Origin of the sequence: Mycobacterium spongiae (assembly GCF_018278905.1) — a bacterium.
Classification (GTDB): Bacteria; Actinomycetota; Actinomycetes; order Mycobacteriales; family Mycobacteriaceae; genus Mycobacterium; species Mycobacterium spongiae.
Genome location: NZ_CP046600.1, coordinates 2,534,930 through 2,592,600 on the forward strand (window position 1 = coordinate 2,534,930; position 57,671 = coordinate 2,592,600).

At 64.7% G+C, this 57,671-nt stretch carries 41 protein-coding genes, 1 tRNA gene and 2 pseudogenes (1 of these 44 cut by a window edge); 32 read left to right on the top strand and 12 right to left on the bottom strand.

The window, feature by feature from the left end:
• The 4 genes from F6B93_RS10340 to F6B93_RS10355 form a co-directional block, all read left to right on the top strand.
• Nucleotides 1-2,911: the 3' end of a type I polyketide synthase gene (locus F6B93_RS10340; RefSeq protein ID WP_211699015.1), read on the top strand. Its footprint begins 3,506 nt before the window's first position; 2,911 of the gene's 6,417 nt are visible here — the last part of the coding sequence; its start codon lies beyond the left edge, outside the window; its stop codon occupies nt 2,909-2,911.
• An 18-nt stretch (nt 2,912-2,929) separates the two neighbouring features.
• The gene (locus tag F6B93_RS10345) at nt 2,930-9,295 is read left to right on the top strand and encodes a type I polyketide synthase (protein WP_246541059.1); all 6,366 of its coding nucleotides are present in this window, start codon (nt 2,930-2,932) and stop codon (nt 9,293-9,295) included.
• 35 nt (nt 9,296-9,330) lie between these two features.
• A complete protein-coding gene (locus F6B93_RS10350) occupies nt 9,331-12,372 on the top strand; it encodes a type I polyketide synthase (protein ID WP_211699017.1) in 3,042 nt (1,013 codons plus the stop codon).
• 105 nt (nt 12,373-12,477) lie between these two features.
• Entirely contained in the window at nt 12,478-13,539 is a 1,062-nt protein-coding gene (locus F6B93_RS10355) for a type III polyketide synthase (RefSeq protein WP_211699018.1), read from the top strand.
• On the opposite strand, the gene F6B93_RS10360 is transcribed toward F6B93_RS10355, so the two are convergent.
• From F6B93_RS10360 to F6B93_RS10380, 5 genes are all read right to left on the bottom strand, one after another.
• Nucleotides 13,522-14,832: a cytochrome P450 gene (locus tag F6B93_RS10360; protein ID WP_211699019.1), complete on the bottom strand. Its 1,311-nt coding sequence runs from the start codon at nt 14,830-14,832 to the stop codon at nt 13,522-13,524. The genes F6B93_RS10355 and F6B93_RS10360 overlap by 18 nt on opposite strands.
• Nucleotides 14,829-16,604, bottom strand: a complete 1,776-nt coding sequence (locus F6B93_RS10365) for an ABC-F family ATP-binding cassette domain-containing protein (RefSeq protein WP_211699020.1) — start codon at nt 16,602-16,604, stop codon at nt 14,829-14,831. Before F6B93_RS10365 ends, F6B93_RS10360 begins: the two co-directional genes overlap by 4 nt.
• A 161-nt stretch (nt 16,605-16,765) precedes the next feature.
• Nucleotides 16,766-17,773 (bottom strand): hypothetical protein, encoded by a 1,008-nt coding sequence (locus F6B93_RS22790; protein ID WP_246541060.1) that lies wholly within the window; start codon nt 17,771-17,773, stop codon nt 16,766-16,768.
• The gene (locus F6B93_RS10375; protein ID WP_211699021.1) at nt 17,704-18,618 is read right to left on the bottom strand and encodes a hypothetical protein; all 915 of its coding nucleotides are present in this window, start codon (nt 18,616-18,618) and stop codon (nt 17,704-17,706) included. Before F6B93_RS10375 ends, F6B93_RS22790 begins: the two co-directional genes overlap by 70 nt.
• Nucleotides 18,619-18,620: 2 nt before the next feature.
• On the bottom strand, nt 18,621-18,914 hold the full coding sequence (locus F6B93_RS10380) for a hypothetical protein (RefSeq protein WP_246541062.1): 294 nt from the start codon (nt 18,912-18,914) through the stop codon (nt 18,621-18,623).
• 293 nt (nt 18,915-19,207) lie between these two features.
• On the opposite strand from F6B93_RS10380, the gene F6B93_RS23565 reads away from it, so the two are divergent.
• The gene (locus F6B93_RS23565) at nt 19,208-19,681 is read left to right on the top strand and encodes an Rv1419 family lectin (RefSeq protein ID WP_211699022.1); all 474 of its coding nucleotides are present in this window, start codon (nt 19,208-19,210) and stop codon (nt 19,679-19,681) included.
• Nucleotides 19,682-19,731: 50 nt separating this feature from the next.
• On the opposite strand, the gene F6B93_RS10390 is transcribed toward F6B93_RS23565, so the two are convergent.
• Nucleotides 19,732-21,066 carry an MFS transporter gene (locus F6B93_RS10390; RefSeq protein ID WP_211699023.1) on the bottom strand — a complete coding sequence of 445 codons (1,335 nt, stop codon included), beginning with the start codon at nt 21,064-21,066 and terminating at the stop codon, nt 19,732-19,734.
• Between the two features lie 297 nt (nt 21,067-21,363).
• Between F6B93_RS10390 and F6B93_RS10395 the strand changes: the two genes are divergently transcribed.
• Both F6B93_RS10395 and F6B93_RS10400 read left to right on the top strand, forming a co-directional pair.
• A complete protein-coding gene (locus F6B93_RS10395; RefSeq protein ID WP_246541122.1) occupies nt 21,364-24,330 on the top strand; it encodes an acyl-CoA synthetase in 2,967 nt (988 codons plus the stop codon).
• Nucleotides 24,323-24,547 (top strand): Trm112 family protein, encoded by a 225-nt coding sequence (locus F6B93_RS10400; RefSeq protein WP_211699025.1) that lies wholly within the window; start codon nt 24,323-24,325, stop codon nt 24,545-24,547. Before F6B93_RS10395 ends, F6B93_RS10400 begins: the two co-directional genes overlap by 8 nt.
• On the opposite strand, the gene F6B93_RS10405 is transcribed toward F6B93_RS10400, so the two are convergent.
• From F6B93_RS10405 to F6B93_RS10415, 3 genes are read right to left on the bottom strand one after another with little or no spacing between them, the layout of a single operon-like run.
• Nucleotides 24,513-25,133, bottom strand: a complete 621-nt coding sequence (locus F6B93_RS10405; RefSeq protein WP_211699026.1) for a TetR/AcrR family transcriptional regulator — start codon at nt 25,131-25,133, stop codon at nt 24,513-24,515. The two genes, F6B93_RS10400 and F6B93_RS10405, sit on opposite strands and share 35 nt — an antisense overlap.
• A 1-nt stretch (nt 25,134) precedes the next feature.
• Nucleotides 25,135-25,965 (bottom strand): ABC transporter permease, encoded by an 831-nt coding sequence (locus F6B93_RS10410; protein WP_211699027.1) that lies wholly within the window; start codon nt 25,963-25,965, stop codon nt 25,135-25,137.
• Nucleotides 25,899-26,663 carry an ABC transporter ATP-binding protein gene (locus F6B93_RS10415; RefSeq protein WP_211699028.1) on the bottom strand — a complete coding sequence of 255 codons (765 nt, stop codon included), beginning with the start codon at nt 26,661-26,663 and terminating at the stop codon, nt 25,899-25,901. Before F6B93_RS10415 ends, F6B93_RS10410 begins: the two co-directional genes overlap by 67 nt.
• A 181-nt stretch (nt 26,664-26,844) precedes the next feature.
• Between F6B93_RS10415 and F6B93_RS10420 the strand changes: the two genes are divergently transcribed.
• The 15 genes from F6B93_RS10420 (at nt 26,845) to xerD (ending at nt 43,755) form a co-directional block, all read left to right on the top strand.
• Nucleotides 26,845-27,468 (top strand): DNA-3-methyladenine glycosylase, encoded by a 624-nt coding sequence (locus tag F6B93_RS10420; protein WP_211699029.1) that lies wholly within the window; start codon nt 26,845-26,847, stop codon nt 27,466-27,468.
• Between the two features lie 29 nt (nt 27,469-27,497).
• Entirely contained in the window at nt 27,498-28,778 is a 1,281-nt protein-coding gene (tyrS, locus tag F6B93_RS10425; protein ID WP_211699030.1) for a tyrosine--tRNA ligase, read from the top strand.
• A gap of 890 nt (nt 28,779-29,668) precedes the next feature.
• On the top strand, nt 29,669-30,052 hold the full coding sequence (locus F6B93_RS10430; protein ID WP_211699031.1) for a DUF732 domain-containing protein: 384 nt from the start codon (nt 29,669-29,671) through the stop codon (nt 30,050-30,052).
• Nucleotides 30,053-30,165: 113 nt separating this feature from the next.
• On the top strand, nt 30,166-32,109 hold the full coding sequence (locus F6B93_RS10435; RefSeq protein WP_211699032.1) for a hypothetical protein: 1,944 nt from the start codon (nt 30,166-30,168) through the stop codon (nt 32,107-32,109).
• 75 nt (nt 32,110-32,184) lie between these two features.
• Entirely contained in the window at nt 32,185-33,024 is an 840-nt protein-coding gene (locus F6B93_RS10440) for a tetratricopeptide repeat protein (protein ID WP_211699033.1), read from the top strand.
• A gap of 3 nt (nt 33,025-33,027) precedes the next feature.
• On the top strand, nt 33,028-34,065 hold the full coding sequence (locus F6B93_RS10445) for an HAD-IIA family hydrolase (protein WP_211699034.1): 1,038 nt from the start codon (nt 33,028-33,030) through the stop codon (nt 34,063-34,065).
• A 23-nt stretch (nt 34,066-34,088) separates the two neighbouring features.
• On the top strand, nt 34,089-34,277 hold the full coding sequence (locus tag F6B93_RS10450) for a hypothetical protein (protein WP_211699035.1): 189 nt from the start codon (nt 34,089-34,091) through the stop codon (nt 34,275-34,277).
• Nucleotides 34,278-34,284: 7 nt separating this feature from the next.
• Nucleotides 34,285-35,172, top strand: coding sequence for a TlyA family RNA methyltransferase (locus F6B93_RS10455; RefSeq protein WP_211699036.1), 888 nt, complete (start codon nt 34,285-34,287; stop codon nt 35,170-35,172).
• Nucleotides 35,169-36,104: an NAD kinase gene (locus F6B93_RS10460; protein WP_211699037.1), complete on the top strand. Its 936-nt coding sequence runs from the start codon at nt 35,169-35,171 to the stop codon at nt 36,102-36,104. Before F6B93_RS10455 ends, F6B93_RS10460 begins: the two co-directional genes overlap by 4 nt.
• Before the next feature lie 11 nt (nt 36,105-36,115).
• On the top strand, nt 36,116-37,876 hold the full coding sequence (recN, locus tag F6B93_RS10465) for a DNA repair protein RecN (RefSeq protein WP_211699038.1): 1,761 nt from the start codon (nt 36,116-36,118) through the stop codon (nt 37,874-37,876).
• A gap of 216 nt (nt 37,877-38,092) precedes the next feature.
• Nucleotides 38,093-39,274 carry a putative cytokinetic ring protein SteA gene (steA, locus tag F6B93_RS10470; protein WP_211699039.1) on the top strand — a complete coding sequence of 394 codons (1,182 nt, stop codon included), beginning with the start codon at nt 38,093-38,095 and terminating at the stop codon, nt 39,272-39,274.
• Between the two features lie 79 nt (nt 39,275-39,353).
• Nucleotides 39,354-40,298 (top strand): copper transporter, encoded by a 945-nt coding sequence (locus tag F6B93_RS10475; RefSeq protein WP_211699040.1) that lies wholly within the window; start codon nt 39,354-39,356, stop codon nt 40,296-40,298.
• 139 nt (nt 40,299-40,437) lie between these two features.
• Nucleotides 40,438-42,201: a CTP synthase gene (gene pyrG, locus F6B93_RS10480; protein WP_211699041.1), complete on the top strand. Its 1,764-nt coding sequence runs from the start codon at nt 40,438-40,440 to the stop codon at nt 42,199-42,201.
• Nucleotides 42,194-42,817 (top strand): NUDIX domain-containing protein, encoded by a 624-nt coding sequence (locus tag F6B93_RS10485; RefSeq protein WP_211699042.1) that lies wholly within the window; start codon nt 42,194-42,196, stop codon nt 42,815-42,817. Before pyrG ends, F6B93_RS10485 begins: the two co-directional genes overlap by 8 nt.
• Complete coding sequence (xerD, locus tag F6B93_RS10490; RefSeq protein WP_211699043.1) at nt 42,814-43,755, top strand: site-specific tyrosine recombinase XerD; 942 nt, start codon at nt 42,814-42,816, stop codon at nt 43,753-43,755. The genes F6B93_RS10485 and xerD overlap by 4 nt, the downstream gene beginning before the upstream one ends.
• 33 nt (nt 43,756-43,788) lie before the next feature.
• On the opposite strand, the gene F6B93_RS10495 is transcribed toward xerD, so the two are convergent.
• A complete protein-coding gene (locus F6B93_RS10495; protein WP_211699044.1) occupies nt 43,789-44,541 on the bottom strand; it encodes an O-methyltransferase in 753 nt (250 codons plus the stop codon).
• 277 nt (nt 44,542-44,818) lie between these two features.
• Between F6B93_RS10495 and F6B93_RS10500 the strand changes: the two genes are divergently transcribed.
• From F6B93_RS10500 to F6B93_RS10535, 8 genes are all read left to right on the top strand, one after another.
• Nucleotides 44,819-46,279 (top strand): SulP family inorganic anion transporter, encoded by a 1,461-nt coding sequence (locus F6B93_RS10500; RefSeq protein ID WP_211699045.1) that lies wholly within the window; start codon nt 44,819-44,821, stop codon nt 46,277-46,279.
• Between the two features lie 343 nt (nt 46,280-46,622).
• Nucleotides 46,623-47,483: a ParA family protein gene (locus F6B93_RS10505; RefSeq protein WP_211699046.1), complete on the top strand. Its 861-nt coding sequence runs from the start codon at nt 46,623-46,625 to the stop codon at nt 47,481-47,483.
• A complete protein-coding gene (locus tag F6B93_RS10510; RefSeq protein WP_211699047.1) occupies nt 47,480-48,349 on the top strand; it encodes a segregation/condensation protein A in 870 nt (289 codons plus the stop codon). The genes F6B93_RS10505 and F6B93_RS10510 overlap by 4 nt, the downstream gene beginning before the upstream one ends.
• Before the next feature lie 158 nt (nt 48,350-48,507).
• Complete coding sequence (gene scpB, locus F6B93_RS10515) at nt 48,508-49,194, top strand: SMC-Scp complex subunit ScpB (RefSeq protein WP_211699399.1); 687 nt, start codon at nt 48,508-48,510, stop codon at nt 49,192-49,194.
• A complete protein-coding gene (locus F6B93_RS10520) occupies nt 49,194-49,955 on the top strand; it encodes a pseudouridine synthase (protein WP_425518519.1) in 762 nt (253 codons plus the stop codon). Before scpB ends, F6B93_RS10520 begins: the two co-directional genes overlap by 1 nt.
• Nucleotides 49,956-50,037: 82 nt before the next feature.
• Complete coding sequence (gene cmk / locus F6B93_RS10525; RefSeq protein ID WP_211699049.1) at nt 50,038-50,733, top strand: (d)CMP kinase; 696 nt, start codon at nt 50,038-50,040, stop codon at nt 50,731-50,733.
• Nucleotides 50,730-52,121 carry a ribosome biogenesis GTPase Der gene (gene der, locus F6B93_RS10530; protein WP_211699050.1) on the top strand — a complete coding sequence of 464 codons (1,392 nt, stop codon included), beginning with the start codon at nt 50,730-50,732 and terminating at the stop codon, nt 52,119-52,121. Before cmk ends, der begins: the two co-directional genes overlap by 4 nt.
• A gap of 275 nt (nt 52,122-52,396) precedes the next feature.
• Nucleotides 52,397-52,473 (top strand) — tRNA-Pro (locus F6B93_RS10535).
• A 51-nt stretch (nt 52,474-52,524) separates the two neighbouring features.
• On the opposite strand, the gene F6B93_RS10540 is transcribed toward F6B93_RS10535, so the two are convergent.
• A complete protein-coding gene (locus F6B93_RS10540; protein WP_211696398.1) occupies nt 52,525-53,712 on the bottom strand; it encodes an IS481 family transposase in 1,188 nt (395 codons plus the stop codon).
• 129 nt (nt 53,713-53,841) lie between these two features.
• Nucleotides 53,842-54,771 (bottom strand): annotated as a pseudogene (locus tag F6B93_RS10545) (IS481 family transposase); the annotation flags it as partial.
• Between the two features lie 421 nt (nt 54,772-55,192).
• On the opposite strand from F6B93_RS10545, the pseudogene F6B93_RS22795 reads away from it, so the two are divergent.
• A pseudogene (locus tag F6B93_RS22795) lies at nt 55,193-56,074 on the top strand (serine/threonine-protein kinase); the annotation flags it as partial.
• A 624-nt stretch (nt 56,075-56,698) separates the two neighbouring features.
• Nucleotides 56,699-57,310, top strand: a complete 612-nt coding sequence (locus F6B93_RS22800) for an LpqN/LpqT family lipoprotein (RefSeq protein ID WP_246541125.1) — start codon at nt 56,699-56,701, stop codon at nt 57,308-57,310.
• Nucleotides 57,311-57,671: the final 361 nt, after the last annotated feature.

Genomic DNA, 57,671 nt, shown 5'->3' on the forward strand with positions numbered 1-57,671 from the left:
TGCGGCGGGGGCGTCGCATGTTCGGGCGAAGATAGCACCAGCCGGTGCCGCGTCCATGTCGCTGGAGCTAGCGGATTCGGTGGGTTTGCCGGTCCTGTCCGTGCGGGAACTGGTGTTTCGTCCGGTGTCTGGGGAGACGTTGTCTCTTGCGGCGGCTCCAGCTGCCGGTGGCGAGCTGTTGGAGGTGGTCTGGTCGGCCGTGCCGTTGGCGGACGCTGTTGGTGGCGCTAGCCAGGATGTCGTGCTGTGGGAGGTGAATTCGCACGTCGACAGCGGTGTCGGCACGCTCGGGTCGGTGTATGCGGCTGCTCATGCGGTATTGGGCCGGGTGCAGACCTGGACTTCCGGTGATGAGTCAGGTCCGTTGGCTGTCTTGACGCACGGGGCCGTGGGGGTGGCCGGTGAGGACGTCTGGGATTTGGCTGGCGCGGCGGTATGGGGGTTGGTGCGCTCGGCGCAGGCTGAGCATCCCGGCCGGATTGTGTTGGTCGATTCCGATGGTTCGGTGGATCTTCGTGCGGCGGTTGGTTGCGGTGAGCCGCAATTGGCGGTGCGGCAGGGTGTCGTCTACCGCGCCCGGCTGAAGCCGGCACGCCCCCAGACGCTACTTCGGCTGCCTGAGGGGGATTCTGGGTGGCGTTTGGTCACCGGCGGTGGGGGAACTTTTGAGGATGTGCTGGTGGGTCCCTGTGTGCGGGCAGAGCTGGCCGCCGGCGAGGTGCGGGTGGCGGTGGCCGCGGTAGGGGTGAACTTCCGGGACGTGCTGGTGGCGTTGGGGATGTATCCCGGTGGTGGCGAGTTGGGGGTTGAGGGTGCAGGTGTGGTCGTCGAGGTCGGGTCAGGGGTTGAGGGGCTTGCGGTCGGCGATACCGTGATGGGTTTGCTCGGGGTGGTCGGTCCCGAAGCAGTAGTGGATGCCCGGCTGGTTACCGATGTCCCAGCAGGGTGGTCGCTGGTGGCAGCTGCCGGCGTGCCCGTGGCGTTCTTGACAGCCTTGTATGGGTTGTCGGTTCTCGGGCACGCCCGGGCTGGCCAGCGAGTATTGGTGCATACCGCTACGGGTGGGGTGGGCATGGCCGCGGTGCAGCTGGCGCGGCACTGGGGGCTGGAGGTTTTCGTCACTGCCAGCCGAGGCAAGTGGGATACGTTGCGCACTATGGGCTTTGACGATGCCCATATTGGCGATTCGCGGTCACCGGCGTTCGCGGAGAGATTTCTCGCGGCCACCCAGGGGGCGGGAGTCGACGTGGTGCTCAACTCACTGGCCGGCGAGCTCGTCGATGCGTCGTTGCGGTTGTTGCCCCGGGGCGGGCGTTTCATCGAGATGGGCAAGACCGATGTGCGTCATCCCCAGGAAATTGCCGAGAGCTATCCGGGCGTCGAGTATCGGGCGTTTGACCTGGTCGAGGCCGGCCCGGACCGAATCGCGGCGATGCTTTCGGAGTTGGTGGAGTTGTTCGCGGCCGGGGCGCTGGAGCCGTTGCCGGCCAAGACTTTTGATGTGCGGAATGCGCGGCAGGCCTACCGCTTTGTCAGCCAGGCCCGCCATCTGGGCAAAGTGGTGCTCACGCTGCCTGACGACCGTGGCGAACAGCTGGACAGTGAGTTGTCGCAGGGCACAGTAGTGATCACCGGCGGTACCGGGATGGCCGGTGCGGCCCTGGCGCACCACGTCGTGACCCGCTATGGGGTGGCCAATGTGGTGCTCGCTAGCCGTTCCGGTGCGAATGCCCCGGGTATCGGGGAGCTTCGGGATCGGTTGCACGGTGCCGGGGCACAGGTCTCGGTGGTGGCGTGTGACGTGGCTGATCGTGGTGAGGTGGCGGCGCTTATCGGCCAGGTGCCGGCTGCGCATCCGCTGCGGGCGGTGATTCACGCAGCGGGCGTGCTCGATGATGGGCTCATCGATTCATTGACGCCGGATCGCGTGGATGCGGTGCTACGAGCCAAGGTCGACGGCGCGTGGAATCTCCACGAGCTGACCAGGGATCTCGAGTTGCCGGCGTTTGTGGTGTTTTCTTCGATGGCCGGGACATTGGGCACCCCGGGTCAGGGCAACTACGCGGCCGCCAACAGTTTCCTCGACGGACTGGTCCGCCAGCGGCGAGCGCACGGGTTGCCGGGATTGTCGCTCGCCTGGGGATTGTGGGACCAGGCCAGCGCGATGACGCAACACCTCGGGGGGCGCGATCGGGCGCGTATGAGCCGCTTTGGGCTGGCGCCACTATCCACCGAACAGGCCCTAGCGCTGTTCGACCGCGCCCTGGCGGATCAGCGGACCGTGGTGGTGGCCACCCGTGTTAATGCGGCCGCCGTTGCCGACAGCGGCGCTGCGCTACCGCCATTGCTCAGCGAATTGGCTCCGCATCCCACGCGACGCGTCATCGGCAGCACCGACACCGAGGTCTCCACGACCAACCTCGCCGCACGACTCCTTGGCCTCAGCCCCGAGGACCGGCACCGTGAACTCACCAACGTAGTATGCAGCAACGCGGCCACGGTCCTGGGCCGCACCAGCACCGCAGATATCAACGCCCACAGCGCTTTCCAAGACCTCGGGTTCGACTCGCTGACGGCTGTCGAATTGCGCAATCGGCTCAAGACCGCAACCGGGCTAACCCTCTCGCCGACGCTGGTTTTCGACTACCCGAATCCCACTGCCCTAGCCGAGCACCTCGGCATCCGGCTGGCCACGAGCGCCGATAGACCAAATCCGCTCGCCCGGTTTGACGACCTCGCCGGAGAACTCGACACGCTAGTCCAGCAAACTGATTGGACTGCGGCGGACAAGACCCACCTCACCACCAGACTCCACACCCTGATGGCGATTCTCACCTCGGACGACGAGGACATCGCGACCGCAACCGAAAGCCAGCTCTTCGCCATCATCGACAAAGAACTCGGACCCTAGGGAATCCAGCAAGGAGTGATGGTGCCAGGCACCGACAAGCACGTTGACTATCTGAAACGCCTCACCGCGGATCTCCGACGCACCCGAAAGCGGGTCGCAGACCTGGAATCCACGCTATCGGAGCCGGTGGCAATCGTCGGGATGGCCTGCCGATACCCGGGTGACGTGCACTCCCCGGATGCATTGTGGGACATGGTGGTCGAGGAACGCGATGCCGTCTCGGAGTTCCCGTCGGACCGCGGTTGGGACATGGAGCAGCTGTATGACCCGGATCCCGACGCAATCGGGAAGACGTACGCGCGCCAAGGTTCGTTTCTCATGTGCGCGGCGGACTTTGATGCCGCCTTTTTTGGGATCGGCCCCAGCGAGGCCCTCGCGATGGACCCGCAGCAGCGGCTGATGCTCGAGGTCTCATGGGAGGCGCTGGAGCGGGCCGGAATCGATCCGGCCACCCTGCGAGGCTCGGCGACCGGGGTGTTCGCCGGCGTGATCCATGCGGGCTACGGCGGTGAGGTTCCGAGCCAGCTGGAGGGCTACGGATTCACGGGCGCGACGCAAAGCGTTGTCTCGGGACGACTGGCCTACGTGTTGGGGCTGGAGGGTCCTGCGGTGTCCGTAGATACCGCGTGCTCATCATCTTTGGTAGCGATTCACCAAGCCGCGCAGGCTCTGCGCCTGGGAGAGTGCAATCTCGCGTTGGCCGGCGGCGCCACGGTCATGGCGACGCCGACGGGATTCGTGGAGTTCAGCCGGCAGCGTGCACTTGCCGCTGACGGCCGTTGCAAAGTTTATGCCGGCAGTGCTGACGGAACCGCGTGGTCAGAGGGCATCGGCGTGTTGGTCTTGGAGCGGCTGGCTGACGCGAAACAGCTGGGGCACCCGGTGCTGGCTGTGGTGCGTGGTTCCGCGGTGAACCAGGACGGGGCCTCCAATGGGCTTACCGCGCCGAACGGCCCATCGCAGCAACGGGTTATCCGCGCTGCGTTGGCTAATGCCGGGTTAAGTGCGGCCGATGTCGATGTCGTCGAGGGGCATGGGACAGGCACCGTGTTGGGGGATCCGATCGAGGCACAGGCCCTGTTGACGACGTATGGCCAAGATCGGCCCGCCGATCGGCCGCTGTGGCTGGGATCGATCAAGTCGAACTTCGGGCATTCCTCGGCCGCGGCGGGGGTCGCCGGAGTGATCAAAATGGTGTTGGCGATGCAACATGAGGTGATGCCTAAGACCCTGAACGTGGATATGCCTACACCACACGTTGATTGGTCGGCGGGTGCGGTGTCGGTGCTTGCGGAACCACGCCCCTGGCCGGTGGTGGATCATCCGCGTCGGGCGGGGGTGTCGGCGTTCGGAATCAGCGGTACGAATGCGCATGTGATTCTTGAGCAGGCCGGTGGTGGGGACGAGGTTGGCTGCGGGCGGGGTGGCGGGGATCGGGGGTCGGTGGCGTGGGTGGTGTCGGGGCGGTCGGGGCAGGCGTTGGTGAATCAGGCGGCGCGGTTGGGTGAGTGGGTGGGTCAGCGTCCGGAGCTTGGGGTGGCTGATGTGGGGTGGTCGTTGGTGTCGACGCGGTCGGTGTTTGAGCATCGGGCTGTGGTGGTGGGTGGCGATCGTGGGCAGTTGGTGGATGGGTTGGCTGAGGTTGCCGCGGGTCGTCCGGGTGCGGGGGTGGTGGTTGGTCGTGCGGGCGCGGTGGGCAAGACGGTGTTTGTGTTTCCGGGGCAGGGGTCGCAGTGGTTGGGCATGGGTCGTGAGCTCTATGGCCGGTTTTCGGTGTTTGCGGGGGTTTTTGATGAGGTTGTGGCGGAGTTGGATCGGTATTTGCGGGTGCCGTTGCGCGAGGTGATGTGGGGTGGTGACGCGGCGTTGTTGCAGAGTACGGAGTTTGCGCAGCCGGCGTTGTTTGCCGTGGAGGTGGCGTTGGCGGGGTTGTTGCGGGAGTGGGGTGTGGTGGCTGATTTTGTGGTGGGTCATTCGGTGGGGGAGATTGTGGCCGCGCAGGTGGCGGGGGTGTTGTCGTTGGGTGATGCGGCGCGGGTGGTGGCGGCTCGGGGTCGGTTGATGGCGGGGTTGCCTGTGGGTGGGGTGATGGTTGCGGTGGCTGCTGGTGTTGATGAGGTGGAGCCGTTGTTGGGTGCGGGGGTTGATATTGCTGCGGTGAATGCGTCGGATTCGGTGGTGATTTCGGGGGAGGAAGAGGCGGTGGGGGTGGTGGTGGATGGTTTGGTGGGTCGGGGTCGGCGGGTGCATCGGTTGGCGGTGTCGCATGCGTTTCATTCGGGGTTGATGGAGCCGATGTTGGAGGAGTTCTCGCGGGTGGTGGCTGATGTGTCGGTGGGTTCGGCGCGGATTGGGTTGGTGTCGAATGTGACTGGGCAGTTGGCGGGGTCTGGGTATGGGGATGGGTCGTATTGGGTGGAGCATGTGCGTAAGCCGGTGCGTTTTGCTGATGGGGTGGCTGCGGTGGAGTCGTTGGGGGCGCAGGTGTTCATCGAGGTGGGCCCCGCCGCCGGGTTGATGACGGCCGTGGAGCAGTCACTGGAGTCCGATCAAGCGTTGTCCACGACGATGCTGGTCAAAGATCGTCCTGAGGTTGATTGTGTTCTTGCGGCGGTGGGCCAGTTGTTCACCCAGGGTGTGGAGGTGAATTGGGAGTCGGTGCTCGGCGGCGGCCGACGGGTGGAACTGCCGACGTACGGATTTGTGCACCAGCGATTCTGGTTGCCAGATCTGGGGGCCGGACCAACCCACCTGGGTGGCGCCGGGTTGACCGGGGTTGAGCACCCATTGTTGGGGGCGCTGGTCGAACGCCCGGACTCCGGTGAACTGGTATTGACGGGTCAGTTGTCAGTGGCTAGTCAGCCGTGGTTACGCGACCACGTCGTTGGTGGGGTGGCGTTGTTTCCCGGGACCGGCTTCGTCGAATTGGTCCTGCGAGCTGGGGACGAGGTCGGCTGCCCGGCGCTGGACGAGCTGACCCTGTTGGCCCCGTTGGTATTACCGGCTGCTCGGGGGGTGCGAGTGCAGCTCGTGGTCGGCGTCGCCGACGACTCCGGGCGCCGGGCGGTATCGGTCTATTCGGCCGGCACCAACAGCGAATCCTGGGTCCTGCACGCCGAAGGCATGTTGGGCACAGGCGGTCTCGGCAGCGGCGCGGATCTGTCGGTGTGGCCCCCAGTAGGGGCTGCCGCGTTGGACGTCGGCGGTGTTTACGACGATCTGGCCGAGCGCGGGTACGGCTACGGCCCGGCGTTTCGTGGCGTGCGCGCTGTGTGGAAACGGGGGCGGGAGATTTACGCGGAAGTGGCCGCCCCCGACGATCTGAGTGTGGCCGGGTTTGGAGTCCATCCAGCGATCCTGGACGCAGCGTTGCACGCGTGGGCATTCGCGGGCGGTGGGGATGAGTTGATCCTGCCGTTCTCCTGGCAGGGAGTTTGCTTGCGCGCCTCGGGCGCATCGCGCGTACGGGTGCGGCTGGTTCCGGCGGGCTCGGGGTCAATATCGGTGGAGCTGGCCGATTCAGCCGGTCTACCGGTGTTGTCGGTGCGAGAGTTGGCCGTTCGACCGGCCACACGTGAGGCGCTGGCGGCAGCCGTCGCTGCCGCGGCTGGTGTTCAACGTCCGGGGCTGCTCGAAGTGATGTGGTCGCCGGTGTCGTTGGAACACGGCGTCGGTGACGGTGGTGATGCCCGCAGCGATGTGGTGGTGCAGCAGTTGAGCACTGACTCCCGTGGGGGCGTGGTCGAGTCGGTCTACGCGGCCACCCACGAGCTGCTGGGAGTACTGCAGTCGTGGTTGGCCGGCAATGGGACCGGGGTGTTGGTCGTCGTGACGCATGGCGCGGTCGGGTTGGCCGGCGAAGCTGTCACGGATATCGCGGGAGCGGCAGTGTGGGGGTTGGCTCGCTCGGCCACCGCGGAGCATCCGGGCCGGGTGGTGCTGGTGGATTCGGATGGCTCGGTCGACGCCGCGGGGCTAGTCGCTTGTGGTGAGCCGCAATTGGTGGTGCGTTCCGGTGTGGTGTACGGAGCTCGCTTGCAACGGGTCCCATCGGGGTTGGTATTGGAGTTGCCTGAGTCGAACTGGCGGCTGGGAGTCGGTAGTGGCGGCACGTTGCAGGACGTCGCCGCTCGCGCGTGCGAGCGGGTAGACCTGACGGCCGGGCAAGTACGGGTAGCCGTGGGTGCGGTGGGAGTGAACTTCCGGGATGTGTTGGTGGCATTGGGAATGTATCCCGGCGGCGGCAACTTGGGTGCCGAGGGTGCCGGGGTGATCGTCGAGGTGGCCCCCGACGTTGACGGATTGGCCGTGGGCGATGCGGTAATGGGTCTACTGGGGGTGGTGGGTCCGGAGGCGGTGGTCGATGCTCGATTAGTCACCGCGGTACCCGCGAACTGGTCGTTGGCGGCCGCGGCTGGTGTCCCGGTGGTGTTTCTGACAGCCCTGTATGGGCTGTCGGTATTGGGAGAATTGAAGTCCGGGCAGAAGGTGCTGGTCCACGCCGCGACCGGTGGGGTGGGAATGGCGGCGGTGGGCCTGGCGCGCTACTGGGGCGCAGAAGTTTTTGCCACCGCGAGTCGCGGCAAGTGGAATGTCCTGCGGGACATGGGCTTCGACGATGACCATATCGGCGATTCCCGTAGCGTGGAGTTCGAGGAAAGGTTCCGCGCGGCCGCGGGTGGGGCGGAGGTCGATGTGGTGCTCAACTCGTTGGCTGGTGAGTTTATCGATGCGTCGCTGCGGCTGCTGAAGCCTGGCGGGCGTTTCATCGAGATGGGCAAGACCGATATCCGCGATCCCCGCGACGTTGCCGAGCGCTATCGGGGTGTCGGTTATCAAGCATTTGACTTGATGGAAGCCGGGCCGGACCGTATCGCGGCGATGTTGAGCGAGTTAATGGCCTTGTTCGCGGCCGGAAAGTTGGAGCCGTCGCCGATCAAGTCATTTGATGTGCGATGCGCACAGCAAGCGTATCGCTTCGTTAGCCAGGCTCGCCATATCGGCAAGGTGGTGATGACGCTTCCGAGCGGCCCGGGTGGCCACGCCGGCGGTGGGCTTGCCGGGGGCACCGTCGTGATTACGGGCGGGACCGGGATGGCCGGGTCCGCGGTGGCGCGTCACGTGGTGGATCGCTACGGGGCGGGTCAGGTGGTGTTGGTCAGCCGTTCCGGCGAAAGTAGTTCCGGAACTGCTGAGTTGGTGGCCGAATTGACCGATGCCGGCGCCGAGGTCAGCGTGGTGGCGTGCGACGTGGCTGATCGTGACGCGGTGGCCGCCTTGCTGGCCGGGCTGGACGAGCGGTTCCCGCTGAAGGGCGTCTTTCACGCAGCGGGGGTGCTCGATGACGCGGTGATTACCGGGCTGACGTCAGATCGTATGGACGCGGTGTTGCGGGCCAAGGTCGACGGGGCCTGGAATCTCCACGAGCTCACCACGGGTCTCGATGTGTCCGCCTTTGTCGTGTTCTCGTCGATGGCCGGCATCGTCGGTGCGCCGGGCCAGGGTAACTACGCGGCCGCCAACGCGTTTCTGGACGGGTTGGCAAGCTACCGCCGCGAACAAGGGTTGTCGGGGGTTTCGATCGCCTGGGGGCTGTGGGAACAGCCCAGTACGATGACTGCGAATCTGAGCGATCGCGACCTAGCCCGGATGAAGCAGGTGGGCCTGGCCCCGCTAGCCACCGACCACGCACTGCAGCTGCTCGATACGGCGCTGCTCGTCGATCACGCGGTGGTGGTGGCAGCCCAGCTGGACGCCGGCGCACTGACGACAAATGCTGAGGTGCCACCGCTGTGGCGTGAGTTGGTCCGGCGCCCAACGCGGCGGGTCGTCCACGACACTCAGGACAGCGCGACGGTGGCCGGATTGAATGCGCGCCTGAAAACACTAACCCCCGAACGGCGCCATCACGAACTCGTTCAATTGGTGACCGGTAACGTCGCAACCGTGTTAGGGCATTCCAGCACCATCGAAATCGACGCCAACAAAGCCTTCCAAGAACTCGGATTCGATTCCCTGACAGCCGTGGAGCTGCGCAACCGGCTCAAGACTGCCACCGGACTTACCCTCACACCAACCCTCATCTTCGACTACCCCACACCGGACGCGTTGGCTGGATATCTCAGCGCCGAACTCGGCACCAGCGCTGCGGCATCGAATGGTGAACCCAATCCGATGAGCCGTTTCAACGATATCGCCCGCGAATTGGGCGCCCTCATCCACGATGCCGACTGGAGCCCAGAAGACCAGAAACACCTCACCAAACGACTTCACGCTCTCCTCACCGACGTCACCGCGGAGCGCAGCACCACCGGCGACGACGACATCACCACCGCCAGCGAAGCCGAACTCTTCGCGATCCTGGATGAAGAACTCGGCCCGTAGCTAGGCACCAGCAACCGGGAAGCGTGGAGGACGTCGTGCCATCGACAGCCGTAGCGATCATCGGCCTCGCCTGCAGATTTCCTGGGGCGGCAAGCCCGGATGAATACTGGCGTCTGGTGCGTGACGGACGTGAAACCACCCAATCCATCGACATCAAGACCGAGTTCGACGCGAATTTCTTCGCGCTGTCGCCACGCGAGGCCGCCGCGATGGATCCCCGGCAGCGACTGGCGCTCGAACTAGCGTGGGAACTGTTCGAAGACGCATTCCTCCTGCCAGAAACCGTGCGCGGCGAACAGGTCGCGGTCCACCTCGGAGCAATGAACGACGATTACGCTCTCCTGACGCTGCGCGATGCCTCACGGAACCTCGATCACCACTCGTTTGCCGGCACCAGCCGCAGCATGATCGCCAACAGGATCTCGTATGCGTTCGGACTGTGCGGACCGAGTATGACCGTCGATTCCGGGCAATCGTCTTCGCTGATCGCGGTGCATCTCGCGTGCGAAAGCCTACGGTCCCACGCGGCGCCGCTGGCCATAGCCGGCGGCATTCACCTCAACCTGGCAGACGAAACGGCTATGATGGAAACGGAATTCGGCGCGACATCTCCTTCAGGGCACACCTACGCGTTCGATGGCCGGGCGGACGGATATGTACGCAGCGAAGGAGGTGGTCTGGTTCTGTTGAAGCCGTTGCGTGCGGCGATCGAGGATGGGGACCGGGTCCACGCGGTCATTCGGGGCAGCGCGATCGGCAACGCGGGTAGCAGCTCCAGCGGGTTGACCGTACCGTCGGTTTCGGGACAGCACGACGTCATACGGCAGGCGCTGTCCAACGCTGGCTTGGACCGCGGTCAGGTCGACTATGTTGAAGCGCACGGAACCGGAACCGAAGTCGGAGACCCCATCGAGGCGCACGCACTGGGCGAAGTCTTCGCCGGGCGGCGCGGCGATCCGGTCGCTATTGGTTCGGTGAAAACGAATATTGGTCACACCGGCGCCGCCGCCGGTATCGCGGGACTGATCAAAACGGTTCTGGCAGTAGAAAACGCGGCAATTCCACCGAGCCTCAACCATGACAGCGCGGAGATCGACCTGGGAGCATTGGGGCTGAGAGTCAACACCACGCTGACTTCGTGGCCGGTGGTGGATCATCCGCGTCGGGCGGGGGTGTCGGCGTTCGGAATGGGCGGTACGAATGCGCATGTGATTCTTGAGCAGGCCGGTGGTGGGGACGAGGTTGGCTGCGGGCGGGGTGGCGGGGATCGGGGGTCGGTGGCGTGGGTGGTGTCGGGGCGGTCGGGGCAGGCGTTGGTGAATCAGGCGGCGCGGTTGGGTGAGTGGGTGGGTCAGCGTCCGGAGCTTGGGGTGGCTGATGTGGGGTGGTCGTTGGTGTCGACGCGGTCGGTGTTTGAGCATCGGGCTGTGGTGGTGGGTGGCGATCGTGGGCAGTTGGTGGATGGGTTGGCTGAGGTTGCCGCGGGTCGTCCGGGTGCGGGGGTGGTGGTTGGTCGTGCGGGCGCGGTGGGCAAGACGGTGTTTGTGTTTCCGGGGCAGGGGTCGCAGTGGTTGGGCATGGGTCGTGAGCTCTATGGCCGGTTTTCGGTGTTTGCGGGGGTTTTTGATGAGGTTGTGGCGGAGTTGGATCGGTATTTGCGGGTGCCGTTGCGCGAGGTGATGTGGGGTGGTGACGCGGCGTTGTTGCAGAGTACGGAGTTTGCGCAGCCGGCGTTGTTTGCCGTGGAGGTGGCGTTGGCGGGGTTGTTGCGGGAGTGGGGTGTGGTGGCTGATTTTGTGGTGGGTCATTCGGTGGGGGAGATTGTGGCCGCGCAGGTGGCGGGGGTGTTGTCGTTGGGTGATGCGGCGCGGGTGGTGGCGGCTCGGGGTCGGTTGATGGCGGGGTTGCCTGTGGGTGGGGTGATGGTTGCGGTGGCTGCTGGTGTTGATGAGGTGGAGCCGTTGTTGGGTGCGGGGGTTGATATTGCTGCGGTGAATGCGTCGGATTCGGTGGTGATTTCGGGGGAGGAAGAGGCGGTGGGGGTGGTGGTGGATGGTTTGGTGGGTCGGGGTCGGCGGGTGCATCGGTTGGCGGTGTCGCATGCGTTTCATTCGGGGTTGATGGAGCCGATGTTGGAGGAGTTCTCGCGGGTGGTGGCTGATGTGTCGGTGGGTTCGGCGCGGATTGGGTTGGTGTCGAATGTGACTGGGCAGTTGGCGGGGTCTGGGTATGGGGATGGGTCGTATTGGGTGGAGCATGTGCGTAAGCCGGTGCGTTTTGCTGATGGGGTGGCTGCGGTGGAGTCGTTGGGGGCGCAGGTGTTCATCGAGGTGGGCCCCGCCGCCGGGTTGACCGTTTCGGGGGCAGTGCTGGTCAAGGACCGTCCTGAGGTTGATTGTGTTCTTGCGGCGGTGGGCCAGTTGTTCACCCAGGGTGTGGAGGTGAATTGGGAGTCGGTGCTCGGCGGCGGCCGACGGGTGGAACTGCCGACGTACGGATTTGCACGGCAACGGTTTTGGCTAGGGGACAGCGGCAGCGACATCCCGGACCGGCCTCGTGTCACTGCTCCTGAACAGCTACAACAACTGGCTCCACCCGAACGGCACCGCACGCTGGTCGAGTTGGTGCGTCTCCATGCGGCGGTCGTGTTGGGTCACCCGAGCGGCCACGACATCGACCCCGAACTGCGGTTTCAGGACCTCGGATTCGACTCGCTGACCGGCGTTGAGCTGCGAAACCGCCTCAAACTTCATCCGGACTTGGCTCGATTGCCGCTTTCTCGCACTCTCATTTTCGACTACCCTACCCCCTCGGCCCTAGCCGAACACCTCGGTGAACTCCTGTCGCACAACGACTCCGGAGAATCGCCGGACGACAAGATTTGGTCGCTGCTGCGAACCATCCCCGTCGATGAGCTGCGACGCACGGGACTGCTCGACAAGTTGCTGGTGCTAGCCGGCCAGCCCGAAGAGTCCCCGCAGGACCCGGCGGTCAGCGACGATGTCATCGACTCCCTAAGCCCCGATGCGCTCATCACGTTGGCGCTCAACACGAAGGACGAGAATGAGGCCTTGTGATGAAATCCGAACTTCCAGGCTGGGCGGTTGCGCGAAGCCGCCTGCTCCCGACGTCCGGGTCCCGTGGGAATGGGTAAGCAGGCAAGCTACCAAGAGAGAAGGGACATGAGTGTCATAGCAGGCGTATTCGGCGCATTGCCGCCGCACCGGTACAGCCAGACCGAGATCACCGATTCGTTCGTCGAGTTCCCCCGCCTGAAGGAACACGAGCAAATACTCCGACGTTTGCATGCCGCTGCCGGAGTCAATACCCGCCACCTCGTCCTGCCGCTCCAGCACTACGCGTCGCTGGACGACTTCAGCGACACCAATGACATCTTCATCGACAAGGCGGTCGATCTTGGCATTGAGGCGCTCATGGGCGCCTTGGGCGAGGCGGGACTGGAAGCCCGCGACATTGACATGATCACCACCACAACGGCGACGGGCGTCGCGGTGCCGTCGCTGGATGCCCGGATCATCGGACGAATTGGCCTGCGCCCTGATGCGCGCAGGGTGCCGATATTCGGCCTGGGCTGCGTCGCCGGGGCGGCCGGCGTGGCCGGACTGCACGAATACCTGCGCGGCGCGCCCGACGACGTCGCGGCCCTAGTGTCGGTCGAGCTGTGCTCGCTCAGCTACCCCATTGCCAAACCAACGGTCTCGGGATTGGTTGGGACGGCACTGTTCGGCGACGGCGCGGCGGCAGTAGTCGCGGTCGGTGACCGGCGCAGCGAGCGCATTGGCCCCGCCGGCCCCGACATTCTCGATTCGCGCAGCCGCCGCTACCCCGAATCGCTGGACACGACGGGTTGGGACTTCGGACCCGATGGGCTACAGCCCCGGCTTTCCCCGGACATCACCAGCCTGATCGACCGATACCTGACCGTCGACGTCGACGACTTCCTCTCGGCGCACCAGCTCACCCGAAACGACATCGGCGTTTGGGTATGCCATCCGGGTGGCCCCAAAGTCATCGACGCGATCTCACGAAGTCTTGAACTTCCCACTGAGGCGTTGGAGGTGACCAAGCGCTCGCTCAGCGAGGTAGCCAACCTCTCGTCGGCCTCGGTGCTACACATCTTGCGCGACACCATCGCAAAGCCGCCGCCCAGCGGAAGTATGGGCCTGATGCTCGCGATGGGTTCCGGGTTCTGCATCGAGCTGGTCCTATTGCGCTGGCACTGACTTGGTGACGTCGACGGGCAGTCCCGCCCGGGGAGCCAACGCGGCAAAGTGGGCCGCTCGAACGCGGCGAGTTCCCTGCGCAGGGAGCGCAAGCCTGGACCTGCCGACCAGGCGCGCGAGCATGACGGTCATTTCAGTGGTCGCCATGACCGATCCGATGCAGCGGTGCAACCCACCACTGAACGGTATGAATTCGTGTGGCGCGGGCTTGCGGTAGCCGGGTGCGTCGGGATCCCAGCGGTGTGGACGGAATTGCCTTGGTTCGGGCCATAATTCGGGGAGTCGATGGGTAACGTAGGCGCTGAAGATCAGTAAGCGTCCCGCTGGGATCCGGTGACTGTCGAACCGTAGATCACGCATGACCCTGCGGGCCGAGATCACTCCGGGCGAGTACAACCGAAGCGTCTCGTGCACAACACCGTTGAGGTAGCTGAGTTTGTCGAGGTCTGCAGCAGTTGGAGGGTCAGTGCCCAGGACCCGACTGACTTCGTCGGCGGCGTTGTCCCACGCGCCCGGGAGCGTCATGAGCGTGTGGGTCGCCCAAGCCAGTGCGGCGCTGGTGGTTTCGTAGCCGGCGGCGATCAGCGAAATGATCGCATCACGAATTTCGTTGTCAGAAAGCGCCTGTCCGTCCTCGGCGCGGCCGTCGATCAACATGGTCAGCATGTGGTCGTCGGGTCGGGGTAGCGCGCGAGCATCGGCGATCGCTGCGTCGATGACGTCGTCGAGGCGCGTGCGTGCGGCCATCGCTTTCTGCCATGCCGGTGAGTTGAATCGTTGTTGGAGCCGCATGATCTGGGGGAGTCGGTGGGTCAGGTCGAGCAAGGGCTGCAGTTGTTCGCCGAGGAAGTCAGAGTGGACAGCGAGGCGCTCCCCGAACAGGCTCTCCGCGGTACTGCGCCGCACTGCGCGCCGGAACTCCTGGTAGATGTCCAGCCGCTGTCCGGCGCGCCAACCATCAATCACGGCGTCGATATTGGCGACCATGGTCTGCACATAGTCCTGGACCTGGCGATGACGCAGGCCCGGCGCCACCACGCTACGCCGGCGCCGGTGATCATCACCGTCGCTGACAATCAGTGCGGTCGGCCCGTCGACCGCAGCCAAGGTCTCGAACGTCTCCCGCCAACTGAAGGCGTCGGCATGGGCGAAGACGAACCTATTCGCCGTGGCTCCCAGCAGATACGTGTAACCATGCCTGCCGACTCCGCAGTTGATCACTGGCCCACGTCGTCGATACAGCGCCAGCAACGCCTCGCCCGGTAGGTAAGGGACCGTTTGATATCCGTTCATTCGAGTACCTCCGACAACTCCAGCCAGCGGCTTTCCCGCGTAGAGACCTCATCCTCGAGTGTGCGCAAGTCGCGGGTCAGGCGGGTGATGCCGACGTGGTCGGACTGGTCGTGCCCGGCGAGTTCGGTGTGTTTGGCCGCGATCTGGTCGGCAAGGCGGGTGAGCTGGCGGCTAATCGCGGCCAACTCCTTTTCGGCGGCGCGTCGCTGTGCGCCCGACATCGTCTGCGGCCTGGTGGGCTCGACCGGCGGCGGGCCGGTCGGACGATCAACCAGCCGCAGGTATTCGTCAACGCCTCCAGGCAGCTGCCGCAGCCGGCCGTCGAGAATTGCGTACTGCTGATCAGTGATCCGTTCCAGCAGATACCGGTCGTGCGAGACGACCACCAGGGTGCCCGCCCAGGAATCGAGCAGGTCTTCGGTGGCGGTGAGCATGTCGGTGTCGACGTCGTTGGTGGGCTCGTCGAGGAGCAACACGTTGGGCTCGGACAACAACGTGAGCATAAGTTGCAAACGTCGCCGCTGACCGCCGGAAAGATCTCCCACGCGTGCGGACACCTGGTCGCGAGCAAAACCCAGCCGTTCCAGCAGCTGGGTTGGGGTCACGTCGCGTCCCTCGACCTCATAGCTGCCGCGCAGCCCGGCCAGCACATCGGCGATCCGGTCATCGGCGAGGGCTCCCAGGTCGTCGCCCAACTGATCGAGTACCGCCAGCCGAACCGTCTTGCCGCACTTGACCCGGCCTGTATCTGGCCGGATGCTGCCCGCGATCAGGCCCAGCAGAGTGGATTTTCCGGCGCCGTTGGCCCCGAGAATGCCGATCCGGTCACCCGGGCCGATTCGCCATTCGATCTCGCGCAAGACCGGTTGGCCCTCGCCAGGCGGGTAAGAGACCGATACGTCAAGGAGATCGATCACGTCCTTGCCGAGCCGGGCGGTTGCTAACTTGGCCAGCTCGACCGTATTGCGCAGCGGCGGCACATCGGCGATCAGTTGGTTGGCGGCTTCGATCCGGAACTTGGGCTTGGAAGTTCGGGCCGGTGCGCCCCGGCGCAGCCATGCAAGCTCCTTGCGCATCAGATTTTGTCGCTTGGCCTCGGCGGTGGCGGCGAGCCGGTCCCGCTCGACGCGCTGCAGCACATACGCGGCATAGCCGCCTTCGAACGGCTCGACGACTCCGTCGTGCACTTCCCATGTGGTGGTCGCGACTTCGTCGAGAAACCAGCGGTCGTGGGTGACCAGCAGCAGCCCGCCGCTATTGCGTGCCCAGCGTTGTTGGAGGTGGCCGGCTAACCAGGTGATGCCTTCCAGGTCGAGGTGGTTGGTGGGCTCGTCGAGTGCGATCACATCCCACTCGTCGACGAGTAGCTGGGCGAGCTGCACCCGTCGCCGCTGGCCGCCGCTGAGCGTGCCGACCGCGGCGTCCCAGGCGATGTCGGACACCAGCCCAGCGATCACATCCCGGATCCGCGCGTCGCGGGCCCACTCGTGTTCAGCGCGGTCGCCAACCAGCGTCCAGCCGACGCTGTGGTCCGGGTCGAGGCTGTCCGCCTGGCCCAGCGCGCCGACCCGCAGCCCGCTGCGTCCGGTGACTCGACCCGAATCCGGCCGTAGCCGTGCGGTGAGCAGGTCGAGCAAGCTGGATTTGCCGTCGCCGTTTCGTCCTACGATGCCGATGCGCGCACCGTCGTGCACCCCGAGCGTGACCGCTTCGAATACCACCTGAGTTGGATACTCAAGGTGGACGGCCTCGGCTCCCAGAAGGTGCACCACTGGGCCAAAGTTACCGGCCGGGCGAGCGGTGCTGGTGCAGTAGAGCCGGGTTGAGCGCGGCGAACGCGTGGATCGAGTGGTGGACAACTAGGCGGCGTGCACCCTGAGGTGGCTGGCGCGTTTCGGCAAAGCGGCGGTTGGTTGATCTGATGATTCAACCTTTAAGCAGTCGTGATCAGGCGAGCATCTTGCTGGGCGAGAAAGGGGTCAATGAGGTCGACCACGACCCAGTGCCTTGACGGGTCCACGCCGGTTATCACACCGAGGTTGTAGATGGCCCCTTCGTGGTCGACTGTGACCGGAGAGCCGAGTACCCACGCTTCGATGGGCTTGTTGGTGTCGTCCGCAGCCACGACGACTCGGGCAATACCATCGGGTAGGTTCTTCAATTCTGGTGTGGAGGATGGGTCGAGCACCCGTCCAGTCACGATGTCTCCGTCTACGTTGCTCCACTTTGCGGGCGCATTGCGCTGTTCCTCTGGCTGCACCGCTCGAACAGTCGCTTCTGTCGGCGTGTGGTTGTTGATCTTGAGGTCCACGGGAAGCGCCCAATCTGGTTGACCGGAGCTGAACACCGCGAGCGGGGAGCTGGGGATCGTCCAGGGCTCGTTGGTAACGGTTGGTTGCTGATCGCCGGGAGCGATGTAAGTAATCTCGCCGATTTTGATTCGACTAGGTGGTTGTCCAGCGGTCTCCACTTTCATCACGGCGACCGGCGCATGCGTAGCACCTTGTGCACATCGCGCGGAGGTTATGAAGCCGGGCACCCGCTCACCCGCGTGGTTAGCATCGGGGTAGTCGATGTAAAAGCCGGCTTTGCACACCATCGTCGCCGCTCCATCGCCAACCATAATGGGAGAGCCTGGTTGTAGTCGAGTCACCGGACCCGACGTCAATATGGGTAAATTGATCGACGGTGGGGGTGGGGCGAATGAGGCTGTGCTCCCAGCGCTGGATGATGTTCCGCTCAAGACGTTGTCGTTCGTCGTTGACGAGCACCCGACGGAGGCAAATAGCACCAGGGCGGTGAGGACCATTTGCGGCGCTGCAAGCGCGCTTCCGTTTCGTCGAACAATCGGCAGCAACTGCGTAAGGCTGCTCACCGGGTTGGCGTTGGACTTGGCGTGGGTGTCGGAGTCCGCCTTGGACTCGTTGTCCCATTGGGCCATCGTATTTCGTTGTCGACGATTTTCCCGCCGCACTCCATCACCTCCCGAATGAGGTCTCTCTGGTCAGCCAGGAGTTTGTCCTTCTTCGCCTGTAAACCCTGCCCCCGTCGAATGTAGTCTGCAGATTCTCTGCGTTCCTCAGGGTCGTTCATATTGAAATCATGTTTTTCGCGATTGTAAGCACTAATTTCATCGGTAAGCTCCGCATCCCTTCTATTCCATTCGTCTACCCTATGCATGAGTTCCGAAATATCTTCCGGCTCGCATTTGGGAGGCGGCGGCGGAGCGGTCGTGGTTGTCGTAGTTGTCGGACTGTCCGCTGGAAAGATGTTGCCGATGCCGGTCATAGCCGAGCCAACTCTGCTGGCGACTTGCTGATCCAACCCGACCAACTGCAACGCTCGCTGGCGGATGTCGCCAGCGAATGCTTGAGCCTGAGCTTGCCGGGCTGCTCGTGCTGCGGACGACCTAGCCGTTGAGCGGTCAGTCACTGCAAGGTCTTCGCTGACATGGAATCTCGCGTCGCGGGCGTCGTCGACCGAGTAGCGAAACCGCGATCTGGCGGCATACAGATCGGATGCGCCCGCTCTGGCCGTGGTAGCCGCACCGTGCAACTGGTCGACTAGCCCACTGACCTCAGCATTGTCGGCGTAGGTGCGGGTACGCAGCCCTTCGGCTCCATTGCCCTTCCAGTCGACCGACAGGCTGTCGCGCCACATCTGGTTGAAGACCTCATACCAACGATTGCCGGTGGCCGTCCAATAGTCGGCTGCTTCAGTGAGATGTTCGGTAGGCCAGGCCAACAACTCCGACAAGCTAGGAAACGACCCGGTCGTGGCCGCCATCCCTACCGCCGTGTTCCCAGGTCGGTTACCGCAGCCAGCTCCGCTGCGGAGCGGGCTTCGTTGGCGAGATAGTGGTCGTCGGCTGCGACAACCTTGGTGGCACTTGCGCGCACCCGCACGCTGAGTGAATCCATGGCGAACGTAATGGCGGCATGTCCAGCCTTCACCGCCGCTGCAGAAGCCTGGGAGGTCAACCCGAGAGGATTTGGCGCGGTGACTCCTAGCTGAGTAGCCAGCGCGTGCCATCGAATGGCCATTGCCCGCATGTCCTCTGCGCCCACCCGCAGCCTGTCCATGAGCGCTAGTTTAGGTCGTACCCGAACTTTGCGCTTACGGCCTTCTGTGGTCGGGACGGTGATCGGCGTTTTGGTGTTGAGCGTTGGCGAGGCACGTGCCGCCGGCCCGTTTCGCGGCGGCCGGGCCCGGCCAAGAGTGGGACAGGGTTCCGTAACCGGCTTCCGTCGGCGAGTTACCCCGACGGGTGCCCACGGCGTCTGATCGCTCGGACTTGCGGACGAAACCGACTGTGACGGTGATGTTTTCGATGAGATGTGACCGACGCATCACCATTGGATAGGGTGGAACCGACATGCATGGATTGCGGTTGATGGGCGGCGCACGGTGGTCTCTGGCCCTGGTTGGCGCAGTGTTGGGTGTCGCGGTGCTCGGTGCTGGCGAGGCAGGTGCAGACGGCCCGGTTCAGTTGCGAAGCCGGCTTGGTGATTTTTGCCTGGACGGCCCGAGTGACAGCTGGCTTGTTTCAGTGGTGATCAACCCCTGCAACGGGACGGATTTCCAGCGCTGGATTCCCACTCCTGCCCACCAGCTCGAGAGCGTAGCTTTCCCAGGGCATTGCATAAATTGGGCCGCCAAATTCACGGGATTCCTGCAGCCCTGTGTCGACTGGTTTAGCCAGCATCTCACTATCCACCCCGACGGGCAGGTCACGAACGATACTGGGGGCTGCCTGACCGTCCTCGGTGGCCCCGCCCCGGGGACCTTGGTGGATGTCCTTGTTTGCGTAGGCGATTCACCCGGCCAACGCTGGGATCCCGTTCCGTGACCCGCATGCTGGGGTACGTTTCTGCCCCCGTTCTCGCATGAACATTGGACTCAAACGAACGGGGTTGCCGGCGAGGGGGGCGACAAGTCTTGCGAGCCCGCGGTGCACCGCATCCGGCCAGCGCGGCGCAGGAGCAGGCTGCACCCCGCCGCGAACGTCAGCACGGCGGCGTTGGCAAGCAGGGGGACCGGGTATGCGCCAGTCATGTCTTTGAGGTAGCCGGTGGCGTAGGGACCGGCGAAGCTTGCGAGGCTGGCCGTGGCATTCACACCGGCGATAGCGACCGCCACCCGCGGACCGGCCAGCTCGGCGGTGCATCGACTCCAGAAGGCGGGCATCGCCGCCAGGATCCCGGCGACCGCGATCGTGAGCCACCCCAGCGTCACCAGCGGTGACATCGGGCTCACGGCCGCGCCGAACGTGGCGACCGCCGCGGCCAAGGTCGGCACCGTGATGTGTGTGATGCGGGCGCCCGTGGGGTCCACGCTGCGCCGGCTCCAGACGAGCATCGCCACCGCAGCTACCCCGTAGGGCACGGCCGACAAGGTGGCAGCGGTCAAGGTAGCGGTGCCGTGGGCCAATGCGGTGACCAGCTGGGGCAGAAAGAATTGCAACGCATACAACGCGAAATACAGACCGCCATAGACCACAGCGAATATGACAAGGCGCCGACCGTCGACTCTTGACACCCCGGCCGGGGCCGGGGTGTCCGCGATGAGCTGGTTCGACAGCTCCACGCGTTCCTCGGCCGAGAGCCAGTCCGCTTGGCGAGGGCTGTCCGGCAGCAGCCGGCGCAGGAATGGCGCCAACAGCAATGCGGGAAGCGCCTCAATCACGAACATTGCCCGCCAACCGGGTATCCCCGCGATCCCGACATGGCCGACGATCAGCCCTGACAACGGCAAACCAACAATATTGGAAATGGGTATGGCCAGCAGAAAAGCCGCCACGGCGCGAGCCCGCTGCGCACGCGGAAACCACAGCGTCAAGTACGCGATAACGCCCGGAAAGAATCCGGCCTCGGCAATGCCGAGGGCGAACCGCGCCAGATACAACGTGTTCGCGCTCGTGACCAGGGCGGTGGCCGCCGAACACACACCCCAGGCCAGGACTACGGCGGTGAGCGTGCGACCGGCACCAAAGCGCGCTAGCGCCGCGTTGGCGGGAACCTGGAATAGGACGTAACCGAGGAAGAAGACACCGGCGGCCATTCCGTACGCCGTCGCGCTCAGGCGCAGATCGGCGTTCATCGCCAACGCGGCAACGGAGATATTGGCACGATCAACGAAGTTGATCAGATACAGCGCAAACAGCAGAGGCAGCAGCCGCCGCGCGGCCTTGCCGAGGGCGGTCTGTTGGGCCGGGCTCGCCGCGATCGTCGCCACCTGCGCCTCCTGTCGTCACCGGGCCAATCGCGGTGCAGCGAACCACGTGGCGTCGATCCACTGCATCACGAAATATGGGCAGAAGCGGATTGTTGCGGCCCGGCGTGTCACCGGCGCGACCGCTGCCTCGCATAGGGAGGCCCGCACCTGGCCCACCCCGAGCCCGTCACCGTACGCCGGTAAACACCGTGACCAAAACCGCGCCGCGCGCAGATGTGCCATGATGACGACGCTGTCAAGGCGCAGTCAGGGAGCACCCAGGAGCACCCAGGAGCAGTAGTGGATCTCAATTTTTCGATGGTGACGCGACCGGTCGAGCGTCTGGTGGCCACGGCCCAGAACGGTTTGGAAGTTCTGCGATTAGGGGGCCTGGAAACGGGCAGCGTCCCCTCGCCGTCGCAGATCGTGGAGAGCGTACCGATGTACAAACTTCGACGGTACTTTCCACCGGACAACCGCCCGGGACAGCCGCCGGTCGGCCCGCCGGTGATCATGGTGCATCCGATGATGATGTCGGCCGACATGTGGGACGTCACCCGCGAGGACGGCGCGGTGGGCATCCTGCACGCTCATGGCCTAGATCCCTGGGTCATCGATTTCGGCTCTCCCGACGAGGTCGAGGGCGGTATGCGCCGCAACCTGGCCGACCACATCGTCGCACTCAGTCAGGCCATCGACACGGTCAAGGACGCCACCGGTCACGACGTGCACATTGTCGGGTATTCGCAGGGTGGCATGTTCTGCTACCAGGCCGCGGCATACCGGCGGTCCAAGGACATTGCCAGTGTTATGGCGTTCGGCTCCCCGGTGGACACGTTGGCCGCATTGCCCATGGGCATCCCGGCGAACATGGGCGCCGCAGTCGCCGATTTCATGGCCGATCACGTTTTCAACCGATTGGACATCCCAAGCTGGATGGCCCGCATGGGTTTTCAGATGATGGACCCGCTCAAGACCGCCAAGGCCCGCCTCGACTTCGTGCGACAGCTGCATGACCGTGAGGCCCTGCTGCCGCGGGAACAACAGCGCAGATTCCTTGAGTCTGAAGGATGGATCGCATGGTCGGGTCCAGCGATCTCCGAATTGCTCAAGCAGTTCATTGCCCATAACCGAATGATGACCGGTGGCTTCGCCATCAGCGGCCAGATGGTGACGTTGACCGATATCACTTGCCCGATACTGGCGTTCGTCGGTGAAGTGGACGACATCGGCCAGCCGGCGTCGGTGCGCGGTATTCGACGGGCCGCGCCCAACGCCGAGGTGTACGAATGTCTTATCCGGACAGGCCATTTCGGTCTCGTCGTGGGGTCAAGGGCGGCGCAGCAGAGCTGGCCGACTGTCGCAGACTGGGTGCGCTGGGTGTCCAGCGGCGGCGACAAGCCGGAAAGCATCGACCTGATGGCCGATCAGCCGGCTGAACACACCGATAGTGGTGTGGCTTTTAGCTCTCGTCTGGCGCATGGCATAGGGGAGGTGTCTGAGGCGGCACTGGCGGTGGCTCGGGGCGCGGCCGACGCGGTCGTCACCGCCAACCGATCGGTGCGCACTTTGGCCGTGGAGACGGTCCGGACCCTGCCGCGCCTGGCTCGGTTGGGACAGCTCAACGACCACACGCGCATCTCGCTGGGCAGTGTCATCGACGAACAGGCGCGCGACGCCCCGCGCGGCGAATTCCTGCTCTTCGACGGTCGCGTGCACACCTACGAGGCGGTGAACCGGCGTATCAACAATGTCGTCTGCGGCCTGATCGAAGTCGGGGTCCGGCAGGGCGACCGCGTCGGTGTGCTGATGGAGACGCGCCCGAGTGCGCTTGTCGCCATCGCCGCCTTGTCTCGGCTGGGTGCGGTCGCTGTGGTGATGCGGCCCGACGTGGATCTGGCCGCCGCAGTCCGGCTCGGTCGTGCCACCGAGATCATGACCGATCCCACCAACCTCGATGCGGCACGGCAGTTGCCGGGGCAGATTCTGGTGCTGGGTGGCGGTGAGTCCCGCGATCTGGACCTGCCGGCCGATGCAGATGTCATCGACATGGAAAAGATCGACCCGGACGCCGTTGAATTGCCGGCGTGGTACCGGCCCAACCCGGGATTGGCTCGGGATCTCGCGTTCATCGCCTTCAATGTCGCCGGCGGCGAGCTGGTCGCTAAGCAGATCACCAACTATCGCTGGGCGGTGTCGGCCTTCGGAACCGCCTCCACGGCGTCGCTGGACCGCCGCGACACCATGTATTGCTTGACGCCGTTGCACCACGACTCCGCACTGCTGGTGAGTCTGGGCGGCGCGGTCGCAGGAGGAACCCGCATCGCGCTGTCTCGCGGTCTGCGACCGGACCGATTCGTCGCCGAAGTGCGGCAGTACGGGGTCACGGTGGTCTCGTACACCTGGGCGATGCTCGCTGAGGTCGTTGACGATCCGGCGTTTGCGCTGCACGGTAACCATCCGGTACGGCTGTTCATCGGCTCGGGTATGCCGACGCGGTTGTGGGAGCGGGTCGTTGACGCGTTCGCGCCGGCCAACGTGGTCGAGTTCTTTGCCACGACGGATGGACAGGCGGTGCTGGCCAATGTGTCCGGCGCAAAGGTCGGTAGCAAGGGCCGTCCGCTGCCCGGTGCGGGACGCGTCGAGCTTGGCGCCTACGATGCCGAACACGACCTGATCCTGGAGAACGACCGCGGCTTCGTTCAGGTCGCCGACGTCAATCAGATTGGCGTCTTGCTCGCGCAGTCCCGGGGTCCGATCGATCCGACGGCCTCGGTCAAACGCGGCGTCTTCGCTCCCGCCGACACCTGGATATCCACTGAGTACCTGTTTTGGCGTGACCAGGACGGGGATTACTGGCTGGCGGGCCGGCGTGGTTCCGAGGTCCGCACCGCTCGGGGAATGGTCTATGCGGATCCGGTCGACGACGCGCTGGGCCTGGTTACCGGGGTGGATCTCGCGGTGACCTACGGTGTTTCCGGAAAAGACCGGCAGGTCGCGGTGGCCGCAGTGACCTTACTGCCGGGAGCCACCATCACAGCGGCAGACTTGACCGAAGCAGTGGCGAGCATGCCAGTCGGGCAGGGCCCCGACATTGTCCACGTGGTACCGAAACTGACGCTGAGTGCGACCTACCGCCCGACCGTTGGTGGGTTGAGGGCGGCCGGGATTCCGAAGGCGGGCCGGCAGGCGTGGTACTTCGACGCCGGCACTAGCGAATTCCGTCGGCTGACACCGGCCGCACGCGCCGAACTGAGCGGCAAGCCTCGACGCGCCGATGCTTGACGAATTCCTGGCCAGCATTCTGGTGTGCCCGGCCGATCGGGGTCCGCTGGTGCTAGCAGTGGAGGGCCGGACCCAACAGCTTTACAACCCGCGACTGCGGCGTGCCTACCGAGTCGAAGACGGAATTCCGGTCCTGCTGGTCGACGAGGCCCGTGACGTCGACGAGGACGAGCACGCCCGGCTCATGGCACAAGGACGTCCGGCAGATCCCCGGTGAGGTAGCGCTGCAGGGTGGGTGCGATGGTCACTGCGATGTGCTCGGCCGGGAGCGAGGCGAACGGCTCGACCTTGACGATGTAGCGCGCCATGACGACGCCCATGAGCTGTGACTCAACGAACTGGGCTCGGATCGTGCCGGTCCCCGGCGGGGTGTCCACACGGGCACCAACTTCCGGGGTGATCACCTCCTCGAGGAAGGACCGTGCCAGACTCACCTCGGAACCCGCGATCAATGACCGCACCGTTGCAATGAGACCGGCGCCCAGTTCCGAATCCCATAGTGGCAGCAGAATGGTCGGCAGCAGTCGCCCCAATTGATCGACAGGGGTTTCCCTCATGGGCACCAGCACGTCCATCGGATCGATAGGAATGTGGATTGCAGCGGTGAACAGCTGGTGCTTGGTACCGAAATAGTGATGCACCAACGCGGCATCCACTCCGGCGGCCGAGGCCACCGCGCGTATCGAGGTCCGATCGAATCCGTTGTTCGCAAATAACTCTCGTGCGCTCAACAGGATTTTTTCCTTGGTTTCGGAACTGCCCGCGGGCCGCCCGGGCCGTCTGCGTCCGTTGGGGTTCGCCACGCTACGGCGTCCGTCGCCGCAGCGTCGCAGCCGCCAAGCACAGCGACGCAATCGCGAAGGCCAAGACGACGACGATATCGCGAACCGCGATGTAGGTCAGCTCGGGATGCGCCGATACTTGCTGCAATGCCTCCAGCGCGTAGCTGGCCGGCATCGCGTTGCTGACCCACTCCAGCCAGGTAGGCAGCACCGCTCGGGGCACGATGATGCCGGCCAACAACAGCTGCGGCACCATGACCAGGGGTATGAACTGTACTGCCTGAAACTCCGTGCGGGCGAACGCGCTACACAACAATCCCAGGCCGACCCCCAGGACCGCGTTGACGATCGCGATCACCAACACCCACACCGGGCTGCCGGCGGTGGTGAAGCCCAAGAACCAAAACGACACGACGGTGGCCACGACCGCTTGCGCTGCCGCCGCGATCGAGAACGCAGTTCCGTAGCCGAGCAAGAGGTCGAGCCGGCGCAGCGGCGTGGTCAGGATGCGCTCCAGCGTTCCCGAGGCTCGCTCGCGCTGCATTGTTATCGACGTGATGATGAACATGATGAAGAGCGGGAAGAGACCCAGGATGATCAGGCAGGCGTTGTTGAACGGCGTCGGCGTGCCTGGACGGTGCGGGGCATTCTCGAACATGAAGTACATCAGAGTTATCACCAGCACCGGCACCAGCAGGATCATCGCGATGCTGCGGTGATCGGCGGCCAGCTGGCGCAGGATTCGCGCTGTGGTGGCTGTGTAGGGCTTTAGTTGCCCATGGAGCCCTACCCCGCTCGGAGCTCGGTGTTGCGGCGGATGATGGACAGAAACGCCTCCTCCAGTGACGTGCATCCGGTGTCCTTTCGTAGTTGGGTCGGCGTGGTATGGGCAACGAGATGGCCATCGCGCATCAGCACCAGATCACCGCAATGGTCTGCCTCGTCCATCACGTGGCTCGATACCAGCAGCGTGGTCCCGCTGCGGGCGAGGTCGGTGAACTGCTCCCACAGATCGACTCGGAGCACCGGATCGAGGCCGACGGTGGGTTCGTCGAGAACCAAGAGCGCAGGTTTGCAGACCAACGCGCACGCGAGCGACACCCTGGCGCGTTGGCCGCCGGAAAGGTTGCCGCAATAAACCAACGCGTGATCTGTTAGCCCGACCCGCTCGAGGGCAGCGTCGGCGGCGTGGCCGTCGAAGCCATACAACGACGCGATGTAACGCACGTTGTCGATGGTCCTGAGGTCGTTGTAGATGGTCGGGTCCTGCGGCATATAGCCGACACGTCGGCGCAGCGGGGCCGAACCCGCCGATTCGCCGAGTACGGTCACCTCGCCCGACGCCACGATCTGGGTGCCGACGATGCAGCGCATCAGCGTGGTCTTGCCGCAGCCGGACGGGCCCAAGAGGCCGGTAATGGTGCCGCGGGCAATGCGCAGTGAGATGTCATTCAGCGCCGGATGCTTGCCGCGAATGACCCGCAGATTTGCGATGCTGACGGCCGGCTCGGTGTGCGTCACCAGTAATTCATCGCACGATGAACTCATCATAGGATGAATATCCGCTTCTGCCACTCAGTTGTCAAGTTCGGGCTGGTCCCGTCACTCACTGCCGTTCGTGCTTGCTTGGCTGGGGTCACTCGACTCCCGGGTTTGATGGGTCGTCTCGTTCCCGTCACTCACTGCCGTTCGTTCCGCTCACTCGACTCGCGGGGGGTGCACAATCTGTCTGGTGAGCGCGGAGGAAATGGGGGTCGACCCGGTCGAGGCGGCGCATAGCCTCTTGGGCGCCACCATCGCCGCCCGCGGGGTGACCGCGATCGTCGTCGAGGTCGAGGCGTATGGCGGAGTCCCCGACGGTCCCTGGCCCGACGCCGCGGCACACTCGTATCGCGGCCTCAACGGGCGCAACGCCGTCATGTTCGGTCCGCCTGGCCGGCTTTACACCTACCGCAGTCATGGGATCCATGTCTGTGCCAATGTCGCGTGCGGCCCCGAGGGCACTGCGGCCGCCGTTCTACTGAGAGCGTGCGCCATCGTTGACGGCGTTGCTACTGCGCAGTGCCGACGCGGCGCCGCGGTCCGGCCCGTGGCGCTCGCGCGCGGCCCCGGAAACCTTTGTTCCGCGCTTGGAATTACCATGGACGACAACGGCATTGACCTCTTCGCCGAGGATAGTCCGGTATCACTGGGCCTCCAACCGGGCCGACCCGAAGGCAGTGCTGCGATATCGGGTCCGCGGGTCGGTGTCAGCAAAGCGGCCGACCGGCCGTGGCGGTTGTGGCTGGCGGGTCGTCCGGAGGTATCGGCGTATCGGCGAAGCCCGCGAGCGCCGGCCCCGGGCGACAGCGACTAGCCAGGATGACCCTGGAAGGATTGCCAGGCATGGGCGCACATTCTCCGGGGGTCCTCGACGAGCTGAGCTGGCGTGAATTGATTGCACAGTCCACGGACCTCGAAGCGTTGGGCGCCGAATTGCAGCGCGGGCCGATGACGGTCTATGCCGGGTTCGACCCCACCGCACCAAGCCTGCATGCCGGAAACTTGGTTCCGTTGTTGGCTCTGCGGCGCTTCCAACGCGGCGGCCATCGCCCCATCGTTCTCGCCGGCGGGGCCACCGGCATGATCGGTGACCCGCGTGAGGTCGGCGAACGCAGTCTTAACGACGTGGACACCGTCGCCGACTGGACCGAGCGGATTCGCGGGCAGCTGGAACTGTTTGTCGAGTTCGATGATTCGCCGACGGGCGGGATTATCGAAAATAATCTCGAGTGGACGCGGTCCATGTCGGTGATCGAGTTCTTGCGTGATGTCGGCAAGCATTTCTCAGTCAACGTAATGCTGGATCGCGACACCATCCGGCGGCGGCTCGAGGGCGAAGGGATCTCCTACACAGAATTCAGCTACATGCTGCTGCAGGCCAACGATTACGTCGAACTGCGCCGGCGCCACGGGTGCGTGCTGCAGATTGGCGGCTCGGATCAGTGGGGCAACATCATCGCCGGGGTCCGCCTGGTGCGTCAGAAGCTCGGTGCTGCAGTGCACGCGCTCACGGTTCCGCTGGTGACCGCCACCGACGGCACCAAGTTCGGCAAGTCCACCGGGGGCGGCAGTTTGTGGCTGGACCCACAGATGACCAGCCCCTACGCCTGGTACCAGTACTTCGTTAACACCGCTGATGCGGATGTGATTCGTTATTTGCGGTGGTTCACTTTTCTGCCGGCCGACGAGCTGGCCGAGCTGGAGCAGGTAACGGCCGAGCGTCCGCAACAACGCGCTGCTCAACGTCGGCTAGCTCGAGAACTCACTGTCCTAGTGCATGGCGACGCAGCCACCGAAGCCGTTGAACACGCCAGCCGGGCGCTTTTCGGCCAGGGCGAGCTGACCCGCCTCGACGAGGCGACGCTCGCCGCGGCGTTGCGCGAAACCGCCGTCGCCGAACTCAAACCGGGCACTCCGGACGGCATAGTCGACCTGCTGGTGGCCACTGGCTTGTCAGCCAGCAAGGGTGCCGCGCGCCGCACGATCGGCGAAGGCGGGGTGTCGGTCAACAACATTCGCGTCGACAGCGACGCGTGGTCTCCACAGGCCTCGGACTTTCTGCACGGTCGTTGGTTGGTGTTGCGTCGCGGCAAGCGAAATATTGCCGGGATCGAGAGGAACTGAAAGGGGGCTCGGCGCCCACCGGGATGGTCACCGTAGGCCGGCCTGACCGATAGTGAACCCCGGATGGTTGCGGATTGCCTTTGCCCCGGGCGGATCCACCGTCGAGCGTCGCTACGTGGTGGGGCGCACTTGGCGGGCTGATGCCGTGTGCAAGGAAGGAAGATCCAGCGGGGATCTTAGCGCGTGGGTGGGTGGGATAGGGCGCGCTAAGACCCCCGCTGGCGATCGAGATCATTGACAGAAGTTGCGCGCACTCACACTGGCGTGCGTCGGGCTATGTCGCCGCCGTTCGGGGCCGCGCGAATGATCTCGGTTTGGCAGCACAGCATTTAGAAAACGTGACACCAGTGTGGACTGAGCTCGAGTGTGGGCTGAGCTCGCTAGCTGGCTGCTCGTTCACTATTTTGTTGTGATCCGGCGGGGATCTCAAACTTGGGGGATTGGGAGGCGATGAGATCCCCGCCGAGGCTTGGCGACGAATGTCCGGGAGTGTCTGGCTCACTCGTCGTTGTTGGCGTGGACCGCCGGAAGCCTTTCCGGTCGATTTCCGCGCCGAGACCCATTGTTGGATCGTTTGGAGCCACCGGGTATCCCACGACCAGTTGTTGGGCGGGTGGAAATCCGGTTCCTCCAGCCGCATGATGGCGTTGTCCTCCGATCGGAGGACACGGGAAGAACTGTCGCCCCTCGACGTGCTGAAACACCAGGCTGGGAACCGGGCCGCTCGATTCCGCTGGCACTAGTGCCGGCCGCGCGGTCGGACCCGCCGCAAAACGCGTTAGTGTGCAAACCTTGACCTCACTGTGTTGTGCATGTGACTCATGTACAGCACTGTTGTCCCGGAGATTCCAGTGGCGCAAGTGCAGTAACGGACAGGTGAGAACTGGGCGATGAGTGCACATCTAGCCGAGCCGAAGCGGACCTGGCGAGCAGGCCGCCAGGTGACAGCCCTTTTGGGGCTGATTGTTGGGGTGTTTGGTGCGGCCGGGAGCTGCGCAGCACCGATCCAGGCCGATTTGATGGGTAATGCTTTTCTGGCGGCGCTGGACAACGCCGGTATCTCGTACAGTCAACCGGTAACCACGATGACGTTGGGCCGGTCCGTCTGTCCGATGGCGGTGGAGCCGGGCGGGACGTTCGAGTCCGTGACGACGGCCATGGCTGAACGCATCGGCATAGGGCGCGACGCGGCGGAAGCGTTCACCATCGTCGCGATAGCGACGTATTGCCCCGCGATAATCGCGCCGCTGCTGCCTGACCGACTACAGGCCTAAAACTCACCTTCGAACTGCCCGCGCTGGCTGCAGGCAGTCGGGTTGCCCGCACCAGTCATCCTGGGCCGCAGCGGGCCGCGTCAATGGCTGATTTCCGCGCTACGATTAACCCGATGACCAGGTCAAGCGTCCCTGGGTTGTTGGTCAGCTGCGAGGACTGGATCGCGCGGCTGAAAGGGGCCGCCGCGTCTGGGCAGTGTGTGGACTTGGCTCCGGGAGAAGACCTAGAACCTGCGGATGGGGCGACCTGGAGCCCCGATCGGCGGGTCCCCGCTGCCGCCTTGCGCGCGGTTCTTACCTGCGCTGACCTTGTCGTCGACAGCGGCGGGCTGCGCATTCGGGGTGCACGAATCATAGGGGCGCTGGACTTGAACCACGTGGTGTTTCGCCATCCCCTGTACCTGATCCAGTGCCTGCTCGACGAGACGCTGTGCATTACCGGGGCGACGATTCTCGATCTGAATCTCCGCGGCACTCATCTGCCCGGCATTGACATGGTGCGGTCCGAGATTACGGGATCAATGTTCGCCGGAGACGGGTTTGAAGCAGCCGGAGAAATCCGCGCCTCGGGGGCTAAGATCCAAGGCGATCTCGACGTCAGCGGCGCCACTCTCAACAACCCCGAGGGCTGTGCCCTTAACCTCGACATCGCAGAGATCGGCGGCAATTTGGTCGCCGCCGGCGGCTTTCAAGCCAACGGCGAAATCAGCGCTTTGCAGGCTGCCATCAAGGGCCAACTCGACCTTCGTGGCGCCACGCTCACCAACCCCAACGGCTGCGCCCTCATCCTCAACGGCGCCGAGATCGGCAGCAGCGTGTTTGCCGGGGAGGCGTTTGAAGCCAACGGAGAAATCCGCGCCTGGGATGCGACGATCAAGGGCCCCCTCCGCCTCAGCGGCGCCACCGTCACCAACCCCAACGGCTGCTCCCTGAACCTCTTTGGCGCCGAGATCGGCAGCAGCGTCTATGCCGGGGACGGATTTGAAGCCAACGGACAATTCCTCGCCTGGGCAGCCACGATCAAAGGCCAGCTCTACCTCAGCGGCGCCACACTCAACAACCCGAACGACTGTGCGCTGAGCCTCAGCGGCGCCGAGATCGCCGACAACCTGCTCGCCGGGGACGGTTTTGAAGCCCGCGGAGAAATCAACGCCATGGGTGCCCGCATCAACGGCGACTTCAGGCTCAGCGGTGCCAACCTCTACAACCCGAACGGCGTCGCCCTCAATCTCAAAAAGGCAAAGCTCGGTGTGTTGACGCTGGCGCCCGAATCGGTCCAGGGGCCAATCGTGTTGAACCGGGCCGTCATCGAGGATCTGGTAACCGCCTCCAAGGATCCGCCGCCCGTAGTCGCCACTGGGTGGACCCTCGGCGATATTCACGGACCACTTCGGTACGACTGGCGCATCGCCAAAAAGTGGCTCAACGCCAAGTCGCCGTCGAGCACTCAGCCTCCGCGACGCGAGCAGAAAGGCCGTGCGCCCGTGCAGCCGTGGTATGAGCTGGCCGACGTGTACGAGCGCAACGGTGGTCCGGCAGCCGCGCGCCATCTCCGGTTCGCGGCAGCGAACAAGACGACCAAGCAATCCCCTTGGCCGACCAAGTTGGTCCGTAGGGCCTACCTATTGCTGGCGGGCAACGGCTACTACCCGTTGATCGCCGCACTGTGGCTGCTGCTCGTTGTGGTGGCAGGGTGGCGGCTAGTAGCTACCAATCGGGAAGACATCCTTCCTGCCCACGAGGTGGTCGCGGCGATACAACACCAGATGGGGGACCGTGCGCCCCCTATCACGGCCGAGACGCCCTGCGAAAAACTGTCGGATCTCGCCAAAGCTGAGAACATCAAAACCTTGCGGGCATATCCCTGCATGACCTCGTTCGCATTTGCCGTGAACACGATTTTGCCGGCGGCCGGTGGGGTCATCGAATCGGATTGGGTGGTGGCACCTGACGCCACTCGTGCGCTCACGCTCGGTTTGCCGATGCTCAAGTTCACCGCATGGGGTCTGGCGGCTCTCCTGCTCGCGGCGATCACCGGACTGCTTCGCAAGACATAGCCACTCGAGAGCGCAATCACGGCGGTCGTAGGAGTCAATTGTGAGCCGGCCCGATGCGCCCGTAACCTCTAGCGCGTGGTCGACGACAGGCACGATGGAGGCGATCAGCGCCGACCCCGGACGGCCTCGGGCGACGCGCCACGCCGTGGACAACGGCGCGATCGCGATGGTGCCCGGTCGGCTCCGGGCCGTGCGCGAAAAACGAAGCCCCAAGCTGCTTCCGCCGCCGGCGATCGCGACGATCGTTCGCCCCAGGACGAGCCGGCAATTCCACCTCATGTGGAGGCCAAGCAACTCGCGCCCGAGATCCGGCGCGAACTAACCACGCTCGACCGAACCACCGCCGAAGCGGTGGCGCGTCACCTCGTGGTTGCCGGCGATCTGCTGGCCGACGACCCGGAAGCTGCACTGAGTCATGCGCGCGCGGCCCGGGCTCGGTCCAGCCGGATCGCCGCGGTTCGCGAAGCCGTCGGGATCGCTGCCTACCATTGCGGCGACTGGGCACAAGCCTTAGCTGAATTGCGTGCCGCCCGAAGAATGGGCAGCAAGTCCGAGTTGCTTGCCCTAATCGCCGATTGCGAACGCGGTCTCGGCCGGCCTCAGCGCGCCATCGAACTAACACGCGGAGCCGAGGCGGCACAGCTCGACGGTGACGACGCCGACGAGTTACGCATCGTTGTCGCCGGTGCGCGCGCGGATCTCGGGCAGCTCGAACAGGCGTTGACCGTGTTGTCCACGCCGCAGCTGGACCCGAAGCGCAGCGGGGCGACCGCTGCGCGACTCTTCTACGCCTATGCCGAAACACTGTTGGCGTTGGGCCGCGACGACGAGGCGCTGCACTGGTTTCTGCGATCAGCGGCCGCCGATATCGAGGGCGTCACGGACGCCGAAGACCGTGTCAATGAGTTGGGCTAGGTGATGGGGCACAGCATTGCGCAGGACTATGACTGCCTGCTGATCGACTTGGACGGGACGGTGTTCCGCGGCCGTGAGCCCACCGAAGGCGCCGTTGAGTCGCTCGACGCCATCCGCAGCCGCAAGCTCTTCGTCACCAACAACGCATCCCGCAGCGCCGACGAGGTCGCCGCGCACCTCAGCGAGCTCGGCTTCAGCATCGTCGGCGACGACGTCGTCACCAGCGCCCAAAGTGCCGCCCACCTGCTGGCCAGCCAGTTGCCACCCGACTCCAAGGTGCTCATTGTCGGCACCGAGGCGTTGGCCAACGAGATCGCCGCAGTCGGGCTCTGCCCGGTGCAGCGTTTTGACGATCTCCCCGACGCGGTTGTCCAGGGCCTATCGATGACCATCGGTTGGTCGGAGCTCGCCGAGGCCGCGTTGGCCATTCGGGCGGGTGCGCTGTGGGTGGCGGCCAATGTCGACCCCACGTTGCCCACCGAGCGCGGCTTGCTGCCCGGCAATGGGTCCATGGTGGCGGCGTTGCGGGCGGCGACCGGTGTCGACCCGCAAGTGGCGGGCAAGCCCGCGCCCACATTGATGACCGATGCGATCTCTCGGGGCGATTTCCGCGCTCCGTTGGTGGTCGGTGACCGTCTGGACACCGACATCGAGGGCGCCAATGCCGCGGGGCTGCCCAGCCTGATGGTGCTGACCGGGGTCAATGGCGCGCGGGACGCGGTATACGCCGACCCGGCGCACCGGCCGACGTACATTGGCCATGACCTGCGCTCTTTGCACAAGACCGGGAAGGTGCTCGAAGTAGCGCCACAGCCCAGCTGGCAGGTCGACGTGCGCGGCAATGCGGTAACGGTCCGCCACAACAGCGACCACGACGCCGTCGCTGTGGCAGACGATGGATTGTCGATCGTGCGGGCCGTCGCAAGCGCGGTGTGGAAGATGTCGTCCTCGGATCTTCAAGGGGAGCCCTTGCGCATCGAGCCGGCCGACGAGCGGGCCGGCGCGGCACTAAACCGCTGGTCGCTGATGCGTGGCGACTAGCCGGTGACTAGCGTAGGAACGCAATGACTATTGATCCTGAACAGATTCGCGCTGAAATCGAAGCACTCGTTTCTCAGCTGCCCGATCCCGCAGATTTTTCTGCCGACACCGAAAATGGGCCGTCTCTTGCCGAGCTCGAAGACATCGCACGCCGTCTATCGGAGGCACACGACGTGTTGTTGACTGCCCTGGAGTCGGCGGAGAAGGGCTGAGTGCTCCGTGGCCCGGCGTGCCCGCGTCGACGCTGAGTTGGTGCGACGCGGCCTTGCCCGCTCCCGCCAACAAGCCGCGGAGCTGATCGGTGCCGGCAAGGTGTTCATCGACGGCCTACCCGCCGTCAAACCGGCCACCGCCGTTTCGACCACGGCGAACCTGACCGTCGCAGCCGACGGCGAACGCGCCTGGGTGTCGCGCGGCGCGCACAAACTTCTTGGAGCGCTGGACACGTTCGGGCTTTCGGTGGTGGGTCGGCGCTGCCTCGACGCCGGTGCATCCACCGGTGGGTTCACCGAAGTCCTGTTGGACCGGGGCGCTACCGAGGTGGTAGCCGTCGATGTCGGGTATGGCCAGCTCGCATGGTCGCTGCGTAATGATTCCCGAGTGGTGGTCGTCGAGCGGACCAACGCACGCGACCTGTCGCCCGAAGCGATCGGCGGCCGCGTAGACCTGGTCGTGGCCGACCTGTCGTTCATCTCGTTGGCGACTGTGTTGCCCGCTCTGATTGGATGCGCTTCGCCGAGCGCGGATATCGTTCCAATGGTGAAGCCACAATTTGAGGTGGGGAAAGGCCAGGTTGGCCCTGGCGGAGTGGTTCACGACCCGCAGTTGCGGGCAGGCGCGGTACTCGCCGTCGCACGACGTGCGGGGGAACTCGGCTGGCACAGCCTCGGGGTCGCGGCCAGCCCGCTGCCTGGCCCAGCGGGTAATGTCGAATACTTCCTATGGCTGCGTGCCCGGACTGAGCGGGCACTGTCGGCTGAAGGGTTGGTGGATGCGGTGCAGCGGGCAATGAGCCCCCCGGCAGCGATGCGAGCCGGGACCGGCCGGGCCGGGTGCACCACCGGCTTGCGGGGGAGAGCAGGGCAATCACAGCGAGGCTCGCAGTGACGTCGCAACCGAGCGCTCAACGCACAGTGCTGCTGGTCGTCCATACCGGGCGCGATGAAGCCACGGAGACGGCACGGCGCGTCGAGAAAGTTCTGGGTGACAACGGAATTGCGCTTCGGATGCTGTCCGCGGAAGCAGTGGACCGGGGATCGTTGCACCTAGCCCCCGACGACATGCGCGCCATGGGTGTTCAGATCGCGGTCGTCGACGCGGACCCGCAGGCTGCCGAAGGCTGCGAGCTGGTGCTGGTTCTCGGTGGCGACGGCACCTTCTTGCGAGCGGCCGAGCTGGCTCGCAACGCCAGCATTCCGGTGCTGGGCGTCAACCTTGGCCGGATCGGCTTTCTGGCCGAGGCCGAAGCCGAGGCCATCGACACGGTGCTCGAGCACGTTGTCGCACGGGACTATCGGGTGGAGGACCGCCTCACCCTCGATGTGGTGCTGCGTCAATGCGGCCGCATCATTGACCACGGTTGGGCGCTCAACGAAGTCAGTTTGGAAAAGGGCCCGCGGTTGGGTGTTCTCGGGGTGGTCGTCGAGGTCGACGGACGACCGGTGTCGACGTTCGGCTGCGACGGGGTATTGGTATCGACACCGACCGGATCCACCGCGTACGCGTTCTCCGCGGGTGGCCCGGTGCTGTGGCCCGACCTCGAAGCGATCCTGGTGGTACCCAACAACGCTCACGCGCTGTTCGGCCGACCCATGGTCACCAGTCCGGATGCCACGGTTGCCATCGAGATAGAGGCTGACGGTCATGACGCCCTCGTGTTCTGCGACGGGCGTCGCGAAATACCCACCCCGGCCGGCAGCCGACTCGAGGTCACCAGATGTGCCACCCCGGTGAAATGGGCGCGGCTGGACAGCGCGCCGTTCACCGACCGCCTGGTGAGCAAGTTCCGGTTGCCGGTCGCCGGTTGGCGCGGGAAGTAGCGGCGCACTCCGTGCTATCGGAAATACGGATCGAGTCGCTCGGTGCCATCAGGGTCGCGACGGCAGAGTTTGATCGCGGCTTGACCGTGTTGACCGGCGAGACGGGCACCGGTAAGACCATGGTGGTCACCGGGTTGCACTTACTAGGTGGCGGTAGGGCCGACGCGACCCGGATCCGCTCCGGGGCGGAGCGCGCCGTTGTTGAAGGCCGTTTCACCACAACCGATCTCGACGACGCCGTAGCCGCCACCCTCGATGAGATTCTCGATTCGTCGGGGGCCGAGCGTGACGAGGACGGCAGCGTGATCGCGTTGCGCTCGGTGAGTCGCGACGGACCGTCGCGGGCCTACCTTGGCGGGCGGAGCGTGCCGGCCAAATCCCTGGGTAGCTTCACCACCGAGCTGCTGACCCTGCATGGGCAGAACGACCAGTTGCGGTTGATGCGCCCCGATGAGCAACGTGGCGCGTTAGACCGATATGCAGCAGCCGGCGCAGCCTGCGAGCGCTATCGCAAACTGCGTGACGCGTGGCTGTCGGCACGACGTGACCTCACCGACCGCCGTAGCCGGGCCCGGGAACTTGCGCAGGAGGCAGACCGGGTGCAATTCGCGCTCAACGAGATCGACACTATCGACCCGCAGCCAGGAGAGGACGAGGCGCTGGTCGCCGACATCGTCCAGCTCTCGGAACTGGACACACTGCGCGAGGCCGCGGCGACCGCGCGCGCCGCATTGTCGGAGACGCACGAAGCGGAGTTCGGTCTGAGCGCCGCGGACAGCCTCGGCCGGGCAAGGGCGGCGCTGGAAGCGACCGACGATACTGCGCTTCGGGCACTGGCCACGCAGATTGGCGAGGCGCTGACGGTGGTGGTCGATGCCGTCGGCGAGCTTGGCGATTACCTGGATGCGCTGCCAGCCGATGCCAGTGCGCTCGACGCCAAGCTGGCTCGCCAAGCCCAGCTGCGGACGCTGACCCGCAAGTACGCCGCCGATATCGATGGCGTGCTGCAGTGGGCACAGGACTCCCGCGATCGGCTGGCCCAACTCGACGTGTCAGAAGAAGGGTTGGCTGCGCTGGAGCTCCGCGTTGATCAGCTTGCGCGCGAATTATCGCAATCCGCAGTCGATCTCAGCAGGACTCGGCGTAAGGCAGCCAAGCGACTGGCCAAAGAGGTCACCGCCGAGCTGGCTGCTCTAGCGATGGCCGATGCCGAATTCACCATCGGCGTGACCTCCGACCTGGCCGACGACGAGGACTCGGCGGCTCTCAAGCTGGAATCTGGCGAGCTGGTCCGCGCCGGTGGGGATGGCATCGACGCGATCGAGTTCGGATTCGCCGCACATCGCGGGATGACGGTGCTGCCGCTGGCCAAGAGCGCGTCCGGGGGCGAGTTGTCCCGGGTGATGCTTGCCCTGGAAGTGGTATTGGCGACTTCGCGGAAGCACGGGATCGGCACCACGATGGTGTTCGACGAGGTCGACGCCGGTGTCGGCGGCTGGGCGGCGGTACAGATCGGACGGCGGCTGGCGCGGCTGGCCCGCACTCACCAAGTCATCGTGGTCACCCATCTGCCCCAGGTCGCGGCCTACGCCGAGGTGCACCTGGTGGTGCATAGCAGCGAAAGCGACGGTGCAAGCGGGGTACGGTGCCTGACCCACGACGATCGGGTGGCGGAGCTGGCCCGGATGTTGGCTGGGCTTGGGGACTCCGACAGTGGCCGCGCGCACGCGCGTGAACTGCTCGACGCGGCGCGAAGTGACCGGCTCGACTGAGTGCGGGCGCGCCTTCCTCCGGTAGTGCGGCCGGTAGTGCGGCGCCGTGCAGCTGGCGGCCAGCGATGTTTGCTCGATCACGGTGGCTCGGCCGGGCGACCGCGCCGTCACCCGCGCTCCAGCGGGTGTGACGGGAGTGGCGTCATATAACTTATGGGGCCAATGTTACGGCGCGCCTCCCGGCCCGAGCCGCGCTTCAGCGACAGAATCGCCCCCATGAGGATGACAGCGCTCTTGTCCCGGAACACCTCCCGGCCGGGTCTCGTCGGCACCGCGCGGGTCGACCGCAATATCGACCGACTGCTGCGTAGGGCGTGTCCCGGTGACATCGTCGTCCTCGATGTTCTGGATCTGGATCGCATCACCGCGGATGCCCTGGTGGAAGCCGACATCGCCGCCGTCGTCAACGCGTCCCCGTCCGTGTCCGGCCGCTATCCCAACCTGGGCCCGGAGGTCCTGGTCACCAACGGTGTCACCCTGATCGACGAGACCGGGCCTGAGGTTTTCAAAAAGATCAAAGATGGCGCCAAGGTTCGTCTCCACGAGGGCGGGGTGTACTCCGGCGACCGCCGGCTGATCTGCGGCACCGAGCGCAGCGACCATGACATCGCCGAGTTGATGCGAGAGGCGAAGAGCGGACTGGCAGCCCACCTGGAGGCTTTCGCCGGCAATACGATCGAGTTCATTCGCAGTGAAAGCCCGTTGCTGATCGACGGCATCGGTATCCCCGACATCGACATCGACCTGCGGCGCCGTCACGTCGTGATCGTCGCCGACGAACCCAGCGCAGCCGATGACCTGAAGTCGCTTAAGCCGTTCATCAAGGAGTACCAACCGATACTGGTCGGAGTGAACAGCGGCGCGGACGTGTTGCGCAAGGCAGGTCATCGCCCGCAACTCATCGTCGGCGACCCCGAGCAGGTCAGCACCGACGTCCTCAAGTGTGGTGCCCAGGTGGTGTTGCCCGCCGACGCCGACGGTCACGCACCGGGCCTGGAACGCATCCAGGATCTCGGCGTCGGCGCGATGACGTTCCCGGCCGCGGGTTCGGCGGTGGATCTGGCCCTGCTGTTGTGCGACCACCACGGCGCGGCGCTGCTGGTCACGGCCGGACACACCGCCAACATCGAAACCTTCTTCGACCGCACACGCGTGCAAAGCAACCCGTCAACCTTTCTCACCAGACTCCGGGTAGGGGAGAAGCTGGCCGACGCCAAGGCGGTCGCCACCCTGTACCGCAGTCACATCTCCGGCAGCGCCATCGCTTTGCTGGTCCTCACCATGTTGGTCGCGATCATCGTGGCGTTGTGGGTCTCGCGCACCGACGACGTGGTCCTGGATTGGTTCGTCAACTACTGGAACCGCTTTTCTCTGTGGGTGCAGCACTTGGTCACATAGGTTCGATGACTGGCGACGCGCTGCGCCCGGTCCCGCCGCGCTTGCGATCACCACGAGCTATTCGAAGGACGGTGCTCTCATGATCTCGATGCGTCAACACGCGATCTCGCTGGCGGCAGTTTTTCTGGCGCTGGCGGTGGGCGTTGTCCTGGGATCGGGCTTTTTCTCCGACACGGTGGTGTCCGGTTTGCGTGACGAGAAGCGCGACCTGGCCACCCAGATTTCAGAACTTGACCAGCAACGGAATGCGCTCAACGAGAAACTCAATGCGGCAAACAACTTCGACAGCCAGGTCGTCGGCCGGATAGTGCACGACGCGCTGGGCGGCAAGTCAGTCGTTGTTTTCCGCACTCCGGATGCCAAGGACGACGACGTCGCCGCGGTGTCGAAGATCGTCGGGGATGCCGGTGGCGCGGTCACCGCAACACTGCGGCTGACCCAGGAGTTCGTCGACGCCAACTCCGCGGAGAAGTTGCGTTCGGTGGTGAATTCGGCGATCCTGCCGGCCGGTACGCAGTTGAGCACCAAACGTGTCGACCAAGGCTCCCAAGCTGGCGACCTACTCGGCATCGCGTTGCTGATCAACGCCAACCCGGACGCGCCAACCGTTGATGACGTTCAGCGCGACACCGTGCTGGCGGCGCTACGTGAAACCGGTTTCATCACCTACCAGCCAGACGACCACCTCGCAGCCGCGGACGCTGCGGTGGTCATCACCGGGGGTGCGCTCCCGGAGAATGCCGGCAACGAGGGGGCCAGCGTGGCGCGGTTCGCCGCTGCCTTGGCATCGCATGGGTCGGGCACCGTGCTGGCCGGCCGCGACGGTTCGGCGACCGGAAACGCGGCCGTCGCGGTGGCCCGGGCCAATGCCGACATGGCGGCCACGATCAGCACCGTGGATGACGTCGATGCCGAGCCCGGGCGGATCACGGTGATCCTGGGTCTGCACGATCTCATCAACGGCGGCCAACCGGGGCACTACGGCATCGGCCCCGGCGCCGCATCGGTCACCGTCGCGCATTAGCGGTCTTTTCTCCTGGCGGGCGTGTTCCCGGCGGTAGGACGTCGCGGATGTTAGGGTGGGTTTCCGTGGGTCGGCAGGCCCAGAGCTAGTACAGGCTAAAAACGTTCACGCCCTGCCCGTCTTCACGGAGGTCGCTTTAGTGCGTAGGCACCCGCATACCACCACCAAGCACCTCTTCGTCAGCGGTGGAGTCGCTTCCTCGCTAGGCAAAGGGCTCACCGCCAGCAGTCTCGGGCAGCTATTGACCGCCCGCGGGTTGCACGTCACCATGCAGAAGCTCGACCCGTATCTCAACGTCGACCCGGGAACCATGAACCCGTTCCAACACGGCGAGGTCTTCGTGACAGACGACGGGGCGGAGACCGACCTCGACGTGGGCCACTACGAGCGGTTCCTTGATCGCAATCTGACTGGCTCGGCGAATGTCACTACCGGACAGGTGTATTCGACCGTCATTGCCAAGGAACGCCGCGGTGAGTATCTCGGTGGCACGGTGCAGGTGATCCCGCATATCACCGATGAGATCAAGCGGCGGATCCTGGCAATGGCCGAGCCGGACGACGCCGGCCACCGCCCAGACGTGGTCATCACCGAAATCGGCGGCACCGTGGGCGACATCGAGTCACAGCCATTTCTGGAGGCGGCGCGGCAGGTCCGGCACTATCTCGGCCGGGAGGACGTGTTCTTTCTGCATGTGTCGCTGGTCCCCTACCTCGCGCCGTCGGGTGAACTCAAGACCAAGCCGACGCAGCACTCGGTCGCGGCGCTGCGCAGCATCGGTATCAGCCCGGACGCGCTGATCCTGCGGTGCGACCGCGACGTCCCTGAATCGCTGAAGAACAAGATCGCCCTGATGTGCGACGTCGACATCGATGGCGTCATCTCCACTCCGGACGCACCGTCGATCTACGACATTCCCAAGGTGTTGCATCGCGAGGAGCTCGACGCGTTCGTGGTTCGTCGCTTGAACCTGCCGTTCCGTGACGTGGACTGGACCGAGTGGGACGATCTACTCCGCCGGGTCCACGAACCACATGAGACAGTGCGAATTGCTCTGGTGGGCAAGTATATTGAACTTTCCGATGCGTACCTGTCGGTCGCCGAAGCGTTGCGCGCCGGCGGTTTCAAGCACCGCGCAAAGGTCGAGGTTAGTTGGGTGGCGTCCGATGATTGCGAGACGCCCAGTGGTGCGGCGGCGGCGTTGGAAGACGTTCATGGTGTGCTGATTCCGGGCGGGTTCGGTATCCGGGGCATCGAAGGCAAGATCGGCGCGATCCGATATGCGAGGGCGCGGGGGTTACCGGTATTCGGGCTATGCCTCGGCTTGCAGTGCATTGTGATCGAGGCGGCCCGCTCAGTCGGCCTCACCGACGCGAACTCGGCCGAGTTTGATCCCGAGACAACGGATCCTGTCATCTCCACGATGGCTGATCAAGAAGACATCGTGGCCGGCGAAGCCGATCTTGGCGGCACCATGCGTCTAGGCGCCTATCCCGCTGTGTTGGAACCAAATTCCATTGTGGCCCAGGCCTATCAGGCGACACAGGTTTCTGAGCGGCATCGGCACCGGTACGAGGTCAACAACGCTTACCGCGATCGGATCGCCGAAAGCGGTCTGCGAATCTCTGGAACTTCACCCGACGGGAGTCTGGTGGAGTTCGTGGAATACCCGCCAGAGCAGCATCCCTTCGTGGTCGGCACGCAGGCCCACCCCGAGTTGAAGAGCCGACCCACTCGCCCGCATCCGCTGTTCGTCGCATTTGTCGGGGCTGCTATCGACTACAAGGCTGGCGAGTTGCTGCCTGTCGAGATTCCCGAAATCCCCGACCAGCAAGCCCCCAACGGTAGCCAGCATCGGGAAAGTGTCGGCCAGCCGCTTCCCGAGCCCGCCGTCCGTGGCTGAACACGTCTTCGAGACGACATCGTCCGAAACCTTGCACTCTGGCAACATTTTCGCGCTGCGCAGCGATCGGGTGCGGATGCCGGGCGGCGACATCGCGGTCCGCGAGGTCGCCGAGCACTACGGCGCGGTGGCGATTGTGGCGCTCGACGCCAATGACCGCATCCCGCTGGTCTATCAGTACCGTCACGCATTCGGTCGACGGCTCTGGGAATTGCCCGCTGGGCTGCTCGACGTCGCTGGCGAACCACCGCAGCGCACCGCCGTCCGCGAGCTGCAGGAGGAGGCTGGGTTGCAGGCCAGCACCTGGCGGGTGCTTGTCGATCTGAATTCCGCACCCGGGTTCAGCGACGAATCGGTGCGGGTCTTTCTGGCTACCGGACTCAGCGAGGTAGCCCGACCCGAGGCTCATCACGAGGAAGCGGACATGACGATGCGCTGGTTTCCCATCGCGGAGGCCGCCCGCCAGGTGTTGCGCGGCGAGATCGTCAATTCCATTGCCATCGCCGGTATCTTGGCCGCGTACTCGGTGACGACCGGCTTCGCCGAATCGCGCCCGCTGGACAGCGCGTGGCTCGACCGACCGACGGCGTTCGCGGCGCGGAAGGCCGCTCGGTGACCGCACCCGCGCTACAGACACAGTTGCAGGGCTACCTCGAGCACCTCACGATCGAGCGCGGGGTTGCCGCGAACACATTGAGTTCCTATCGGCGCGACCTGCGCCGCTACTCGCAGCACTTGTCGGAGCGCGGGATCAACGATCTTGCCAAGGTCGGCGAGGACGACGTCAGCGACTTCCTGGTGGCACTGCGGCGCGGGGACCCCGACTCCGGCGCGGCGGCGTTGTCCGCGGTGTCGGCGGCGCGAGCGCTGATTGCGGTGCGGGGCCTGCATCGGTTCGCAGCGGCCGAAGGGCTGGCCGATCTGGACGTGGCGCGAACGGTGCGGCCGCCGACACCAGGTCGTCGATTGCCCAAGAGCCTGACGATCGACGAGGTGCTGGCCCTTCTCGAGGGCGCCGGTGGCGACAACCCGGCCGACGGCCCGTTGACGCTGCGCAATCGCGCGCTGTTGGAGCTGTTGTACTCAACAGGGTCGCGGATCTCCGAGGCCGTCGGGCTCGACGTCGACGATATCGACACCCACGCCAGGTCGGTGCTGCTGCGTGGCAAGGGCGGAAAGCAGCGTCTGGTCCCGATGGGACGGCCCGCCGTGGCGGCGCTCGACGCCTATCTGGTGCGGGGGCGCCCGGACTTGGCTCGCCGTGGCCGAGGAACGCCGGCGATCTTTCTCAATGCGCGCGGTGGTCGGTTGTCGCGGCAGAGCGCGTGGCAGGTCCTGCAGGATGCCGCCGAGCGTGCCGGTATCACCTCTGGGGTATCGCCGCACATGTTGCGGCATTCTTTCGCCACGCACCTGCTCGAAGGGGGAGCCGACGTCCGGGTTGTCCAGGAACTACTCGGCCACGCCTCGGTAACCACGACGCAGATCTATACTCTCGTCACCGTTCACGCGTTGCGCGAGGTGTGGGCCGGAGCCCATCCACGCGCGCAGTAGCCCACTCGGCGACGATGCGTGCCGCGGGGCGTTTCAGCCCAGGTACTCCGATTCCAGCACCAGGTCAGGCACCAGTGTTTGGTATTCGAGGTGCGTCCGGTGCTCGGTGGTGTTCCACCGCTTGCCTTGCTGCTCGCGCATGTAGGCGCGATATTTCGGCGCGCCCGGTATCTTCACGTTGTCGGCCACCACAATGGAGCCCGGGTGCAGCCAGCCCTGGTCGAGGATGCTCTGCAGGTCGGTCAGGTAGACCCGCTTGTCATGGTCGAGGAACACGAAATCAAGGTTCTCGCTGGCGAATCCGTGTTCTTTGGCCAGTGCGTTCAGGGTGCGCCCGCCGTCGTCGATGGTGCCCACCACGCATGTCACTCGGTCGTCAACGCCGGCGTGCGCCCAGATTCGGCGGGCATTGGTCGCGTTGGCATCGGAGAGTTCGATGGAGTACACCTTGGCGGTCGGGGCGGCGCGCGCGATGCGTAGCGCTCCGTAGCCGCAGTAGGTGCCCAGCTCGAGTGCCAGTGCTGGTGTTGCGCGCCGGACCGCGGCGTCGAGCAGCTTGCCCTTTTCGTCGCCGACGTTGATGAGCATCGACTTCTCGTAGGCGAATTTGTCGATGGTGGCCAGCACGTCGTCGACGTCGCCAGCTCGCGCATGCGCAAGCACGTAGTCGACGACGGCCGCTTCGCGTCCGTCTCCGACCTGGCCGGTTGTCAAGAGTTTGCGGAAGCCGGGTGCCATGCGTAGGACCGACCACCGCAACGGGGTCAATCGCGTTTTGAGGCTCATCGGATCCAGCATACGTACCAGTGCCAGGTGTCAACATCACCGTGCGAACGGAAACGTTGTTGACCAGGCGAAGTCGCTGAGGTGCTGTGCTCCTGAGTTGACGAGCGAGGCTGGCTGAGTACGCGCGAGCCTCCGGATCCGTCGGACACTTTGCGTGGGTACTTGCCTGTTCTGGTTCTGTACGGCATGTTTACAGGAGGAGTGCCGGAAAGTCTGGTCGGCGCCCGGCTCGCAGCGAGTCGGGTTCGTCTTCGTATGGCTAGAAGGTGCTTGCCTGATGCTAAAGCGAATCGCTCGAGAACTCTTGTCCGGCTTGACTGTCGCGATCGTTTCGCTGCCCTTGGCGATGGGCTTCGGCATCGTAGCGACCGGCACATCCGAGGGTGCGCTTGTCGGACTGTACGGCGCCATCTTCGGCGGTTTTTTCGCGGCGGTGTTCGGCGGTGCACCCGGACAGGTCACCGGCATTACCGGCCCCATCACTGTGGTCGCAACGGCCATCATTGCTGCGCACGGACTCGAAGCCGCGTTCTTCTCGTTCATGATGGCCGGCGCGTTTCAAGTCCTGTTCGGGGTCTGCCGACTCGGTTCGCTCATCCGCTACATCCCGCACCCTGTGATCTCCGGATTCATGGGAGGCATTGCGCTCATCATCCTCATGACCCAACTGAAACAAGTGCGCCTGAGCTTCCTGCTGGTGGCGGTGTCCATCCTGTTGCTGTTGCTGTCCGGCAGGCTGATCAAATCGATTCCGGCGAGCCTCATCGTCCTGATTATCGTCACCTCGCTATTGCCAGTGGTCGGATCATTGCTGGAGGATCTGCGTATTGGGTCGGTCGTCATCAACAGGACGGTCGAGTACATCGGCAAGATTCCAGAAGCCATGCCGTCGCTACATTTCCCGGAGCTCAGCGGTTCGCTGTTTCTGCAACTTCTGACCTCATCGCTGGCCATTGCGCTGTTGGGCTCGATCGACTCGCTGCTCACCTCGGTCGTGATGGACAGCATCACCGGCGGTCGGCATCGCAGCAACAAGGAACTGATTGGCCAGGGGATTGGAAACATGGCCGCCGGACTCTTCGGTGGTCTGGCCGCCGCCGGCTCGACTGTCCGATCCGTGGTGAACATCCGAAGCGGTGGCCGCACCCCGCTGTCGGCGGCAACCCACAGTGTCGTTCTCTTCATCTTTGTCGTGGGCCTCGGTGTCGTGGTGCAGTACATCCCGCTCGCGGTGCTGTCAGGCATCCTGATACTGACCGCTTTGGGCCTTTTCGACTGGAAGGCCATGCGCAAAGCACACGTGTCGCCCAAGGGCGACGTCGCCGTGATGTTCACGACGATGATCGTCACGGTCCTGGTGGACCTCATCGTCGCGGTGGGGGCAGGAATCGCCCTCTCGCTGGTCATTCATGCGTTCCGATCCCGGCGCGGCAGGGCGCATGTCACCCAAGACGAAGCCGGCACTTACCGCATCGATGGTCCCTTGTCGTTCCTGTCGGCCTATAGCGTGTTCACCCCGCTACGTGATGGCCGCACCCATGTAACTCTCGACCTGGAGAAGGTCACCTACCTGGATACTTCCGGTGCCCAGGCCCTCCTGTATTTCATTGACCACTCCGAGATGGACGGTATCGAGGTATCCCTCAGGCAGATCCCACCGCGTATTGAGGACCAACTCGTCGCGTTAGCGGACCAACAGCAGCGGGACAAGCTGAAAACCATCGTCGAATCGGGCTGATCTGCGCAGCGGACACAGGATTGCCGACGGACCGCAATTATGTTGCATAGCAAGAGCATTCGCTGTGTTTCGGAACGCGCCGGCGCCCGTCGCGAGGGCGTCGGGGTGCCCGGCCGCGGGTCCGAGGAGCAAAGCGAGGTGGGCTGACCCGGCATTCGACTTGCGGCGAACGGCACGTGCTGGCTCTCGGGGGTTGCTGGGACGGGTCGGTTCACCGGCGGCCTGGTGCAGCGGGTATTGGCTGGTTGATTTGCCTGCGGGTCGCCTAGCTCAGGCGCGCTGAGCCGTTAGACTTTCCTGCGATGTCCCTCCTGATGCCCGCCACGATAGGCCGCGACCGGGCATGAACCACCCCGACAGCGGCATCGCGGTCGGCCTGACCGGACGGCCGCCGCGGGAGATCGCTGACCCGAAGCCACTCACCTCGCACGGCCCGGCGAAGGTTGTGGCGATGTGCAACCAAAAGGGCGGCGTCGGCAAAACCACGTCGACCATCAACCTGGGTGCGGCACTGGCCGAGTACGACCGGCGGGTGCTGTTGGTGGACATGGACCCGCAGGGAGCGTTGTCCGCGGGCCTCGGCGTGCCGCACTATGAGCTGGAAAAGACGATCCACAACGTGCTGGTGGAGCCGCGGGTATCGATCGACGATGTGCTGATTCACAGTCGGGTCAAGAACTTGGACTTGGTTCCCAGCAACATCGACCTGTCCGCGGCAGAGATCCAACTTGTCAACGAGGTGGGGCGCGAACAGACCCTGGCGCGAGCGCTGTATCCGGTGTTAGACCGCTATGACTACGTGTTGATCGACTGTCAGCCGTCGCTGGGCTTGCTCACCGTCAATGGGTTGACCTGCGCTGATGGCGTGGTCATCCCCTCGGAGTGCGAGTTCTTCTCGCTGCGCGGGTTGGCGTTGCTCACAGATACCGTCGACAAGGTGCGCGACCGACTGAACCCGAAGCTGAGCATCGGCGGCATCTTGATTACCCGCTACGATCCCCGCACCGTCAACTCCCGTGAGGTCATGGCCCGCGTCGTCGAACGGTTCGGTGACCTAGTGTTCGATACTGTGATCACCCGTACGGTTCGTTTCCCGGAGACCAGCGTCGCAGGGGAACCCATTACCACCTGGGCTCCGAAGTCGGCTGGCGCCCAGGCCTATCGCGCCTTGGCTCGCGAGTTCGTCGACCGATTCGGCGTGTGAACGGCACCGCAAACGGTCAGGCGGCACCGCAGAACGGCTGCTCGGATGTTGACGCCGAGGGCTACGCCGATGGATTCAAGGTGCGGCTGACCAACTTCGAGGGGCCGTTTGACCTGTTGTTGCAGCTGATTTTCGCACACCGTCTCGATGTCACCGAGGTGGCGCTGCATCAGGTCACCGACGACTTCATCGCCTATACCAAGGAGATCGGTTCGCGGCTGGATCTTGGCGAGACCACGGCTTTTCTCGTGATCGCGGCGACGTTGCTCGATCTCAAGGCGGCCCGGCTACTGCCAGCTGGGCAGGTCGATGACGAGGACGATTTAGCGCTGCTCGAGGTTCGAGACCTGCTGTTTGCCCGGCTGCTGCAATACCGGGCGTTCAAGCACGTCGCGGAGATTTTTGCCGAACTGGAGGCCAGTGCGCTGCGCAGCTATCCGCGCGCGGTAGCGCTCGAGGACCAGTTTGCCGGCCTGCTTCCCGAGGTGATGCTCGGCGTCGACGCCGATCGGTTCGCTGAGATCGCCGCGATCGCATTCACCCCGCGGCCGATGCCGACGGTGGGCACGGAGCATTTGCACGAACTGATGGTGTCGGTTCCGGAGCAGGCCAAATACTTGTTGACGGTGCTGGAAGCGCGGGGCAGTGGGCAGTGGGCGTCATTTTCGGAGCTGGTCGCCGATTGTCAGGCGTCGATCGAGATTGTCGGACGCTTCCTGGCGCTGCTCGAACTGTATCGATCGCGGGCGGTAGCATTCGACCAGTCGGAGCCCCTTGGCGTGCTCCAAGTGTCGTGGACCGGGGAACGGCCGAGCACTCCCGGTGATGATGCAGAGCGCAGCGATGAGGAGGAGCGGCGCCGATGACCCGCGTCGACGACGATGCAGAGCGCAGCGATGAGGAGGAGCGGCGCCGATTGAACCGCGTCGGCGACGATGCAGAGCGCAGCGATGAGGAGGAGCGGCGCCGATTGAACCGCGTCGGCGACGATGCAGAGCGCAGCGATGAGGAGGAGCGGCGCCTTTTGACTGAGCCAGAGCCCGATCACGATCTGGGTATTGAGATCGCTGAGCCGGTGGAGCTCGACGCCGATGAGCTCGCGCGGGTGCTGGAGGCGCTGCTGCTGGTGGTGGACACCCCAGTAACCGCCGAGGCGCTGGCCGCGGCCACCGAGCAACCGGTCTACCGGGTTGCCGCGAAGCTGCAGGTGATGGCGGACGAACTCGCCGAACGAGACAGCGGCGTCGACTTGCGATCCACTGGCGAGGGCTGGCGTTTCTATACGCGGGCACGGTTCGCGCCCTACGTGGAGAAGCTCTTGCTGGACGGCGCGCGGACGAAGCTCACGCGTGCCGCGCTGGAAACGCTCGCCGTGGTCGCCTATCGCCAGCCCGTGACTCGAGCAAGGGTGAGTGCGGTTCGCGGCGTCAACGTGGACGCCGTGATGCGGACCCTGCTAGCGCGCGGCCTGATCACCGATGTTGGCACTGACGCCGACACGGGCGCGGCGACGTTTGCCACCACTGAACTGTTCCTGGAGCGCTTGGGATTAACGTCACTGTCCGAGCTGCCCGATATCGCGCCGCTGCTGCCAGACGTCGACTCCATCGATGATCTGAGTGAATCCCTGGACACTGAGCCGCGTTTCATCAAACTTGCCGGCGGCCAGTCCGGCGACCAAACCCTGTCATTCGATGTGGACCGCGATTGATGGGCGCGCATGAGGATTCGCAGGGGAGCAGGGGCGTTCGCTTGCAGAAAGTGCTGTCCCAGGCCGGGATTGCGTCTCGGCGGACCGCCGAAAAGCTGATCGTCGAAGGCCGTGTGGAGGTGGATGGGCAGCTGGTGACCGAGCTGGGCACTCGGGTCGACCCAGACGTGTCGGTGATCCGCGTGGACGGGGCGCGGGTGGTGGTCGACGATTCGTTGGTCTATCTCGCGCTCAACAAGCCGCGCGGCGTGCATTCCACCATGTCCGATGATCGTGGCCGGCCCTGCGTTGGCGACTTGATCGAACGCAAGGTTCGCGGCACGAAGAAGTTGTTTCACGTCGGGCGGCTCGACGCCGACACGGAGGGACTGATCTTGCTGACCAACGATGGTGAGCTGGCACACCGGTTGATGCATCCCTCCCATGAGGTGCCCAAGACGTATCTGGCGACGGTGGCAGGGTCGGTGCCGCGCGGGCTGGGCAAGAAGCTTCGGGCCGGGGTTGAGTTGGATGACGGGCCAGCTCGTGTCGACGATTTCGCCGTGGTGGACGCGATCCCCGGTAAGACGCTGGTGCGGGTGACCCTGCACGAGGGGCGCAATCGAATTGTCCGCCGGCTTCTGGCGGCTGCGGGGTTTCCGGTGGAGGCTTTGGTGCGCACCGACATCGGTGCCGTGTCGTTGGGTAATCAGCGTCCGGGCAGTATCCGGGCGTTGCGGCTCGACGAGGTCGGGCAACTCTATAAAGCGGTGGGCCTGTGAGAGAAACGATCGGAACGAGCCCGTGAGTCGAGTGAGCGGAACGAACGCAGTGAGTGACGGGAGTGCAGCGAACCATCGGGCTGTGAGCGGAACGAGCGGAGATGCCGTCGTTGCGATAGACGGACCGGCGGGCACCGGAAAGTCATCGGTATCACGGGGATTGGCGCGTTCGTTGGGAGCGCGGTACCTGGATACCGGGGCGATGTATCGGATGGTGACGCTGGCGGTGCTGCGCGCTGGCATTGATCCGGCGGATGCCGAAGCGGTCGAGTCGGTCGCGTCGACGGCGCAGTTGTCAATGGGCTATGACCCTGAAGAGAGCAGTTGTCACCTGGGCGGAGAAGATGTTTCGTTCGAGATCCGCGGCGACCAAGTCACCCGGGCGGTATCAGCGGTGTCGTCGATTCCCGCGGTGCGGGAGCGACTTGTCGCACTGCAACGTTCCATGTCGGCCGGTCCGGGCAGCATTGTCGTGGAAGGTCGCGACATCGGTACGGTGGTCCTGCCCGACGCGCCGGTGAAGATCTTTCTGACCGCATCGGCGGAAACCCGTGCGCGGCGGCGCAACGACCAGAATGTCGCGTCGGGTCTGGCCGACGATTACGACGCCGTGCTCGCTGAAGTGCGTCGACGTGACGATCTGGATTCCACGCGTGCGGTGTCGCCGCTGAGCGCAGCCTCGGATGCGATCGTCGTTGACACCAGCGACATGACCGAGGCCGAGGTGGTTGACTACCTGCGGGAGTTGGTTACTCAGCGAAGCGGAGCCGTGCGGTGAGCCAGGACGGCACCTGGGTCGACGAAGGCGATTGGGAGCTCGTCGAATCCGATGCCGAAGAGTCCGGCGCCGCGCCGGTCGTCGCGGTGGTCGGCCGGCCCAATGTCGGCAAATCGACGCTGGTGAACCGGATCCTGGGCCGGCGCGAGGCGGTGGTGCAGGATGTTCCCGGTGTTACGCGCGACCGGGTTTCCTACGAGGCGTTGTGGACCGGGCGGCGGTTCGTCGTGCAGGACACCGGGGGATGGGAGCCAGACGCCAGAGGCTTGCAGCAACTGGTGGCCGAACAGGCGGCGGTGGCGATGCGCACCGCGGACGCGGTGATCCTGGTCGTCGACGCCGGTGTCGGTGCCACTACCGCCGACGAGGCGGCCGCGCGCATTCTGTTGCGATCGGGTAAGCCAGTCTTCCTGGCCGCCAACAAGGTTGACAGTGAGAAGGCCGAAGCGGACGCGGCGGCGTTGTGGTCGCTGGGGCTGGGGGAGCCGCACGCGATCAGTGCGATGCACGGCCGCGGGGTGGCCGATCTGCTCGATGAAGTACTGGCGGCGCTGCCGGATGTGGCGGAGTCGGCGTCGGCTGGCGGTGGTCCGCGGCGCGTGGCGCTGGTCGGCAAGCCCAATGTGGGCAAGAGCTCACTGCTAAACAAGCTGGCGGGGGATCAGCGCTCGGTCGTGCATGAGATTGCCGGTACGACCGTCGACCCGGTCGATTCGCTGATCGAGCTTGGCGGCAAGCTCTGGCGATTCGTCGACACCGCGGGCCTGCGCCGCAAGGTCGGTCAGGCCAGTGGGCACGAGTTCTACGCTTCGGTGCGCACGCACGGGGCCATCGACGCTGCCGAAGTCGTGATCGTGCTCGTCGATGCGTCAGAGTCGCTGACCGAGCAGGATCAACGGGTGCTGTCGATGGTCATCGAGTCCGGACGGGCCCTGGTGCTGGCGTTCAACAAGTGGGACTTGGTCGACGAAGACCGCCGCGAGCTGCTGGAGCGTGAGATCGATCGGGACTTGGTGCAGCTGCGCTGGGCGCGGCGTGTCAACGTTTCTGCGAAGACGGGGCGGGCGGTCCAGAAGCTGGTGCCGGCGATGGAGGGTGCGCTGGCGTCGTGGGACACCAGGATCGCGACTGGCCAGCTGAATGCCTGGCTCAAGGAGGTGGTGGCGGCCACGCCGCCCCCGGTGCGTGGCGGCAAGCAGCCCCGGATTCTGTTCGCGACCCAGGCGACGGCCCGACCACCGACGTTTGTGCTGTTCACGACCGGTTTTCTGGAAGCGGGTTACCGACGGTTCCTGGAGCGGCGGCTGCGTGAGACCTTCGGATTCGAGGGCAGCCCGATCCGGGTCAACGTCCGGGTGCGCGAAAAGCGGGGCGCCAAGCGCCGCTGAGCGCTCAGAGTGCGTTCAGGGATTCGAGTGTGCCGCTACGGCGGGATTCAGCCCGCTTTTCCGCCCCTTGCGCACACTCAACGCCCCAGCCGCACACTCGACCAGCTGTAGTGAACGGGTGGCCGTCAAACCCATGTACGCCACCTCGGGGCTCGGGTTGTGTGCGCGGGGCAAGCTGGGCCGCCGATGGCGTAGGCGGTCGGCGGTGTGGCGGTTCATCTGCGGTAGGCTTTCGACCTGCCGCCGGTGGCCTCGCCGGCGACAACGAGCACGACCGGGCTGTGGCGCAGTTTGGTAGCGCACTTGACTGGGGGTCAAGTGGTCGCAGGTTCAAATCCTGTCAGCCCGACCAATGTGGTGTCTCGGGACATCGTTGACAGGTGTCCCGAGACATTGTTGGCATCTAGACCCGGTTTGTGGGGCTGTTTCCGCTTTTTACGCCGCGTGGTTGGTAGTCGCGGGTGGGGTCGAGGGTGAGTTTGCGGATGAGTTGGCCGGTGTTGTGGTTGAGCACGCGGATGTCGAGGTCGTCGATGAGGACGGTGACTGTGGTTCCGCGGAGGTGTTTGGATAGGCCGATGTGGTGTAGGCGGCTGTTGTGGCGGAGGGTGATGACGCCGGCGGCGTCGATTGTGTCTCGGCGGACGCGGTAGTGCGGTGGGATCTGGTGACCGGTGGGGAAGGCCTTGGGCCGGCCGTGGAACGCCTGTATGGGGGTGCGGCGGCGTAGCGCCCGATGGGGGCGGACGGTGTTGTAGTAGTCCAGGAAGGCGTCGATCTGGTGTTGCAGCTCGGTGGGTGTCGCTGCTGGTGGTAGGGCGTGGAGGTGTTTCTTGAGGGTTTGGTGGAAGCGCTCGACCTTGCCGCAGGTCTGGGGATGGTAGGGGCGTGAGCGGCTGTATTTGATGCCGAGTTGACCCAGGGTGATTTCTAGGGCGGTGCGTCCGTTGCCGCGTTGTTTGGCGGTGAAGATGGCACCGTTGTCGGTGAGAATGGTTGCCGGCGTGTCCCATTGGCTGAATGCGGCGACGAAGTCATCGACGACGTCGGGTCCGCGGGTTACGGGTCGGGCGTGGCTGGAGATGGCAAGCCGGGAGTGGTCGTCGATGATGTTGAGTATCTCGACTTCGGTGTGGTCGGCGAGGTGCCAGTGGGTGACGTCGGCCTGCCACAACTGGTTGGGTTGTTCGGCGCAGAAGCGTTTCCACGATGAGCGGGGTCGTTTCTGCGGCTGCGCGACGACGAATCCGCGTCGGGTCAGGATTCGCCAGATCGTGGATACCGCGGGGACGTGGGGAACTGCGGGGTCGCGGGCGAGGTGTTCGGCGATGGTGGCAGCGCCAGCGTCGTAGCCCTGTCTATCCAAGGTTTTGCGCAGCCGCACGATTTTGTCTTCGAGTTGGCCGCCGACCGCGCGGGGATTGTGGTGGGGCCGGCGCGAGCGTGGTTCGAACGCGGCCGCGCCTTCGGATTCATAGCGCTTGACCAGTTGCTGGACCCAGTAGCGCGAGACCTCGTAGTCGCGGGCGACGTCGCTTTTGCTGCGCCCTTCCAACACGACGGCGGTGATGACGAGCTGCGCCTTGGACATGGCTGACCTCCCGAAACAACGAGGTGTCAACTATGTCGCGAGACAGCTGCCAACTATGTCGTGAAACCAGACACTGTCAGCCCGACCAATGTGTGACTGACGGGGGCCGGTGACAGGCTGGGCTTTGGTCTTTTGTAGCAGCCTTTCGTATGGGGTTTGGCCGCCGAGCCCGCCGTGGGGTCGGTGGTAGTTGTAGTAGTCCTCCCATTCCTTGAGCTTCTGGTTGAACAGGCCGGCGTCGTCTTCGACGACACCGTCGAGCAGCCGGTAGAACTCTTCGGCATCGATGCGGTGCGAGCGTTCCACTTTCCCGTTGAGCCTGGGTGTAGCCGGGCGGATATAGGCGTGGCCGATACCCTGGTCGGTCGCGTGCCAATGGAAGCTGGATTGGAATTCCGCGCCGTTGTCGGTCTGGATCTTCTCGACCTGGAATGGCATACGTGAGATCACGTAGTCGAGGAACTGGATCGCGGTCTTTTGATCGGAGCGGGGGTAGGCCCGTAGCACGCGTAGTCGGGTGCAGTCGTCGATCGCGGTGTACTGGTAGTAGCGCTTGCGGCGGCCCGATCCGGTGGTGATCGGCTCGATGAACTTCACATCGATTTGCACGTGATGGCCGGGCCGTTGCTTTTCGTAGCGTTTCCAGCGGCCCGAATGGCGCTTGTAGCGTTGTGAGGCGGGCAGACGGTTCATCCCGAGCCGCTTGAGGATTCGCCACACCCCTGACGCGCTGATCGTGACGTCGTGGTAGCGCTTGAGGTACATGGTGATCCTCGATGGCCCGAAGTGGTAGTGCTGCCGCAGGTGAATGATCTTGTCCACCACCTCTGGCTCGGTGATCGTCGGGCAGTGCAGCGGGGCGCTGGAGCGGTCTTTGAGGCCGTCGAGGCCCTCGTCTTCGTAGCGCCGCTTCCACCGGTAGAACACGTTGCGGCTGATGCCGTAGTAGCGGCAGGTAGCCGCCACGTTTCCGCTGACTTCCTCGGCGTGCTTCAGCACGGCCAGGCGACGGTTGGCCCGCCTGAGCAGTTCCTTCTCACTCCAAACACGATCAGCCATGTGGCTCCCTTCCTCAGGAGCCCAGACTGTCAACAACCTCAGTCAGTTTTACACTGTCAGCCCGACCAAGAAAAACCCGCTCTGACCAGTGCTGGAGGGGGTTTTATGCTTCTCGGCTTCGGAGCGGCTCGACGCCAGTGGGCCAGCAGTATCCCAAGGCGCTCTCGCGTTGGCTGTCGGCGCCGGCTTGCAGGTGACTTGGGCAGTGGTGAAGGCCGACGTGACCCCGCTCGCCTGGCCGAAGCGCACCCGGGCGGGTTTGGGACGCCAGATTCACAGGTGATTGGGTGCGGGTCGTTCTTGTGGCGGCGCCTGTGTGGCGGCTTGCGGTGTTGGCTGCTGGGGCGTGGTTTTCGGCCAATGCCATGCCTAGGCTGTTAACAGTGTCGGGCCCATTGCGGGGTGGTTGGAGGAACTGGCCGTGAGCGACGAGCAAGACTCGCGGGTCGGGTCGATGTTTGGGCCCTATCACCTCAATCGCCTGCTGGGCCGCGGCGGGATGGGCGAGGTCTATGAGGCCGACCACACCGTCAAAGGGTGGACGGTCGCGGTCAAGCTGATGACCGCGGAGTTCAGCGAGGACCCAGTGTTTCGCGAGCGGATGAAGCGCGAAGCGCGCATCGCCGGGCGGTTACAGGAACCCCACGTGGTGCCCATCCACGAATACGGCGAAATCGACGGGCGCCTGTTCTTGGAGATGCGCCTAGTCGAGGGCACCGACCTCGACAGCGTGCTCACACGCGACGGCCCGCTGACCCCGCCACGGGCGGTGGCCGTCATCGCCCAGATGGCCTCGGCTTTGGATGCCGCCCACGCCGATGGGGTGATGCATCGCGATGTCAAGCCGCAAAACATCCTGCTCACCCGCGACGACTTCGCCTACCTGGTCGACTTCGGCATCGCCAGCGCCGCCACCGACGAAAAACTCACCCAGTTGGGCAGCGAGGTGGGCACCTGGAAATACATGGCTCCCGAACGGTTCTCCGACGACGAGGTGACTCACCGCGTCGACGTCTATGCGCTGGCGTGTGTGCTCCACGAATGCCTGAGCGGGGCCCCGCCGTATCGCTACGCCAGCTCCGGCAGGCTGGTCGCCGCCCACCTGATGGATCCGATCCCGGCGCCCAGCACCATGCGCGCGGGCATCCCGAAGGCCTTCGATGCGGTGATCGCGCGTGGTATGGCCAAAAAACCCGAGGACCGTTTCGCCAGCGCCGGTGATCTCGCACGAGCCGCCCACAAAGCGCTGAGCACCCCCGACCAAGACCACGCCTTCGACATCGTGCGCCGCAGCGAGGAATCCGCCGTGGGCCCGCCCACCCCGACCCCGCAGTACCACCAAGGCGGCCGGGCCGGCTCGCCACCGGGCACCGAGCCGGGAATCGCCGAGGAACCCCACGTGAGGACGGAACGGCTCAGCGCTGTGACCGGGCCCGTGGATGTGAGTGCTTCCATCTCACCCCGTCAGCTGCTCGTCGACGAAGTCACGGCGTTGTACCGGTCGGAGCAGTGGCAGGAGGTCGTGGCGAAAGCAGATGAACTAGCCCGTCTGGACCCTGGTGATCCGGATCCGGGCGGCATGGTCACCGACGCGCGGGCCAGGCTGCGTCAGGCCGATCTCGAACATCGCTACGCCGCGGGAGTGGAATTGCTCCAGAGGGCTCGGTGGCGGGAAGCGATTCGCGCGTTTACCGCGATCGAGCAAGAACAGCCGGGCTACCGCGATACCTCAGCGTTGATCAGCGCGGCTAAAAAGCTTGATGAAAAAACGGGAAATGATCAGGAATCAGCCCCCGAACCGTCACCGTCGCTCGACTCGCTGTCCTTGATCACGGCACTTCGCGGGCTTGGGAGACCAAGCGTGCCGGTCGTCGTTGGGGTGGCCGGGGTCGTCGCCCTCATCGCGGCAGTCGCGATCATCGTCGGGATGCAGGATTCGAATTCCTCGAAGACGGCATCCTCAGTTTCGTCGGAGACCACGGCATTGGCTTCGCCGCCGCTAGGGACGCTCGTTGAAGCGCCTCCGCCTGCGACGATCGACGCGTACATCAAGGCGAACAACATCCGGGCGACGACGGTCACTCCGTCGACACCGGGCGCACCGAAGATCATTCTCCCTGTGCCGCCAGGCTGGACACGCATGCCAGAAGGCCCGGGCGACAAATATTTTGGGGTCGTCTTCGATACCCCAACAAACCCTGAGGATGCCCCGCGGTTCATCGTGACCGTCAAAAAGCTGGTGGGCGATGTCGATACGGAGAAGGTTCTCGCCCTTGCGGCTGGTTCGGCTGAGGAACTGTCAGGCTATGCGGGCGATCCTCCGGTGCAAGCCGAGTTGAGTGGCTTTCCCGGAGCTCGACTGGCCGGCACGTACATGAAGAAAGATGTGCCGCGGATGGTTATGCGATACGTCGTCGTGATCCCAGCAGCGAACGGCACGTATCTGATGCGAATCAGTGTTGACAGCCCGGAGGCCGACACTGACGCGGTGCAGGCGGCAGCCAAGGTGTTCACGCAGAAAACCACCATCACGGTGTGAGTGCGCTAGATCTGAGGGTTTCTCATGCCTGCATCTAAGGGCCATACTTTCACATATCGAGACGAATGCGACCGAAGGATGAGCACATGGATGCGCAGACGACAGCGCCGCGGTTCCGGCGTCCTCGGGTTCTAGTATCTACCGCCGCGATCACCGCCGGCCTGAGCATTGTTTTGCTGGGGCCTAGCGATCAGGATGCCGTGAAGAGCGATGCGGCTTCGCCCCATGCCACCCGGTCGATGGATTACGTCCTACTCAACGACGATCCATGGGCTCCTGATCCAGAACCCGCGCCACCTCCGCCTGCGGCGCCACCGGCGTACAACCCGCCGGCAACGAGGCAGTACGTACCACCCCCGGC

Excerpts from the sequence above, each read along its gene's own strand:
- F6B93_RS10375 (WP_211699021.1), bottom strand. The coding sequence starts at position 18,618 with ATGGCGGCCACGACCGGGTCGTTTCCTAGCTTGTCGGAGTTGTTGGCC.
- F6B93_RS10475 (WP_211699040.1), top strand. The coding sequence starts at position 39,354 with ATGATCTCGATGCGTCAACACGCGATCTCGCTGGCGGCAGTTTTTCTG.
- F6B93_RS10540 (WP_211696398.1), bottom strand. The coding sequence starts at position 53,712 with ATGTCCAAGGCGCAGCTCGTCATCACCGCCGTCGTGTTGGAAGGGCGC.
- F6B93_RS10520 (WP_425518519.1), top strand. The coding sequence starts at position 49,194 with ATGGGCGCGCATGAGGATTCGCAGGGGAGCAGGGGCGTTCGCTTGCAG.
- F6B93_RS23565 (WP_211699022.1), top strand. The coding sequence starts at position 19,208 with ATGCATGGATTGCGGTTGATGGGCGGCGCACGGTGGTCTCTGGCCCTG.
- F6B93_RS10415 (WP_211699028.1), bottom strand. The coding sequence starts at position 26,663 with ATGATGAGTTCATCGTGCGATGAATTACTGGTGACGCACACCGAGCCG.
- tyrS (WP_211699030.1), top strand. The coding sequence starts at position 27,498 with ATGGGCGCACATTCTCCGGGGGTCCTCGACGAGCTGAGCTGGCGTGAA.
- F6B93_RS10430 (WP_211699031.1), top strand. The coding sequence starts at position 29,669 with ATGAGTGCACATCTAGCCGAGCCGAAGCGGACCTGGCGAGCAGGCCGC.
- F6B93_RS10345 (WP_246541059.1), top strand. The coding sequence starts at position 2,930 with ATGGTGCCAGGCACCGACAAGCACGTTGACTATCTGAAACGCCTCACC.
- F6B93_RS10380 (WP_246541062.1), bottom strand. The coding sequence starts at position 18,914 with ATGGACAGGCTGCGGGTGGGCGCAGAGGACATGCGGGCAATGGCCATT.
- F6B93_RS10500 (WP_211699045.1), top strand. The coding sequence starts at position 44,819 with ATGCTAAAGCGAATCGCTCGAGAACTCTTGTCCGGCTTGACTGTCGCG.
- F6B93_RS10435 (WP_211699032.1), top strand. The coding sequence starts at position 30,166 with ATGACCAGGTCAAGCGTCCCTGGGTTGTTGGTCAGCTGCGAGGACTGG.
- F6B93_RS10355 (WP_211699018.1), top strand. The coding sequence starts at position 12,478 with ATGAGTGTCATAGCAGGCGTATTCGGCGCATTGCCGCCGCACCGGTAC.
- F6B93_RS10450 (WP_211699035.1), top strand. The coding sequence starts at position 34,089 with ATGACTATTGATCCTGAACAGATTCGCGCTGAAATCGAAGCACTCGTT.
- F6B93_RS10410 (WP_211699027.1), bottom strand. The coding sequence starts at position 25,965 with ATGCACGTCACTGGAGGAGGCGTTTCTGTCCATCATCCGCCGCAACAC.
- F6B93_RS10360 (WP_211699019.1), bottom strand. The coding sequence starts at position 14,832 with ATGAACGGATATCAAACGGTCCCTTACCTACCGGGCGAGGCGTTGCTG.
- F6B93_RS22790 (WP_246541060.1), bottom strand. The coding sequence starts at position 17,773 with ATGGCCCAATGGGACAACGAGTCCAAGGCGGACTCCGACACCCACGCC.
- F6B93_RS22800 (WP_246541125.1), top strand. The coding sequence starts at position 56,699 with ATGCAGGATTCGAATTCCTCGAAGACGGCATCCTCAGTTTCGTCGGAG.
- F6B93_RS10400 (WP_211699025.1), top strand. The coding sequence starts at position 24,323 with ATGCTTGACGAATTCCTGGCCAGCATTCTGGTGTGCCCGGCCGATCGG.
- F6B93_RS10495 (WP_211699044.1), bottom strand. The coding sequence starts at position 44,541 with ATGAGCCTCAAAACGCGATTGACCCCGTTGCGGTGGTCGGTCCTACGC.
- F6B93_RS10505 (WP_211699046.1), top strand. The coding sequence starts at position 46,623 with ATGAACCACCCCGACAGCGGCATCGCGGTCGGCCTGACCGGACGGCCG.
- steA (WP_211699039.1), top strand. The coding sequence starts at position 38,093 with ATGAGGATGACAGCGCTCTTGTCCCGGAACACCTCCCGGCCGGGTCTC.
- F6B93_RS10395 (WP_246541122.1), top strand. The coding sequence starts at position 21,364 with ATGGTGACGCGACCGGTCGAGCGTCTGGTGGCCACGGCCCAGAACGGT.
- F6B93_RS10445 (WP_211699034.1), top strand. The coding sequence starts at position 33,028 with ATGGGGCACAGCATTGCGCAGGACTATGACTGCCTGCTGATCGACTTG.